Source organism: Sinobaca sp. SA16-1 (genome assembly GCF_059510515.1).
This window is the reverse complement of record NZ_JCAKFL010000001.1, coordinates 288357-346027: the sequence shown is the minus strand read 5'-3', so window position 1 is coordinate 346027 and position 57671 is coordinate 288357. Positions and strand designations below refer to the sequence as shown.

At 45.6% G+C, this 57671-nt stretch carries 49 protein-coding genes (1 of these 49 only partly in view); 42 read left to right on the top strand and 7 right to left on the bottom strand.

Going from position 1 to position 57671, the window contains the following annotated elements:
- Positions 1-40: 40 nt before the first annotated feature.
- On the bottom strand, positions 41-622 hold the full coding sequence (locus tag AC5W2J_RS01590; RefSeq protein ID WP_496057731.1) for a M15 family metallopeptidase: 582 nt from the start codon (positions 620-622) through the stop codon (positions 41-43).
- An 86-nt stretch (positions 623-708) separates the two neighbouring features.
- The gene (locus AC5W2J_RS01585; RefSeq protein ID WP_496057730.1) at positions 709-924 is read right to left on the bottom strand and encodes a helix-turn-helix domain-containing protein; all 216 of its coding nucleotides are present in this window, start codon (positions 922-924) and stop codon (positions 709-711) included.
- A 415-nt stretch (positions 925-1339) separates the two neighbouring features.
- On the opposite strand from AC5W2J_RS01585, the gene AC5W2J_RS01580 reads away from it, so the two are divergent.
- From AC5W2J_RS01580 to AC5W2J_RS01570, 3 genes are all read left to right on the top strand, one after another.
- Entirely contained in the window at positions 1340-2035 is a 696-nt protein-coding gene (locus tag AC5W2J_RS01580; protein ID WP_496057729.1) for a response regulator transcription factor, read from the top strand.
- Positions 2032-3429: a sensor histidine kinase gene (locus AC5W2J_RS01575; protein WP_496057728.1), complete on the top strand. Its 1398-nt coding sequence runs from the start codon at positions 2032-2034 to the stop codon at positions 3427-3429. The genes AC5W2J_RS01580 and AC5W2J_RS01575 overlap by 4 nt, the downstream gene beginning before the upstream one ends.
- A 363-nt stretch (positions 3430-3792) precedes the next feature.
- Positions 3793-4278: a GNAT family N-acetyltransferase gene (locus AC5W2J_RS01570; RefSeq protein ID WP_496057727.1), complete on the top strand. Its 486-nt coding sequence runs from the start codon at positions 3793-3795 to the stop codon at positions 4276-4278.
- A 67-nt stretch (positions 4279-4345) separates the two neighbouring features.
- Here AC5W2J_RS01570 and AC5W2J_RS01565 read toward each other — a convergent pair whose 3' ends face one another.
- Positions 4346-6292, bottom strand: a complete 1947-nt coding sequence (locus tag AC5W2J_RS01565) for a sigma-54 interaction domain-containing protein (RefSeq protein WP_496057726.1) — start codon at positions 6290-6292, stop codon at positions 4346-4348.
- Positions 6293-6445: 153 nt separating this feature from the next.
- On the opposite strand from AC5W2J_RS01565, the gene yfcC reads away from it, so the two are divergent.
- From yfcC to AC5W2J_RS01455, 22 genes are all read left to right on the top strand, one after another.
- A complete protein-coding gene (gene yfcC, locus AC5W2J_RS01560) occupies positions 6446-7945 on the top strand; it encodes a putative basic amino acid antiporter YfcC (protein ID WP_496057725.1) in 1500 nt (499 codons plus the stop codon).
- Positions 7946-7964: 19 nt separating this feature from the next.
- A complete protein-coding gene (gene iadA, locus AC5W2J_RS01555) occupies positions 7965-9131 on the top strand; it encodes a beta-aspartyl-peptidase (protein WP_496057724.1) in 1167 nt (388 codons plus the stop codon).
- Positions 9132-9755: 624 nt separating this feature from the next.
- Complete coding sequence (locus tag AC5W2J_RS01550; protein WP_496057723.1) at positions 9756-10301, top strand: DUF1697 domain-containing protein; 546 nt, start codon at positions 9756-9758, stop codon at positions 10299-10301.
- 201 nt (positions 10302-10502) lie between these two features.
- A complete protein-coding gene (locus AC5W2J_RS01545) occupies positions 10503-12923 on the top strand; it encodes a bifunctional diguanylate cyclase/phosphodiesterase (RefSeq protein WP_496057722.1) in 2421 nt (806 codons plus the stop codon).
- A gap of 167 nt (positions 12924-13090) precedes the next feature.
- A complete protein-coding gene (locus AC5W2J_RS01540; RefSeq protein WP_496057721.1) occupies positions 13091-13801 on the top strand; it encodes a FadR/GntR family transcriptional regulator in 711 nt (236 codons plus the stop codon).
- A 13-nt stretch (positions 13802-13814) separates the two neighbouring features.
- Positions 13815-15056, top strand: coding sequence for an L-2-hydroxyglutarate oxidase (gene lhgO, locus AC5W2J_RS01535; protein WP_496057720.1), 1242 nt, complete (start codon positions 13815-13817; stop codon positions 15054-15056).
- Complete coding sequence (locus tag AC5W2J_RS01530; protein ID WP_496057719.1) at positions 15016-16422, top strand: FAD-binding oxidoreductase; 1407 nt, start codon at positions 15016-15018, stop codon at positions 16420-16422. Before lhgO ends, AC5W2J_RS01530 begins: the two co-directional genes overlap by 41 nt.
- On the top strand, positions 16415-17713 hold the full coding sequence (locus tag AC5W2J_RS01525; RefSeq protein WP_496057718.1) for a (Fe-S)-binding protein: 1299 nt from the start codon (positions 16415-16417) through the stop codon (positions 17711-17713). The genes AC5W2J_RS01530 and AC5W2J_RS01525 overlap by 8 nt, the downstream gene beginning before the upstream one ends.
- Before the next feature lie 282 nt (positions 17714-17995).
- Positions 17996-19186, top strand: a complete 1191-nt coding sequence (locus AC5W2J_RS01520; RefSeq protein ID WP_496057717.1) for an acyl-CoA dehydrogenase family protein — start codon at positions 17996-17998, stop codon at positions 19184-19186.
- A gap of 35 nt (positions 19187-19221) precedes the next feature.
- Positions 19222-21225 carry a TRAP transporter permease gene (locus tag AC5W2J_RS01515; protein ID WP_496057716.1) on the top strand — a complete coding sequence of 668 codons (2004 nt, stop codon included), beginning with the start codon at positions 19222-19224 and terminating at the stop codon, positions 21223-21225.
- 37 nt (positions 21226-21262) lie between these two features.
- The gene (locus AC5W2J_RS01510; protein ID WP_496057715.1) at positions 21263-22354 is read left to right on the top strand and encodes a TAXI family TRAP transporter solute-binding subunit; all 1092 of its coding nucleotides are present in this window, start codon (positions 21263-21265) and stop codon (positions 22352-22354) included.
- Between the two features lie 86 nt (positions 22355-22440).
- Positions 22441-22860, top strand: a complete 420-nt coding sequence (locus AC5W2J_RS01505) for an FAS1-like dehydratase domain-containing protein (RefSeq protein ID WP_496057714.1) — start codon at positions 22441-22443, stop codon at positions 22858-22860.
- A complete protein-coding gene (locus AC5W2J_RS01500) occupies positions 22857-23252 on the top strand; it encodes a MaoC/PaaZ C-terminal domain-containing protein (protein ID WP_496057713.1) in 396 nt (131 codons plus the stop codon). The genes AC5W2J_RS01505 and AC5W2J_RS01500 overlap by 4 nt, the downstream gene beginning before the upstream one ends.
- Before the next feature lie 18 nt (positions 23253-23270).
- A complete protein-coding gene (locus AC5W2J_RS01495; protein WP_496057712.1) occupies positions 23271-25025 on the top strand; it encodes a dihydroxy-acid dehydratase in 1755 nt (584 codons plus the stop codon).
- Entirely contained in the window at positions 25025-26413 is a 1389-nt protein-coding gene (locus tag AC5W2J_RS01490; protein ID WP_496057711.1) for a hypothetical protein, read from the top strand. The genes AC5W2J_RS01495 and AC5W2J_RS01490 overlap by 1 nt, the downstream gene beginning before the upstream one ends.
- 18 nt (positions 26414-26431) lie before the next feature.
- Complete coding sequence (locus AC5W2J_RS01485) at positions 26432-27094, top strand: aspartate/glutamate racemase family protein (RefSeq protein ID WP_496057710.1); 663 nt, start codon at positions 26432-26434, stop codon at positions 27092-27094.
- Positions 27081-28334 (top strand): nickel pincer cofactor-dependent isomerase, group 22, encoded by a 1254-nt coding sequence (locus tag AC5W2J_RS01480; RefSeq protein WP_496057709.1) that lies wholly within the window; start codon positions 27081-27083, stop codon positions 28332-28334. Before AC5W2J_RS01485 ends, AC5W2J_RS01480 begins: the two co-directional genes overlap by 14 nt.
- 12 nt (positions 28335-28346) lie before the next feature.
- A complete protein-coding gene (locus tag AC5W2J_RS01475; protein ID WP_496057708.1) occupies positions 28347-29225 on the top strand; it encodes a fumarylacetoacetate hydrolase family protein in 879 nt (292 codons plus the stop codon).
- Positions 29226-29252: 27 nt separating this feature from the next.
- Complete coding sequence (locus tag AC5W2J_RS01470) at positions 29253-30044, top strand: SDR family oxidoreductase (RefSeq protein ID WP_496057707.1); 792 nt, start codon at positions 29253-29255, stop codon at positions 30042-30044.
- A 25-nt stretch (positions 30045-30069) separates the two neighbouring features.
- A complete protein-coding gene (locus AC5W2J_RS01465; protein WP_496057706.1) occupies positions 30070-31254 on the top strand; it encodes a CaiB/BaiF CoA transferase family protein in 1185 nt (394 codons plus the stop codon).
- Between the two features lie 26 nt (positions 31255-31280).
- Entirely contained in the window at positions 31281-31907 is a 627-nt protein-coding gene (locus tag AC5W2J_RS01460; protein ID WP_496057705.1) for a fumarylacetoacetate hydrolase family protein, read from the top strand.
- Between the two features lie 27 nt (positions 31908-31934).
- Complete coding sequence (locus AC5W2J_RS01455; RefSeq protein ID WP_496057704.1) at positions 31935-32834, top strand: dihydrodipicolinate synthase family protein; 900 nt, start codon at positions 31935-31937, stop codon at positions 32832-32834.
- A gap of 65 nt (positions 32835-32899) precedes the next feature.
- Here AC5W2J_RS01455 and AC5W2J_RS01450 read toward each other — a convergent pair whose 3' ends face one another.
- The 3 genes from AC5W2J_RS01450 to AC5W2J_RS01440 all read right to left on the bottom strand — a co-directional run bounded on the left by AC5W2J_RS01450 (position 32900) and on the right by AC5W2J_RS01440 (position 35876).
- On the bottom strand, positions 32900-34045 hold the full coding sequence (locus AC5W2J_RS01450; protein ID WP_496057703.1) for a mandelate racemase/muconate lactonizing enzyme family protein: 1146 nt from the start codon (positions 34043-34045) through the stop codon (positions 32900-32902).
- A 90-nt stretch (positions 34046-34135) separates the two neighbouring features.
- A complete protein-coding gene (locus AC5W2J_RS01445) occupies positions 34136-35191 on the bottom strand; it encodes an Ldh family oxidoreductase (protein WP_496057702.1) in 1056 nt (351 codons plus the stop codon).
- A 22-nt stretch (positions 35192-35213) separates the two neighbouring features.
- Positions 35214-35876, bottom strand: a complete 663-nt coding sequence (locus AC5W2J_RS01440; RefSeq protein WP_496057701.1) for a GntR family transcriptional regulator — start codon at positions 35874-35876, stop codon at positions 35214-35216.
- Positions 35877-36164: 288 nt separating this feature from the next.
- On the opposite strand from AC5W2J_RS01440, the gene AC5W2J_RS01435 reads away from it, so the two are divergent.
- Positions 36165-36494 (top strand): DUF3870 domain-containing protein, encoded by a 330-nt coding sequence (locus AC5W2J_RS01435; RefSeq protein WP_496057700.1) that lies wholly within the window; start codon positions 36165-36167, stop codon positions 36492-36494.
- Between the two features lie 274 nt (positions 36495-36768).
- Entirely contained in the window at positions 36769-37704 is a 936-nt protein-coding gene (gene glaH, locus AC5W2J_RS01430; protein WP_496058212.1) for a glutarate dioxygenase GlaH, read from the top strand.
- 169 nt (positions 37705-37873) lie between these two features.
- On the opposite strand, the gene AC5W2J_RS01425 is transcribed toward glaH, so the two are convergent.
- Positions 37874-39682: a putative bifunctional diguanylate cyclase/phosphodiesterase gene (locus AC5W2J_RS01425; protein WP_496057699.1), complete on the bottom strand. Its 1809-nt coding sequence runs from the start codon at positions 39680-39682 to the stop codon at positions 37874-37876.
- 233 nt (positions 39683-39915) lie between these two features.
- Here AC5W2J_RS01425 and AC5W2J_RS01420 point away from each other — a divergent pair, with 233 nt between their 5' ends.
- The 15 genes from AC5W2J_RS01420 to AC5W2J_RS01350 all read left to right on the top strand — a co-directional run.
- Positions 39916-40263 carry a hypothetical protein gene (locus tag AC5W2J_RS01420; protein ID WP_496057698.1) on the top strand — a complete coding sequence of 116 codons (348 nt, stop codon included), beginning with the start codon at positions 39916-39918 and terminating at the stop codon, positions 40261-40263.
- A 55-nt stretch (positions 40264-40318) separates the two neighbouring features.
- Positions 40319-41710, top strand: coding sequence for an aldehyde dehydrogenase (locus tag AC5W2J_RS01415; RefSeq protein WP_496057697.1), 1392 nt, complete (start codon positions 40319-40321; stop codon positions 41708-41710).
- 309 nt (positions 41711-42019) lie between these two features.
- Positions 42020-42793 (top strand): tyrosine-protein phosphatase, encoded by a 774-nt coding sequence (locus AC5W2J_RS01410; RefSeq protein WP_496057696.1) that lies wholly within the window; start codon positions 42020-42022, stop codon positions 42791-42793.
- Positions 42794-43014: 221 nt separating this feature from the next.
- Positions 43015-43632, top strand: coding sequence for a sugar transferase (locus tag AC5W2J_RS01405; RefSeq protein ID WP_496057695.1), 618 nt, complete (start codon positions 43015-43017; stop codon positions 43630-43632).
- A complete protein-coding gene (locus AC5W2J_RS01400; protein ID WP_496057694.1) occupies positions 43629-45755 on the top strand; it encodes an NAD-dependent epimerase/dehydratase family protein in 2127 nt (708 codons plus the stop codon). The genes AC5W2J_RS01405 and AC5W2J_RS01400 overlap by 4 nt, the downstream gene beginning before the upstream one ends.
- Positions 45752-47605: a heparinase II/III domain-containing protein gene (locus AC5W2J_RS01395; RefSeq protein ID WP_496057693.1), complete on the top strand. Its 1854-nt coding sequence runs from the start codon at positions 45752-45754 to the stop codon at positions 47603-47605. The genes AC5W2J_RS01400 and AC5W2J_RS01395 overlap by 4 nt, the downstream gene beginning before the upstream one ends.
- A gap of 19 nt (positions 47606-47624) precedes the next feature.
- Positions 47625-48845, top strand: coding sequence for a nucleotide sugar dehydrogenase (locus AC5W2J_RS01390; protein WP_496057692.1), 1221 nt, complete (start codon positions 47625-47627; stop codon positions 48843-48845).
- Between the two features lie 16 nt (positions 48846-48861).
- Positions 48862-49959 (top strand): non-hydrolyzing UDP-N-acetylglucosamine 2-epimerase, encoded by a 1098-nt coding sequence (gene wecB, locus AC5W2J_RS01385; protein WP_496057691.1) that lies wholly within the window; start codon positions 48862-48864, stop codon positions 49957-49959.
- Positions 49960-49998: 39 nt separating this feature from the next.
- Entirely contained in the window at positions 49999-51201 is a 1203-nt protein-coding gene (locus AC5W2J_RS01380) for a glycosyltransferase (protein WP_496057690.1), read from the top strand.
- 34 nt (positions 51202-51235) lie between these two features.
- Entirely contained in the window at positions 51236-52276 is a 1041-nt protein-coding gene (locus tag AC5W2J_RS01375; RefSeq protein WP_496057689.1) for a hypothetical protein, read from the top strand.
- 71 nt (positions 52277-52347) lie between these two features.
- Positions 52348-53577, top strand: coding sequence for an O-antigen ligase family protein (locus AC5W2J_RS01370; RefSeq protein WP_496057688.1), 1230 nt, complete (start codon positions 52348-52350; stop codon positions 53575-53577).
- Positions 53578-53600: 23 nt separating this feature from the next.
- Positions 53601-54671, top strand: coding sequence for a polysialyltransferase family glycosyltransferase (locus AC5W2J_RS01365; RefSeq protein ID WP_496057687.1), 1071 nt, complete (start codon positions 53601-53603; stop codon positions 54669-54671).
- A 41-nt stretch (positions 54672-54712) separates the two neighbouring features.
- Positions 54713-55711, top strand: coding sequence for an NAD-dependent 4,6-dehydratase LegB (locus tag AC5W2J_RS01360; protein WP_496057686.1), 999 nt, complete (start codon positions 54713-54715; stop codon positions 55709-55711).
- On the top strand, positions 55708-56874 hold the full coding sequence (locus AC5W2J_RS01355; RefSeq protein ID WP_496057685.1) for a LegC family aminotransferase: 1167 nt from the start codon (positions 55708-55710) through the stop codon (positions 56872-56874). The genes AC5W2J_RS01360 and AC5W2J_RS01355 overlap by 4 nt, the downstream gene beginning before the upstream one ends.
- Before the next feature lie 31 nt (positions 56875-56905).
- Positions 56906-57671, top strand: the 5' portion of a protein-coding gene (locus tag AC5W2J_RS01350) for a sugar phosphate nucleotidyltransferase (protein ID WP_496057684.1). The gene runs 281 nt beyond the window's last position; only the first 766 of its 1047 coding nucleotides appear in the window; the start codon lies at positions 56906-56908; its stop codon lies beyond the right edge, outside the window.

The window sequence follows — 57671 nt, the reverse complement described above, 5'->3', positions numbered from 1 at the left end:
AGTGATGGAAGGGAGCAGCAGCCACTTATTACACCATCGCTTATTCGGTTGCCTTAGCCTCTTTTAGATCAGAAATACTCAACCCGAACGTTTCCTGGAAATGAGGAAGGTCCTGAAGATCTTCCCAATCTCCACCCCATTCCAGTCCCAAGTCCTTTCCGATTTGACCGACTTCTTCCCAGTCGGGTGTACCATTTCCATTATCGTCCCGGTCTATATCCCAATGATGCTGACCGTTTTCGTCCAAGACAGCAAAATCAAAGGCTAATCCATAATTATGGTAGGAGTCTCCTCCGCGTAAAGTAGTCACAATAGGTCCCGGGGTCGTTCTTCCTTGAGCGTAGAGCTCGTTTTGTTCCTCTTCCGTTCTGTATTCGGCTGTAATAACAATATCGATGCCTCGTTGACTGGTACGTCGAATCAAGCGGTCTCTTTTGGCGGCCAATTCGGGGTGCAGTTCGTGGGTGGAACTATTTTCTTGAAGAGATACCTTCTTCTCTTGTGCTTCTACGTTTTCCAGATGATGCGAGATAACAAATACTACTAAAAAAACAGCACTAAGCATAAATATAAATAATCCTGCAGCCCATTTCATGAGTGAAAGTCCCTTTCCATAGTCCATCGTTTTCTTTATTTATCGGCTTTTGCCAAATGATTTTTAAGCTGCCTTTAATTCGGCATCGTGCTTTTTTTATATAATTTTATTCGTTACATACGCCGCTGAAAGGGTCCATAAAGTAAATCCTGCGTAGAAACGTTTAATGCTGTAGATAACTTGGATAAAAATACCAGGCCGGGGTTTGCGTTTTTATTTTTTTCTACCGTACATAAATAAGATACCGATACGTTGGCTGACCGTGCTAACTCCGATAAGGAAAGCTGATACTTTTGACGATAGAATTTAATATTTTCTCCATTCATCATGCTCATCCTTTCTTTATTCGTTATTACCCTGCAATGTTTAATTTCTACGTTTGTCATAGCATTTCATGAAAATGCGAATAAAATATGTTTTTTGCTAGGTCTTTTTATCTATTTTTAATCGTTTTTGTAATGTGTATTAACAAATAATTAGATAAAATGAAAAAACTAACAAAAAATTCACAATTGTCTGCTATTGTTTGACTACGTTTAGATGAGTTAAGAATAGGCTGGGGAAGGGTAATGTGTGGATTTATGGAATGAGCCTGCTTTTATGTTCAGCATTGTATAGTCTACAATAGGTAATAAACAGTTCGGAAAGTATAATTCCTGGAGAGTAGATATAATATATGCCTTTTTTCATTAGGGCATTGTTAAATGGCATAAAAGCAGATTTTTTTAGGAGGGGGAGGAAAAAATGGACAGCCAAACCATTCTTGTTGTAGACGACGAAACGCCGATGCGGGAGTTGTTGACTCTTTATCTTGAAAATGAGAATTATCACGTAGCAGAAGCGTCAAATGGAAAAGAAGCTGTACAAAAACTAAAAGAAACAAAGTACAGTTTAATTTTATTGGATGTGATGATGCCGAAAAAAGATGGTTTTGATACTTGTTTAGAAATAAGAGAATGGTCAGATGTTCCGATTATCATGATTACCGCCCGCAATCAGTTGACCGATAAGGTAACGGGTCTTCGATTAGGGGCAGATGACTATATCACGAAGCCTTTTAATCAAAAAGAACTGCTGGCGCGTATCGAAGCTCTCCTGCGAAGAAATAATTATAAGCAGCACGAGAAGCCCAAACAGGAAATGAAGCTGTATTATAAGGGGATTATCCTAAATAAAGAGGCGCATCAAGCTTATTATCTTGATGAGGAATTATCTCTTACTCCAAAAGAATACGCGATTTTAGAGTTGTTATTGATTAATAAAAACCGGGTATTCAGCCGGGATGATATTTTTGAATTAATATGGGGATATGATTTTATTGGAGATTACCGAAGTGTAGACAGTCATATTAAACATCTGCGGGATAAACTAACACTAGCTGGTATTTCAGGAAAATCAGTTATTCAGACGGTTTGGGGAGTAGGTTATAAAATACTATGAAGGTTCCTAAAATAAGTCGTATTTCTGTGAAACTGGGTGCGTTTTTGTTTACTATTTTTTTCCTGCTGGTTTTTATTATTAGTACCGCGGTTTATTTGTTTTTTATTAATTTTTATACACACGATACGTTGGAAGGACTCACGGAGCGGGGTGACGCCTATGCGGAAGTGTTTAATGATCATTTCAATGAAGCTATCCTATACCATGCGGGTTTGATTGAAGGGACTTCTTCTGAAATGATTATTGTTGTAGATCATGAAGGGGACATTCTGTCTGCGTCGGAAGAGGTATACCAATTAGACCCGTATTATGTAGAATCTATTCTCACCCATGGCGGTAGAGAGCATGATGCCGTCCTTTCCTCAAACTGGAAAGAAGAAGACTACTTTGTGACGCAGTCTATGACCAATCCCGACACCGAAGAAGTAAATAAAATTATTATGCTCGGTTCTACGCGTCAAGTGCAGGAAGCTGTTACTTTTCTCCAAAGTATCCTTCTTGTTGCCGGGATTTTGATGGCTGGTATAGGAGCGTTTCTTATTTTCGCGACCTCTAAAAAAATTGTCCGGCCTTTGCTGCAGACGATACATATTACAAAACAAATTTCGAAAGGAGAATACGAAAATAAACTGGAAGTGAAAGGATCAGACGAAATTTCGGAATTATCTACTTCTGTTAATCATATGTCCGATGCGATTCAACAGTACGAGCAGCAAAACAAACAGTTTTTTGCGGATATCTCCCATGAACTACGGACACCAGTGACATATTTTAAGGGGTACGTAGATGTCCTTTTATCTGATATGGTGTCCAATGAAGAAGAAAAGAAAAGATATTTACATGTTCTGCAGAATCAAAGCATTCAACTCGAACGACTGGTGCAGGACCTGTTCGACCTGTCCAGTATAGAACAGAAAGGCTTTTCTTTAGAATTATCCCGCGTGTCTTTGGAAACGATTATTATCAATTCCCTGGATTTAGTTGGTCCTTCTATCGAAGACAGTCAGATGGAGTTGTCTTATCATCCATCACCTGTCCCTTTATACGTAGATGGAGATGCGTACCGATTACAACAGGTACTGGTCAACCTGCTGGAAAATGCACAAAAATACAGCGGTGAACACGCACAGATAAATGTAAAGCTATATAAAGAATCCATTCATGGGGTGATCTGTGTGTCTGATACTGGACGGGGGATTCCTGAAAAGGATCTGCCTTATATTTGGGAGCGCTTGTATCGAGTAGAAAAGTCGAGATCAAGAAGTACTGGCGGCTCTGGTCTGGGCCTGACAATTTGCAGAAAAATCATTGAGCTTCACCAGGGAAAAATATATGTAGAAAGCAGAGAAGGGGAAGGAACCAGTTTTTACATTAAACTGCCTCTGTTACATTAAATGGATAATAGCGGGCTTAAAGCAAAATGATGAGGATTACTTTCCCTTAATAAATGACTTCTTTTTTGAAAGGTAACATAACGAGAGAACCTTTTTACCGATTTAATATTCATAGTAATGCAAGCCCCTGAAACTACTCAGGAGGCTTTTTTTATTATTGCTAGGAAATTAATCTTTTTAAAATGTTATCCTGATCGATTACAACGGATGAGCCTTTGTCAAAAATCGGTGAAGAGCCTGAAAAAAGCTGAGGGAGGAAAACCTCTGGTAGTGTAGAAAATAAATAAGAATAGCTTACGTGCTGCGTGGATCTAAATAAGTTGTCTTACATTTTTGAAAAAAAGGGAGGAGGAATAAATAATAATGGGAAGTCAAAACCTGCAGTTTTATCGGCTTCAGGCGGACAGCATCGGTCTGGATCAGATGCGACAAATCAATAAGCTGTATGGCGCAGCGTTTGAAGAGGAAGAAACATATCTGCATCACAAGCCGTCCGATCAATACCTGCTCACACAACTTGCCAAGGATCACATTATCGTCTGCACCGCTGTAACGGAAGGGAGGGTGATTGCCGCACTCACCGCCTATGTGTTCGACAAACTGGAGCGGGAAACGACGGAAATATATGTCTACGATCTTGCGGTCGACGAGAATTACCGCCGGCAGAAAGCCGCGACCCGCCTGCTGCAGTTTCTTTTCCGGGAAGCTGAACAATTCGGTGTTTCTTTTATATACATTCAGGCAGACAAAGAAGATAAACCGGCCGTGGCGCTGTATGAATCCCTGGGTGTAAAAGAAGATGTGTTTCATTTTGATATTTATACAAAGTCAGGTGATATTTCATCATAAAACCAGGTGGTGCATATGAAGCAGTTATTGCCCCCTAATCGGTCTCTCGCATAAGTAGGGTTAACGTTCAGCCCCTGTCAGCATGAGGAGACACGTTTTCCAACCCCGCCCGGGTAATCTGCGAGCCGATCCGGCCGCGTCCTTTTGTCACAAGGCCGTGCTGGTGAAGCTCATTGATCCGCAGGCGTATCTGCTGCAGGCTTAACGCCGGTATTTCATCTGCCAGCTGCTTGAGGCTTTTTCGTTCGTTTGCAGCAAGAGCCGCCAGAAGGCTTTCGTGCTCTCGTGTCAGAAAGGTAGAATCGGAAACGGAGCGCACAGCTTCAGGCAGATCCTCCGGCTGTATTTCTCCACTGCTGAGCGTAACGGCATAGGCAAGGCAGCTTTTTAATTCACGAATATTACCGGGCCACGAGTGTGACTCAAGCACATGGAGTGTTTCGCTGGAAATCGTCCGGTCGGGGGGAAGAAATTCTTCAATAAGCAGACGCAGGTCTTTCTTACGGCTGCGCAGGGGTGGGATCATCAATGGAAGCACCTGCAGGCGGTAAAATAAATCCTTGCGGAACGTATTGTTTTGAACTTCTTTTTTTAACGTTTTATTTGTAGCTGTCACAATCCGGACTTCTACGGATATGTTACGGTCCCCGCCGACACGGCGTATTTCGCCTTCCTGGAGCACGCGCAGGAGCTGTCCCTGCACATTTGGGCTGAGGTCGCCGATTTCATCAAGAAACAGTGTTCCGCCGGAAGCGAGTTCAAAAAGACCGCGGCGCCCGCCTTTTTGCGCCCCGGTAAAGGTTCCCTCCTCGTAGCCAAACAGTTCACTCAGCAGCAGGCTTTCCGTCATCGCCCCGGCGTTGACGGCGAAAAATGGACCCTGCCATACTGGTGAATTATAGTGAATCGCATGAGCAAAAAGCTCCTTTCCGACCCCGGTTTCCCCTTGAATCAACACAGGATGGGAAGAGGCGGCCATTTTTTTAGCGGCTTCCTTGGCTGCGGTCATCTGCGGATCGCGGGCGATAATATCATCAAGCGTATACTGTGGGCGGAGCCCCTGCAGCTGCGCTTTTTTAGCGGCTTGTTCCACTTCATAGGCGGCTTCTACACTTTTAATAGTTAGAATGGACCCCTCAAAAGACGAGGTGGTCGTTTTGTACTGCAAGTACTCCTTGTTGTTGATCGTAATGAATTTTCTGCGGTCGCTGCTCGTTAAAAAGTCTCCAATCGGTGTCTCTTTTAAAATGTCGTTTACCGGCCGGCCGAGCAGCGTTTCTTCTTTCATACCTATCAACGCGGCCATCCGTTCGTTGGCGGCTGTAATACGGCCCGCTTTGTTAAAAGCAAGAATGGCATCATCCATTTGATTTAAAAGTTCGTGGTAATGGGCATTCAATGCTTTCGTATGCTCTTCCTGCTGCAGCAGGTTCTGCTGCAGCTGGACAATGGTTTGTAAGTATCTTTCTGAGATAGAGGAGGCGAGCGGAAGCTGAAAAAAGGAAACAATATTAAGCAGCGTGGCCATATTAAATGGCCGGACGCCAATATCAATCACGTTTGGCACAGAAGGCGGACAGCGCTCCGGCTCCCCCGGCGTTACGGCGGTGTTGAGTTCCCCGTAATACATACGTCCCGGATCATATGGGACCGGAGTTAGATGATTAAAGCCCAGCTGGTATAAGGATTCGGCCGTCTCCTGAATCGATGTGCTGTCATCATTGACGAGAAGGATCTTTCCTTCCGGCTGCTTTAAGAGCAGAGGAAACGCCTCGGGATCAATTGTACGCGTTCCGGTCAATCCATACGTATCGAGGGCAGGGTGAAGAGTCTCCCATTCCCTGCGTACAGAAATCGAAGAAAACACAAACATGTCGGCGCGACTGATCCAGGCCGGGCTCTGCTCCTCATCGAGCGCGCAGCTTTTAATCGCCAGAAAGTCTCCAAGCAGATGATTGAGCTGGTGCAGCAGCACCTGTTCTGTTTTTTTACTCCCGGCAATGAGTGCAATCATCGAATCAACCTTTCTTTATATGTTTTTAAACAGAATAACACAACAACATATAAATAGAGTAATGAAAATAAAAACGCGCTGCTGCCCGGATGCAGCGTTGGCATTTAATTTGCATAGTAACAGGGCATAGATGAAAAGAGAGGAGCAGCGATTATGTTTAAAAAAGGCATTCAAATGCCGCACACGTTCGTTATTATATTTGGAGTCGTCGTCCTGGCAGCACTGATGACGTACTTAATACCGATGGGGATATTTGAAACAGAAGACGTTACATATGACAATCAGGGTCAGGAGGATACGCGCACGGTACTTATGCCGGAAACATTTCAGTATGAAACCGATGAAGCAGGGAATCCGGTGCGGGACGGAGTTAGTTTATTTGAGCCGTTTGGTGAGGCTGGTTTTCTGAACTATATGTTTGAAGGGCTGGTGTCGGGGGATAAATGGGGATCCGCAGTCGGAGTTGTTGCATTTATTCTTATTATTGGCGGGGCTTTTGGGATTATTATGCGTACAAAAGCAATCGATCAGGGAATCCTCGCGGTAATCGACAAAACAAAAGGCAGGGAAGCATTGCTGATTCCGGTTATGTTTTTCATTTTTTCGCTTGGCGGCGCAGTGTTTGGTATGGGGGAAGAGGCGATTGCCTTTGCGATCATCCTGGTTCCGCTTGTCATAGCGCTCGGATATGACGCGATAACAGGCGTCATGATCACGTATGTAGCCACGCAGATCGGATTTGCGTCTTCGTGGATGAATCCGTTTGGTGTAGCGATTGCCCAGGGGGTATCGGACGTACCGGTCTTATCCGGGGCGCCTTTCCGAATTATCATGTGGATCGTGTTCACCGGCCTCGGGATTGCCTACACGATGTGGTACGCCTCCAAAGTGCGGCGGAATCCTTCCAAATCGTACTCGCCTGAAGCTAATGCGTATTTCAAATCGCAGAGCAGTGCGCAGGATATCAACGGAAAGTTCAAGCTTGGAGACGCGCTCGTGGTCACCACGCTCGGCCTGGGAATTGTCTGGATTGTCTGGGGAGTCGTCCGTGATGCTTATTACATTCCGGAAATTGCAACGCAGTTTTTTACAATCGGTCTGATTGCAGGGGTAATTGGTGTCCTGTTTAAGTTAAATAACATGACGATAAACGATATAGCGGAAGGTTTCAGTGAAGGGGCGCAGCAGCTTCTTCCGGCAGCGTTGATCGTTGGAATGGCAAAAGGAATTGTGATTATCCTCGGCGGGGATGACCCGGCCGCGGCCTCTGTATTAAATACTATTTTGTATACCGCAGGCGGCCTTGTGGATAATATGCCGGAAGTCGTATCTGCTTCATTTATTCTGTTATTCCAGTCGATCATTAATTTCTTTGTTGTCTCCGGTTCGGGCCAGGCAGCATTAACAATGCCGCTGATCGCTCCGCTTTCTGACATTGCCGGCGTCACGCGGCAGGTTGCGGTTCTTGGATTTCAACTGGGAGACGGGCTGACGAATATGATCGTTCCAACCTCGGCGGCGCTTATGGGTACACTCGGAGCAGCACGCGTCGGCTGGGGGACGTGGTTCCGGTTTATTTTTAAATTTCAGCTGCTGATGATGGCGCTGGCGCTTGCCTTTGTTATTATCGCGGTGCTCATTGACTTCTCATAACAACGACAGGAGGAATACGATGTTTACGATAATACGCGGAGCCGACGTATACGCTCCGGAACCGCTGGGCAGAAAAGATGTACTGCTCTGCGGCACGCAAATTGCCGTGGTACAGGATCGAATAGCCATTCCGGAGACGCTTGATGTACGGGTTGTGGAAGCAGAAGGGAAATACCTGGTGCCGGGGCTGGTTGACAGCCATGTGCATATTATCGGCGGCGGCGGCGAGGGGGGCCCTGCGACCCGTACGCCCGAGCTTCGGATCTCGCAGGCAGTGAAAGCGGGTATTACGACAGTGGTTGGAGTGATCGGTACAGACGGCACGACCCGCACGGCAGCAGAGCTTGTGACAAAAGCAAGAGGACTGGAAGCAGAGGGCATCAGCTGTTACTGCCATGTAGGCAATTATCACATTCCGGTTCGTACAATTACAGGAGCCATAGAGGATGATATGCTGCTGATTGATCGGATTATTGGAGTCGGGGAAGTAGCAATAAGCGACCATCGTTCGTCGCAGCCGACAAAAGAGGAGCTTGCGAAAGTCGCCTCCCAGGCGAGAATCGGGGGCATGCTTTCCGGAAAAGCGGGCATTGTAAATGTGCATATTGGTGCCGGTGAAAGCAGGCTCGATCCGCTGTTTGAAGTGGCGGATACGACCGAACTGCCATTAACCAGCTTCTGCCCGACCCACGTAAATCGCACCGAAATGCTGTTCCAGGCAGGACTTGCCTTTGCTGGGCGCGGTGGAGTAATTGACTTTACGACGAGTACCATTCCGCAGTTTCTCGAGGACGGGGAAGTGAATGCACCCGAAGCTGTACGCCGGGCACTGGAAGCGGGTGTGAGTGAGGACCGCTTAACAATGACTTCCGACGGCCAGGGGAGCCTTCCGGAGTTCAATGCTGAAGGAGAGTTGATTGGCTTGACCGCAGCCGATGTTGGCAGCCTGCATCGTGCCCTTCAGTCCGCTGTTGTAGAAGAAGGTGTATCCCCGGAACAGGCGCTCAAAACCGTTACCAAAAATCCGGCCTCCGTGCTGAAGCTCCATCAAAAAGGCAGAATCGCTTCCGGCATGGACGGGGATGTACTCCTGCTGGACAGCGGTTGGAACGTAGACAGCCTTTGGGCGAAGGGCAAATGTATGATGCTGGATAAGGAAATGCTCATTCAAGATACGTTTGGGTAATAACAGGCGAAAAGACCGATCTATTTAGATCGGTCTTTTTCAGATTGTCGAGAAACTATTTCACCTTGTATACCTATACATGATCTCGAATTCTATGAATGCTTTGGTGAGAAGGAGAGAAGAAAAAGAAACAGGGGTGACTCCTGCAGAACAGCCATCGGTGAAGATAAAGAGGTTGTTCTTTTCCTCTTTAGCTTAAGGCTCGGCCTGCGGAAAGCACCCCTGTACAGGTTTTCGTATAAAAATACGTATTTTTTCTCTTTTGTTGTTTTAAAAACAATTTCTATTTATGCATCTCTTTGGTGTAAGTATGTCTGTTATTCTTTCGGCTTCCAGTATTTTTCGCTGCCGACGTAAGCTTCTGCGGTGTGTAAGGAATCATAGGGTGCAGCTTCTTTTTTGGTCCAGAATCTGTAAAGCGCCATAAGAAATTTCACGATACATCCCCCTTTTTGATAAGCTGTAAGTCATAGTCTTTACCTTATGGGATTAAAAGAAAGCCTGCAATTGGTTTGTCAGATAATGTGCTGTAAATAATATGTATATGAAATACACATTAAGAGAAAACGACTATTAAACGGCGTGCCACAGCTGATATTTGTAAAAAAAGAAAGGGGGATAAGCATGATTTATGTCGCTCTTCTAAGAGGGATTAACGTAGGTGGGAAAAATAAAGTAGACATGAAGCTTTTGAAGCAGGCGTTCGAAACAGCCGGGATGAATGAGGTGGTGACCTATATTAATACAGGAAACGTCATTTTTTCACATCACAGCCCGTCCCAACCAGAGTTGTCCCGCGTGCTGGAAGAAGCAATGTACAAAGATTTCGGATTACACATTAGAGTAGTCATCCGCAGCATCGAGGAGATCAGGCAGATCATGGACGCCGTTCCGGACACATGGAAAAACGACAAAAACATGAAAAGCGATGTGTTGTTTTTATGGGACGAAGTGGATGATGCATCTATACTTGACCATTTGGTTATTAAGCCGGCTGTCGATACAGTGAAATATGTCCCGGGAGCCATTCTTTGGTCTGTAGACAAAAAAGATGTAACCAAAAGTGGATTAACGAGGATAGTTGGCACAAAATGGTACAAGCAGATGACGGTGCGAAACGTGAACACGGGCCGTAAGATATATGAAATCATGCAGGACCGGGTGGAATAGCCTGCTTGCAAAACGGGCAGAGAGGAACTCCTCTCTGCTCGTTTTGTATTAATTACTGTATAGTTAAATTATCATGTTGTATTCCGGGATAATGCCTGCATAATAAAGAGAGGTCTATTTTATTTTACTAAGGACGTATATATAAACACAGGACACGTTTGATATGCAGGACAAAGCGGACTGTTAGGGGGGGCAAAGCTTATGGGTGAAGGAATTGAATCGTATCAATTAGGAACGGTTGGCATATCCATTCTGGTAGCTGTATTAGCTTCTTACGCTGCGCTGCATGTATCCGCACAAATGGTCGATTCCAAAGGAGGGCGCCGGAAGCTGTGGCTGTTTGGCGGGTCCCTCGTAATGGCGATGGGCATTTGGTCGATGCATCTCATTGGAATGATGGCTGTACATATAGGAATACCTTCTGCATATAATACCTGGCTGCTGATTATCTCGTTTGGTGCGGCCTGGCTGGGCTCTTTAATAGCTTTTTGGGTCGTTTCTGTCTCCTCCTCTATGAAAGGCGTTCGTCTGCTGATTGCCGGTTTATGCATGGGGAGCTCGATTGCGGCGATGCACTATATTGGAATGGAAGCGATGGATTATGTCGCTATTACATATGATTTTCCGCTTCTGCTGCTTTCCATTATTGTATCTGTAGGAGCATCGATTGTGGCGCTCCGGTGTTTTTATGTGTTTCCTGCCTGGCCGCCCTCCCGCAGAAAAAACGCAGTAATAGCGGTAAGTTCAATTCTGCTCGGAACAGCAATAAGCGGCACGCATTATATTGGAATGAGTGCCGCCAGCTTTCAAATGGAAACGGATGCAGCGGCTGTTAATGAAATCAACAGCACAACGATGGCTGTCATTATCGGCCTGTTGGCATTTGCGATTCAAGGGTTTTTCCTTCTTGTGGCATTTTACGACCGGCGTTTTGTCTCACAGGAAGTAAAGCTGACGGACAATGAACAGCGCTATCAATCTTTGCTTACACACAGCGTCGATGCAATTTTTACCGTGGAACTGGATGGGACGTTTCGAAAAATGAATAACACGGGAGTGGAATGGTCCGGCATTTCTCAGGAACAGTGGCCGTCGACGACGTGGCAGCAGCTGTTTCAGGAAGATGTGGTGGACGCCACGGTTCAGTCTTTTTGGCAGGTCGTTACCGAACAACGGGCGCTGAATTTCGATACGGCGATTATAGCAAAAGGCATGCCGCTCTACCTCAACGTAACGCTGATCCCTTTATATTTAAATGAAGAACTCGATGGCGTTCACGGGATTGCCCGTAATATTACCGAGCAGGTGGTGGGGGAACAGCAGCTCTATCAAGTCGCCTATCATGATTTATTAACAGGCCTTCCGAACCGTCGTTCGTTTGTAAAGCATCTCGAGGAAATGTTTCGTCAGACAGATCAGACCTATGCTTTATTTTTTCTCGATTTGAATCGGTTTAAAGTAATTAATGACTCCCTGGGCCATTCGATAGGTGATAAACTGCTGCAGGCTGTGGCCAAACGTCTGAAAAATAAAATAGGGGAATCTGGATTTCTCGCCCGGCTCGGGGGAGATGAATTTACTGTCTTTTTCAGCGGGTATACGTCAAAGGCAGACCTGAAGCAGGAGGCGGAAACCCTTCTCGATGCGTTTCGAACGCCCTTTTTTATAGATGGCTATTCGCTGTCTACTTCATCAAGTATCGGCATTGCGCTGGCGCCGCAGGATGGCTGGGATCCGGATACGTTAATGAAACATGCGGATCTGGCCATGTACGCCTCCAAAAAGAAAAGGCCGAACACCGTGACGTTTTTTCATCTGCAGCTGGCGGAAGCCTCCCGGGACCTGCTTCAGGAAGAACTGGATTTGCAGCGGGGCATCGATCGGGAAGAGTTTTTTCTTGTCTACCAGCCGCGTATCGGCTGTCAGCACCGGCAGATTGTAGGAGTAGAGGCGCTGGTCAGATGGCGGAGAAGCGACGGCTCGATTGATTTCCCGGATGAATTTATTCCTCTGTCCGAGGAAACCGGCCAGATTATTCCTTTAGGAGCCTTTGTTCTCGATCAGGCCTGCAGGCAGGCAAAGCACTGGCAGGACAATGGAACAGCGATTCTCGTTTCTGTTAATTTATCCGCCAGGCAGTTTCAGTCGGTGGAGCTCGTCTCCTATATAGAAACGCTTTTAGAAAAATATGAGCTGCCGCCGCATTTGCTGGAGCTGGAAGTAACGGAAAGCATGACGATGGATCATGTGGAGCATTCCATTCAAATGCTCCATCAGCTGCGCGCATTAGGGGTGTCACTGGCGATAGACGATTTTGGAATGGGCTACAGTTCCCTTTCGTATTTGAAGGATTTCCCTATTCAGCGTCTGAAGCTGGACCGCACCTTCGTGCAGGGCGTAGAGACGGATCACAAAACAGAAAAAATCACCCAGGCCATTATAGCCATGAGTCACTATTTGGAACTGGAAGTCACAGGGGAAGGGGCAGAAACGAAAGAGCAGGTCGAGTACCTGGAGGCCCACCTCTGTTCAGATATTCAAGGATTTTACTTTAGTAAGCCGTTACTCGTCGAGGAGCTGGAAGAGCGCTATTTGGATTTTCTTCCTACCATCAACGTGTAAACGTAATAAAACGCCTATTTCTCTATTCGTACATGGAGAAGCAGGCGTTTCTTTTTGTTTTCTGTAAAAGAACTTCTTGCCAAATGGAAACGATTTCAGCTAAACTTGTCATACAACATGACAAGATGATTGATTTTCTCATTATATAAAAGAAAGGAATCGATCCGATGGACCCAGTGATTGAACGGAAAAAAGTATCCAGCCAGGTGCTGGAGCGGATTAAAGAAAAAATCAAAAGCGGGAATTTTCCGGCAGGGGAAAAGCTGCCGTCCGAAATGGAGCTTGCCCGCCAGTTCGGCGTGAGCCGGGCACCGATCCGTGAAGCGCTCAGCATTTTATCGGCAAGCGGTATTGTGGAATCGAGGCAGGGCGGCGGCAGCCGCGTGAATGCCGTCCCACTCGTCGACATGCTTGAGCAGATTCCATATGACGTTGTAAAAGTGGAAGAAGTCCACGACCTTCTCGAAATGCGGAGCGTAATTGAAGTGGAGGCGGCCGCACTCGCAGCCGTCCGCCATACGTCCGCAGAAGAAGACGAGCTCAAGCAGGCGCTTGAAGAGTTTTCCAAAACCGTAGCCGATCAGCAGGAAGTAGGCGCGCAGGCCGACTTTTCCTTTCACCGCGTAATACTAAAAGCCGCCCGCAATCCCTTTTTGGAACAGACGATGAACAACGTCAGCGGCCTGCTCCAAAAGGCACTCGACTATTCATTGTCGCAGAACGTCGGCAGGCAGGAAAAGCGCGAGGAAGTGTACGAAGAGCATCAGGTTATTTACGAAGCGTTCTGCAGGCGCGATCCGGAAGCCGCACGCACCGCGATGCGGACCCATCTGGAGAACGCGCGGCGTAAGCTTGGAGATACAAGAGTTGACCACTAAAGGAGGAAGCAGCATGGCAGATTATATTATTATCGGCGGAGGCATTGTTGGACTATCGACGGCCTACGCGTTAACGCAGCAGAAACCGGGAGCCCATATTGTGATTTTGGAAAAGGAACAGCAGGTCGCCTCGCACCAGACAGGAAACAACAGCGGTGTCATTCACTCCGGCATTTATTACAAGCCCGGCAGTTTAAAAGCAAGACTCGCCAAATCGGGCAATGAATCGATGCGGCTGTTTGCCGAAGAGCACGGCATTGATGTCGACATCTGCGGCAAGGTGATTGTCGCCTCCGAAGAAAAGGAACTGCCTTTTCTGGAAGATTTGTACCAGCGCGGCCTCGAAAACGGTCTGAATATCAGAAAGCTTAACCAGGAAGAGCTTCACGAAAAAGAACCGCACGTCAACGGCATCGCAGCGATTCACGTGCCGACGGCCGGGATTATTAACTACAAGCAGGTATCCAATAAGCTCGCAGAACTCGTTCAGGCCAAAGGCGCCGAAGTGAAAAGCGGCACGGCTGTGACGGGGATCGTTGAACACGAAGGCGGTGTAACCGTCGATACCGATAAAGGCCGGATCGAAGGAAAGTACTTAATCAATTGTGCCGGCCTGCAGAGCGACCGGATTGCAGCAATGGCGGGCTACCACCTGGACGTGAAAATTGTCCCGTTCCGCGGGGAGTACTACAAGTTTGTAGAAACGAGCCGCCACCTCGTGCGCAATTTGATCTACCCGGTGCCGAATCCGGACTTTCCGTTTTTGGGCGCCCACTTTACCCGTATGATTGACGGCAACGTGGATGCGGGGCCGAACGCCGTGCTCGGATTTAAGCGCGAAGGCTACAAGAAAAGCGACATTAACTGGAAGGATCTGTTCGAAGTACTGCTTTACAAAGGCTTCTGGAAGCTGGCCCGTCCGTATTTAAAAGAAGGAACCGGCGAAATGATCCGCTCCGTAAACAAAAAGAAGTTCGTAAAGAATCTGCAGAAGCTTCTGCCCGAGGTACGGGCCGAGGACTTAGTGCCGGGACCGCGCGGCGTTCGGGCGCAGGCGCTGAGCGTAGACGGGAAAATGGTTGACGACTTCTATATCGTGCCGGGGCGCAACAGCCTGCACGTCTGCAACGCACCGTCTCCGGCCGCCACCGCGAGCCTCGAAATCGGCAAGGAGATCGTGAAGCGCCTGGATGAAGGACGAAGGAGGGCGAATCATGGAAGCTCAATGGATCAAAGCGCTGCAGCAGCGGATTGATAAAAACAGTGTCCAGACCGGCACGGCGGACCGGCACAGCTACAGCTACGACGGCTCCTTCGGGGAGTTTCTGCCGGAAGCCGTCGTGCAGGTCCGCAGCACCGAAGAAGTAGTCGCGGTCTTGGAAACAGCGAACACGTACCGTGTCCCGGTCACCCCGCGCGGACAGGGAACATGTTTGAGCGGCGGGCCGCTTCCGGTAAAAGGAGGCATTGTGCTTGATATGAGCCAGTGGCCGTCGTCTGTCGAAGTGACACCCGGCGATTTAACGGCCCGGGTGTCTCCGGGAACGCTTACCGCAGCCATTCATGCGGCAGCGGAGGAGCACGGCCTGATGTATCCGCCGGATCCAAGCAGTGCGCATGTGTCCACGATCGGCGGCAACCTGGCGGAAAATTCCGGGGGTCCGCGCGGCTTGAAATACGGCGTGACGAAAGACTATGTGATTGGTCTTGAAGTTGTCACGCCGGAAGGGAAAGTCATGCAGACCGGCGGCAGTACCATTAAAAACGTAACCGGATTTGACCTTACGAAGCTTATTGTCGGCTCGGAAGGGGTACTTGGCGTGATTACGGCAGCAACATTAAAGCTGATTCCGAAGCCGCCGGCCGTGCAGACGATTATGGCGTCGTTTGCCTCGATGGAAACCGCCGGTGAAGCAATTTCGAAAACGCTCACCTCCGGCATTCTTCCTGCCAAAATGGAATTTATCGACCAGGCCTGTGCGCTTGCGGTGGAAGCCTATCAGCCGTCCGGCCTGCCGACGGACGCTGCCGCCATCGTCATGATTGAACTCGACGGCAACGAGCCTTCTATTGAAGTGGAAGCCGTGCAGGTCAGCGGTATTATGAAAAAGCTCGGTGCTCTGGAAGTGATCGAGCCGAAAACGCCGCAGGCGGCTGCAGCGATCTGGAAAGCGAGAAAAATGGTATCGCCGGCGATTGCAAAAATAAAGCCGACAAAAGTGTCGGAGGATGCTACCGTGCCACGGAGCCGGATCCCGGAAATGACGGCGCGCCTCGCTGAGATACGGGAGAAGTACGGCGTTTCGCTCGTCGTATTCGGCCATGCCGGCGACGGCAACCTGCATCCGAACATTCTCTGTGACAAACGCGACCAGGAAGAAATGAAACGGGTCGAGCAGGCGGTCGGCGAGATTTTCGAAGCGGCGATTGCACTCGGCGGCACCCTCTCCGGCGAGCACGGCATCGGCACGATGAAGTCCTCGTTTATGGAACAGGAGCTCGGCGTCACCGGCGTTGATATGATGCGGCGCATTAAAGACGCCTGGGATCCGAACGGCATTATGAATCCAGGTAAAATATTCGCCGAACCCGGGCAGAGGCTGGTGCTGACTGATGAGTAATCCCGGCACGCTGAAAGAAAGAATGAACTACGAGAAGTCCTTTGACTGCGTGCAGTGCGGCTACTGCCTGCCCACCTGTCCAACCTACGAAACGATGGAAACCGAAAAGCATTCACCGCGCGGCCGGATTCAGCTCATGAAGCTGGCGGCGGAAGGAAAGATCACCCTCGAGGAACTGGAAGAACCGGTCGGCAAATGCCTCGGCTGTATGGCGTGCATGCCCGTCTGTCCGACCAACGTGCAGTATGACCAGATGCTCGAAGGCGCAAAGCGGGTGATTGAAGAAAACAAACAAAAGCCGGTGCTGCAGCGGACACTGGAGCATTCCCTGCTCGATACGCTGATTCCTTCCGCAGGCGGGATGAATACGGTCGGCAACCTCACCTGGCTGTATCAGAAAACCGGCCTTCAGAAAGCGGCACAGATGCTGCGCCTTTCCACGCTGGCGCCGCTTGCGATGGGGGAGTTTGAAAAGGTGCTGCCCGCCCAGCCGTCTCCGAAAGAACGCAGCGCGCGTCCGGTATTCCGTGCCGCGGGACAGACTGAGAAAGCACGGGTCGCGTTTTTTACCGGCTGTGTGATGGACAGTATGTTTTTCACCATTAACGAGCAGTCGATGGAGCTGCTGGCTGCGGCCGGAGCGAGCGTCGTCGTCCCTGATGAGCAGACGTGCTGTGGTGCGCTTCACGCCCATTCGGGGCGTCACGATAAGGCGGTGGAACTGGCCAAGCAGAATATTCTTATGCTGGAATCGCTGGATGTGGATTATGTGGTGAACAATGCAGGCGGCTGCGGCGCGCAGATGGTTCAGTACGGTCACCTCTTTGAAGAGGGCAGCGCCTGGCACGAGCGCGCCCTTGCCTTCACAAAGAAAGTAAAAGACATCACCCAGGTACTCGTGGAACTGGACAGCCTGCGCTTTACCAAACCGGTGGAGGAACGCATTACCTATCAGCCGTCATGTCACATGACGAATGTGCAGCGCGTGACAGAAGCACCGCGGATACTCATGGAGGCGATTCCCGGCGTCGAGCTCGAGGAGATGACCGATCCGAATTTCTGCTGCGGATCGGCCGGAGTGTATAACCTCGTCCAGCATGAATCGTCCATGAAAATTCTGGACGTGAAAATGAGTGATGCCGGGCGCACCAGGGCGTCTACGATCGTCACGACCAACCCGGGCTGCCTGCTGCAGATGAAAGTCGGAGCCGAACGGGCGGATACCGGGCAGCGCGCCGTACACCTCGTCGAACTTTTAATGGAAGCCGGACCGGTGCCGAAATACCAGTAGAGAGCGGATTGGATCCAATGTTTAATTTATAAATGAATGAATATTTAAAATCGTATTGACATATTAAGCTGTATTGACTATCATTGTAACTATTAAAGACGATTATGGATTGTTAAGTTCCGACTCGTTTCTTTTGCCGGAAATGAATCTCGGATCCAAACGCCAGTCCGCTCAGTCTTCTTGCATGATGTATTCTGCATGGGAGAATTAGGCGCAGACTGGCGTTTTCTTTTACCTAAAATATGTAAGCGCTTTAATAATACAATTACGGGGAGCGATTTGATGAATTTTAACTACTCAGACGAACAGGTAATGGTAAAGAACATGCTTCGGGACTTTGTTGATAAAGAAATTATCCCCAACATTCAGCAGTGGGATGAAAAAGGAGAGTTTCAGCCGGCTATTCTGGAAAAGCTTTCCGGCCTCGGCATGATGGGCATCTGCATTCCGGAAAAATACGGCGGCAGCGGGATGGACTACAATACGCTGGCGATTGCCTGTGAAGAGCTGGAACGCGGAGACACCGCCTACCGGACCGCCGTGTCGGTGCATACCGGGTTAAACAGCATGACCCTTCTCCAATGGGGGACGGAAGAACAGAAAGAAAGAATACTTACGCCGCAGGCTAAAGGCGAAAAAATTGCTGCTTTCGGCTTAACCGAGCCAAATGCGGGATCGGACGTGGCGGCGATGAACTCCACTGCCGTTAAAGACGGGGACTCCTACATTTTAAACGGATCCAAAACATGGATTTCCCTCTGCGATTACGCAGATAATTTTCTCGTATTTGCCTACACCGACAAAAGTGCCGGCCACAGAGGATTATCGGCCTTCATCATTGAGCGGAACATGGAAGGTTTTTCGTCCAAAGCAATTAAAGGAAAGCTCGGCATCCGTGCCGGAAACACCGGCGAAATCTTCTTTGAAGACATTAAAGTGCCAAAAGAAAACCTGATCGGTGAAGAAGGCGAAGGATTCAAGATCGCGATGAGTGCTCTCGACAACGGCCGTTTCACCGTAGCAGCCGGCGCATGCGGTCTTCTGATGGCATCGCTTGAAGCAAGCGTGAACTACTGCCATGACCGGAAAACATTCGGCAAGGAAATCGGCAAGCATCAGCTCGTGCAGCAGATGATTGCGAACATGGAAGCCGGCCTGCAGATGGGACGCGCGCTCGTATTTAAAGCAGGAAGCCTGAAAAACGAAGGCAAACGCAACACCCGCGAAACATCGATGGCCAAATGGCAGGCCTGTAATTTTGCCAACGAAGCCGCCAACGACGCGGTGCAGATATTCGGAGCATACGGCTATTCCAACGAATATCCGGTAGAGAGATACCTGCGAAACTCCAAAGCACCGGTGATTTATGAAGGCACACGGGAAATTCATACAGTGATGCAGGCACGCTACGCATTAGGCTACAACGAAGACAAGCCGCTGCGTAAAACACTGCCGGCATGGCCGTTCGAATAAAATAAAAAAATCATAATCGAAAGGGGGACATGAATATGAGTGATACAAGCACAGCGACGCCGGAAGAAGAGCAGCAGGAGCAGAAGCGAATACTCGACGAAGAAGGAAAAATGAGAAGCTATACCGGCTTTATGAAGTGGGTTATTACAGCTATCTGTATTGTCTGGGCCTTCATGCTGATATATTTTAACAGCTTCGGGGCCATGGAGGCGCTTATTCTCCGGGCGTATACCCTTGGATTTCTTTTCCTGATGGCTTTTCTATTGTTTCCTGCTTCAAAGAAAAGCGGAGGCACGAGAAGACTGCCCACGATCTGGGACTTCATTTGTATTATCGGTTCTGTAAGCGCCATCATCTATTTCGTCTCTATTTATGAAACGTTTGCCAGAGAATGGGGAGGCTTCCACCGCACGGACTGGAACTTTATTATGGGGGCCGTCGGAACGCTGTTTCTGTTCGAAGCGAGCAGACGTGTTGTCGGAAACACACTCTCGATTATCGCAGCAGTTTTCCTCTCTTATATTTTCTTAGGACCGTATATGCCGGGCACATTCAGCCACGGCGGCTTCACGATAACAAGAACGATCGACACCATGTTCTGGGGCGCCCAAGGAATCTTCGGTATTGCACTCGGCGTGTTTACCACATTCGTTTTTATGTTCGTACTGTTTGGAGCCTTTCTGAAAAACAGTGGATTTACTGATTTTGTTAACAACCTGGCCCTTACCGTAGCGGGAAGCACCGCCGGCGGACCGGCTAAAGTAGCCGTACTCGGAAGCGGTTTGATGGGCATGGTAAACGGAAGTGCGATCGGAAACGTCGTAACGACCGGTACCGTGACTATTCCGTTAATGAAAAAAACAGGCTACAAGAGGCATTTCGCCGGAGCAGTTGAAGCGGTTGCTTCTACCGGGGGATTGTTCGCACCGCCTGTTATGGGGGCTGCCGGTTTTATTATGGCAGAGTTTATCGGCGTACCTTATACCACGATCATGCTTGCCGCCGTTATCCCGGCGCTGCTGTATTTCGTAACGGTATTTATGGTTGTTCACTTTGAAGCGAAAAACCTTGGACTGTCCGGGATCAGCAAAGAAAACATTCCTTCTGCGATTGGCGTATTAAAAAGCAAAGGGCATCTGATTGTTCCGCTGGCGGTATTAGTGTACCTGCTCGTTATCGGGACGACGCCAACGTATGCTGCGGTATTTGCTCTATTTGCGACCATTCTGGTGAGTGCATTAAGAAAATCGACCAGAATGAGCTTTAAATTGATTATCCAATCGATTGAAGACGGCTGTAAGGCAGCTGTCGCAGTAGGTATTGCCACTGCAATCGTCGGTATCATTGTAGGAACGGTTACTCTTACAAGTCTCGGCCTGGTTGTAGGAAATAACATACTAAACCTTGCAGGGGACAGCCTGTTGATCGCCGGTCTGTTCACGATGGTTATCAGCATTATCATGGGGATGGGCGTACCGGCAACAGCCGCGTACATTATCGTAGCAACCGTTTCAGCTCCGCTTCTTGTGGAACTGGGTGCGTCGGTACTTGTAGCGCATATGTTTGCTTTCTTCTTCGCCGCTCTATCGAATATCACACCACCTGTAGCGCTTGCATCCTATGCCGCAGCCGGCATAGCCAACGCGTCACCGAACAAAGTATCGCTGACGGCGGTGAGGATCGGAATCACCGGCTTTATCATTCCGTTCTTCTTCCTCTTTAATCCGGTGCTGTTGTTTGACGGCGCCAGCTACTCGGCAAGTATTCTTGCCGCGATCACAGCAACTATTGGTGTTATCGCTCTGGCAGCCGGCCTGCAGGGCTGGTTATTGACCAGAGCTAGTATAGTACAACGTCTCATTCTTTTTGTCAGCGCTTTCCTTCTAGTAGAGCCGACATTTATGTGGGACCTGGTAGGTATTGCCCTGCTTGTTGGCATCATGGTTTGGCAGAAAGTCAAGCCGGCCAAAGCAAAGCAGCCGAAGGAGCAGCAGGAAACAGCAGATCAAATAGCAGGCAATGGCAGAGTTAAGCTGTAGGAACCAATGCACATAAAAAACAAAAAAGGGGAGTTTTATGATGAAAAAGATGTCCACGAAGAGAGTATTTCCAGCAGTAACCATGGCGGTAGGACTGGCATTACTGGCAGGCTGCGGAGGCGGCGGAGAGGAAGAGCCTGAAAACGGAGGCGGCGAAGAAGAAGCAGCAGGTGGAAACGACGCTTCCGGCGAAGGCGGCCTCGATGGCGGAAACGGCGAAGCAAACAATGAAGGCGAAGAAGGAGATACTCATATTAACCTGGCAACAGCCAGTGAAACCGGCCTGTACTATCCACTTGGAGCCACGCTTGCCAACTTCTGGTCCAATGAGGTGGACGGCGTGTCTTCTTCCTCGCAGTCTTCCAACGGAAGCGTGCAGAACATGATCTACATGGCCCAGGGCGAAGCGGATGCCGGATTTGTAATGGGTAACATCCTTCAGGATGCCTACGAAGGTGAAAACGGGTTCGAAGGCGAGCAGTACGAAGATGTTCGAATTCTTGCCGGGATTTATCCGAACTATAATCACGTCGTCATGCGCGACGGAGCCGGCATTGAATCAATCGGCGACATTGAAGGAGAAAGCTTTGCACCGGGAGCAACGGGAAGTGGAACGGAAATTGCGTCCCAGCATATTCTCGGGGCATACGACCTGACGTTTGATGATATTAACGCCAACTTTGGTGCTTTTCCGGAAGCAACGGACTTAATGAGAAACAATCAGGTAGTCGGAGCCAACATTAACGGCGGCCTGCCGACTTCGGCTGTAAGTGAAATGCTCAGCACGGCCAACGGCGTTCTGACGAGCATCGATGACGAACAGCGCCAGGAAATGCTTGATGAGTATGATTTCTATATTGATGAAACGATTCCGGCCGGCACATACGAAGGCCAGGAAGAGGACGTTCATACAACGGCTATGCAGAATTTCCTCGTAGTGGATGCCAGCATGTCTGATGAAGTAGCCTATGACATTACGAAAGCCATGTGGGATAACATTGAAGATCTGCATTCCAGCCACGAGACATTCCAGCAGTTCGAAGTAGAGAACTTTGATGAAGGATCCGGAGACATTCCATTCCACCCGGGCGCAGAGCAGTACTATGAAGAAGAAGGTCTTCTTGACTAATACAGGACATTTGTTCCAGCAAAGTGAAGGCTGTTTTTCTAAACAGCCTTTTCCTATTTTATCCGGCAGAAAGGATGATGCCCGCCATGTACTGGGAAGATTTTCTGAATGTACCTTCAACGATGGTTGAAAATAAAGTATCCCGCAAACGTGTAGAACAATTTAACGAGGCCCTCGGCTTTTACGACATCGCAGCGGGTCACGTGCCGCCGACATTCGTGCGTACGTTTTCGTTTGGAGAAATTGACGGCCTCACCTGGCCGGACGCGGGCATGATTCACGCCGAGCAGGAATACGAATACCACCGGCCGCTCGCAGTCGATGAAACCGTGCAGTGCTCGCAGCAGATTGAACAGATCGTCCGGAAAAACGGCAAAAACGGGGAAATGGCTTTTATTTACCTGACGCAGACGGGAAAAGACGGCGCGGCCAACACCGTGTTTGTCTCCAGGCGGGTGCTCGTCTGGAAAACCGCCGGCCGCCGCATGGAAGGGGTGCCGGAATGAATACGACGACCATTCATGAGTACTGTATTAAAGTGCCGGGCTTCAGTAAAAAGCAGGTACAGGACTATGCCCGGGCTTCCGGCGATTTAAATGGGATACATATAGACGAGGCGCAGGCCAGAGCAAACGGCCTGCCCGGCGTAATCGTGCACGGCCTGCTGACGATGGCGTATACGTATGTTCCCTTTATTCCGCTGCTGGAGGACGGCTGGTATGTTTCGTATTTTCAAACGCGGTTTACCGGTAAAGTGTTTCTCGACGAAGCATTGTATATAGAATGGGCACCGGCAGAAACGGCAGCCGGCAAAGCATTCACACTGAAAGCATTAAAGGAAGACGGAACGCAGGTAACCGAAGGAATCATCGAGCTGTCACGCAGCAAGTCAATGTAACAGAGAGGATGCAGGCTTATGGCAAAGGATAGAAAACAAACAGCATCATACGGAGATGAAGGGTTCAGCGTCTTTCTAAGACAGGCGTTCGCCCGTCACATGGGGCACACGAAAAAAGACTGGGAAAAGCCGACAATCGGCATTTGCAACACGCAGAGCGAGGTGAATCGATGCCATACCCATTTTGGTCCCATTGTCGAAGCCGTCAAGCGCGGGGTGCTGATGGGCGGCGGGATTCCGCTGGAGTTCCCCACCATCTCCCTTGGCGAGAGTTTCACGAGCCCGACAACGATGATGTTCCGGAACCTGGCTGCGATGGATACAGAGGAAATGATCAGCGCCCAGCCGTTGGACGGTGTGATATTAATCGGCGGCTGCGACAAAATGACGCCTGCCCAGCTGATGGGGGCGGCAAGCGCTGATATCCCGTCCATTATGATTACCGGCGGCGGCATGGACAACGGAGAATACGAAGGAAAAACGCTCGGTGCCTGTTCGGACTGCCGTTTCTTCTGGCAGGAATACCGCAGCGGAAGCGTCTCGGAAGAAGAGCTCGATAATATCAATCAGGCGCTGGCTCCTTCCGCCGGCCACTGCATGGTGATGGGAAGTGCAAGCACGATGGCAGTTGTATCAGAAGCACTCGGCATGATGATGCCGGGCGGCGCGGCTACGCTGGCCACCGATAACAGAAAGCTGGCCGAAGCCCAGGAAGCCGGCAGGCAGATTGTGAAACTCGTCGAAGAAGACATTGTGCCGTCGGATATTATGACGGAAAAAGCTTTCGACAACGCAATCCGGATGATTATGGCCGTCGGCGGGTCCACAAACGCGGTCATCCATTTAACCGCGATTGCCGGCCGGCTCGGCATTAAGCTGCCGCTCTCCCGCTTTGATACGCTTGGAAAAGACACACCATTTATCGCCAATCTCCGCCCGGCAGGTGAATATCAGATGAAAGAATTCAGCCATGCCGGCGGGGCGCGGGCAGTGATGAAAGAAATAGAATCGTATCTTCACACGGATGTGCTGACGGTGACCGGGCAGACGCTGAAGGAAAACCTGGCGGATGTGACCGTGTCTCCGAACTACCGCCACGTGATCCGCCCGCTCACGGAGCCGCTTCATGAAGGCGACGGGATCGCTGTACTAACGGGAAATATTGCGCCAAACGGTGCGTTGATTAAACCGAAAGCCGCCTCGGCGTCACTTTTAAAACATGAAGGCCGGGCCATCGTATTTGAATCCACCGCTGACATGGAACAGAAAGTAAATGATCCGGAGCTGGACGTGGAAGCAGACGATATTCTCGTACTGAAAAACACCGGACCGCGCGGAGCACCGGGCATGCCGGAAGCGGGTATGCTTCCGATCCCGAAAAAGCTGCTTGAGCAGGGGGTGCGCGATATGGTGCGCATCTCGGACTGCCGCATGAGCGGAACGGCCTTTGGAACGATCGTGCTGCACGTGTCGCCTGAGTCAGCCGTCGGCGGCCCGTTTGCGCTCGTGGAAACCGGCGATTCGATCCGGCTCGACGTCGAAGCGCGCGAGCTCGAACTGCTTGTGGACGAAGCCGAGCTCAGCCGGAGACGCGAACAGTTTGTCCGTCCGGAAGGCGGCGCGGAGCGGGGCTATAAGAAACTGTTTCAGGATCATGTGCTGCAGGCCGATCAAGGCTGCGACTTTGACTTTTTAATGCCTCCGGCTCTTCGATCCACAGATAAGACTGAAGATGGCAGAATCCTGCAGGAGGAGAAAACGAGGGGAGGCTGATGAGTACCGTAAACAAATGGCCGGCACGGATATCCGTTTCCAGAGGATACCTGCTGCTGACGCTGACCGTTCTTTTTATCATTTTCAGCTTCACCGGCTGGCCGGGAGAAATGGTGCTGATGGTTTTGACAGGAGGGCTGATTCTGTATTCGCTGCCCTTTATGGCATTTTTTCCTAAAATCATGACGGGCATTCTGCTCATCACCGGCCATATCGTATTTTTCGCCCAGGACCTCGGGTTTTCGTACTGGCGGGAATCGCTGATTGAGAACCTGCCACTGGTGGCGCTGTTTGTATCGGTGCCGTTATTTGCCTACCCGCTGAAAAACGGCGGCTATGTGGAATATATTTCCCTCATCGTTCACCGGTTTTTAAAAACACCGGTCAAAATTTTTTCGAACATTGTGATTTTGACAAGCGTCTTGTCCTCATTTATGAATTTAGGTTCCGTGCGTATATCATTCGAATTGTTTCACAGCGAAATTGAAAAGGATCCGAAATTTTATACGAAAGCGGTCTCGCAGGGATTTACGCTCGCGATGTGCTGGTCCCCGTATTTTGCCGGGGTGGCAATCGTGCTGAGCATGCTCGGCCTGCCGATTTTTCCGTTTATTTTCTGGGGGCTGCTGCTTGTGTTCATCGGCACCGCCGTTTCGATTTTAATGATTCTCAAACAGCCCCCGGAACCGGAAGAAACCGCGGCTGCGGTGGAAAAGGAAATTCAGGCCGCTGCCGTGCCGGTGACTGCGGGCAAAGGGGTGGAGCTTTTCGTCGTGTTTGCCGGTATGTTTGCCGGGATTTTCATTCTCGAGCGTGTGCTTGATATTAACCTGGTTGTCTTAATCAGCGTCATTGCGATTGCGTATCCGATTATGTGGTCGATCTGTATCAACCGGGTTAAAGCATTCGGGCGCTCACTCCAGCATTATAAAAATACGATCCTTCCGAATATTCATAATGAAGCGGTGCTTTTTATCGCGGCCGCTTTTTTCGCCAAAATGGTGGAAACGACGCCGGTGTCCCCGTTTATCGCTTCGTTTTTTGCGTCGCTTAACCAGCTGTCTCCGCTGCTCGTCATTGTTGTGACGATTGGAGTTATTGTGCTGCTTGGTGCCGGCGGCATTCACCAGATTCTCACCGTTTCTTTAATCGGTGCGAGTGTATCGACGGCGGATCTGACGATAAGTGTCGAAGCCTTCGCGCTTGCTCTCATGGCGGGATGGTCGTTATCGACGGTTGTATCCCCGGTGGCGGCGCTGAATTTAACGCTCGGTACACTGCTTCACCGCTCTCCGTTCAAAGTCGGGATGTGGAACGCGCCTTACGTGCTTGTCACAGGGGCGCTCGTATCCGTTGTTATTTATGGCATCAGCTATTTAACGATGTAACAGAAAGGAGGCTGCTGCATGAAAGTGGTATGCGTGCATGCGCTTAAATCTTCGCTCCAGCCTATTGAAGATGCGTTTCGGGCGGTGTCCGATGAGATCGAGCTGGAGCATCTCATGGATACGACGCTGTTATCGCTTTTAAAAAAACAGCAGACGCTCTCTTCTGCCATTTTGTTCCGGTTTGTGGAATTCTGCCGCCGGGCCGAAGAGGAAGAAGCAGATGTGATCCTGCTGACGTGCTCGGCCTTTAACGAAGCGCGCGATCTGATTCAGCCGCTCACAGCGGTGCCGGTGCTGCGCTCCGATGAAGGTGTTATGCATCAGGCGGCCGCGTACCGGCGGGTCGGGCTGATTGCGACGGTAACAGAAACCCCGCCGCCGCTCGAGCGCTACTTAACAAGCCTTGCGCCGGACGTAGAGATCCATACGAAAGTAGACACCGGGGCGATGGACTGCCTCGCCCGCGGGGATAAAACGGGGCATGACGAACGCATCAACCAAATGGTGCAGGACGTACAGGGGGAGGTCGATGTGATCGTTCTTTCCCAGTACAGTATGGCGCACACCGCCCGTCATGTGCCGGCCGGGAACATACCGGTGTTAACCGCACCCGAAGCGGGCGTTCAGCATATTCTCAAGGTACAAGCGCAAAGGGAGGGGGCAGGCTATGGAACTAATTGAAATCACGCAGCAGTTCCCGGAGCAGCGTCTGGAAGACATTGAAGCCGCTGTAACAGAACAAGTCGGCATCCATCTGCAGGAGCAGCAGTTTCCGGCAGGCAGCCGGATTGCGATTACAGCCGGCAGCCGGGGCATTTACCGGATTGACCATATGCTCGCCTGTGCCGTCGCCGCGGTGAAACAGTTCGACTGCGTGCCGTTTCTCGTTCCCGCAATGGGAAGCCACGGCGGTGCGACCGCGGAAGGACAGCGGAGCGTGCTCGAGCATTTGGGCATCACCGAAGCCACGTCCGGTGCGAAAATATTGTCGTCGATGGACGTAGAGCGGATTGCCTATACCAACAACGGTATTCCGGCCTACATGGACAAGCATGCGTACGAGGCAGACGGCATCATCGTGATGAACCGGATCAAAGCCCATACAGCCTTCCGCGGCAGTGTCGAGAGCGGGCTCAGTAAAATGGCTGCGATCGGCCTCGGGAAAATCAAAGGTGCCGCTTTTATCCACAGCCACGGCTCGCTGCAGATGGAAAAAAACATCAAAGATATCTGCCGCACATGCCTGAGCCAGGGCCCGCCGATGATGGGCATCGGCATCGTCGAAAACGCGTTTGATCAGACCGCGGTAGTAAAAGCCGTCCGCAGGGAAAACTGGTTTGAAGCAGAAGCCGAGCTGTTGGAGCTGTCCAAGCAGCTCATGCCATCGCTTCCGGTCGAAGAGATCGATGTGCTGGTCGTGGAGGAAATGGGCAAAAACTACAGCGGTACCGGCATGGACCCGAATATTATCGGGCGCTGGCGGATCGAAGGGGTGCCGGAACCGGCATCTCCTGTTATCAGACGGATCGCCGCACTCGAGCTGTCGGAGGAATCCTTCGGCAACGCCCAGGGCGTGGGGCTGGTTGATTTTATTACCCAGACGCTGTTTAACACGATCGACCGGCACACCACCTACACGAACGCGCTGACGAGCACCTTTCTGCGCCGGGCAATGATTCCGTTTATTTATGAGACGGAACAGCAGACCGTGGAAACGGCCCTGAACAGCCTAAGCGCAGAAGACACCGATGGACTAAAATACATTCAAATCCCGAATACGCTGCATCTGCACCGGCTGTATGTAAGCCCGGCTGTCGTGCAGGAAATGACAGACAACAAGATACATTTTGAAACAGGAGAGCGTTTTACGCTTGATTTTAACGGCGAAGGCCGGCTTTCCCGCCGCCTGCTGCGACAGTAAATAAGAAAGGACGTGACCGCTGCAATGAGAACCGCTTCGATCCGCGAAAATGGCACCGACAAAGGCGTTATCGTATTACCCGAAGGAAAACAGGTCAAAATAGAGACCATCAACGACACGCACCAGACGTTCTTTCCAACCGATGTGGAAGAGCTCGTCGTTTCAGAAAAACTAACCGAACTCCGCGACTGGGCCCAGTCGCACCCGGAGGAACTGGAAACGCTGGCGAAACCTGCGTCCGGCACCTACAGCCCGCTGCTTCGCACACCGGGGAAAATCTGGGGCATTGGTTTGAACTACCAGGACCACGCCGCCGATTTAAAGGAAAAAGCCCCGAGCACGGAGCCTGCGAGCTTTATGAAGCCGATCACCTCGATTATCGGACCGGGCGATACGATTGAAATTCCGCCTCAGTCCGACCGGACGACCGCGGAAGCCGAGCTTGGCATTGTGATCGGACGGACGTGCAAAAACGTGTCCGAAGCCGAGGCCATGGATTATGTAGCCGGATATACGACAATCATTGATATGACCGCTGAAGACATTCTCGAGAAGAACCCGCGCTATTTAACGCGCTCGAAAAGCTTTGATACCTTTTTCAGCGTAGGGCCGGAGCTTGTAACGGTGGAAGAAGTCGATAACGTTGACGACCTTAAAGTTGCGACCGTCATTAACGGCCGTATCCACCGCGAGAACGTCGTCTCCAACATGACGTTTACGCCGTGGAATCTGGTGTCGTTTCATTCCCAAGTGATGACGCTCAAACCGGGTGACATTATTTCGACCGGCACCCCCGGCGCCATCCATATTCAGGACGGCGATGAAGTAGAGTGCCGGATCGAAGGATTTACGTCCCTGACCAATACCGTGAAAGATTTAAAAAAACAGTAATCATCATACTAGAGGAGAGATGTTTCTATGGATCTGCATTTACAAAACAAATCAGTCGTTGTAACGGCTGCAAGCAAAGGGCTCGGCAAAGCATCAGCACTGGAATTCGCACGCGAAGGCGCCAACGTCTTGATTTCCAGCCGGAATGAAGAACAGCTGCAGCAGGCGGTCGCCGAGATCAAAAAAGAAACGAACAACGAAAACGTTCATTACCAGGTGTGCGACATTACCGATGCGGCGTCGATTAAAGCGCTCGTTGAAAAAGCAGTTGAGCTCTACGGCACAGTGGACGTACTTGTCAATAACGCGGGCGGCCCGCCGGCCGGCACGTTTGAAGCATTTGAAGATGAAGCGTGGGAGGCGGCGTTCCACTTGAATCTGTTGAGCTTTGTGCGCCTGATCCGTGAAGTGCTGCCGCACATGCGCCAGCAGAAAAACGGACGGATTATTAATTTTGCCTCGTCCTCGATCAAGCAGACGCTCGACAATCTCGTGCTCTCCAACACGTTCCGCGCCGGCATTGTCGGTCTTGCGAAAAGCCTCTCCCAGGAAGTGGCGGAAGATAATATTCTCATTAATACGATTGGACCGGGCCGGATTGACACCGAGCGCGTTGCTCAGCTCGACAACATCCGTGCAGGCAAGCAGGGCAAAACTTACGATCAGGTGCGCGAAGCTACCGAAAAGTCGATTCCAATCGGACGCTACGGGCAGCCGGAGGAATTCGCCAAGCAGGTCGTGTTCCTCTGCTCCGGCGCGAATACGTACGTTACCGGGCAGACGTTTGTGGTCGATGGCGGACTGGTAAAGGCACTATAGTCTATTTTAGTGGAGTGATGCGATAATGAATAAGCCATTGCAAGGCATTAAAGTACTCGATTTATCCCGGGTGCTGGCAGGTCCCCTCGGCTCGATGCAGCTGGCCGATCTCGGCGCCGAAGTCATTCGGGTGGAAGCGCCGAACGGGTCGGACGACATCCGGCACTGGTGGCCGTTTATCGAAGAGGAAAGCACGTATTACCTGGCAGCCAACCGTAACAAGAAATCGATAACGATTGATTTAAAAAATACAGAAGGCGTGGCGCTCTTTAAGCAGCTCGTCAAAGAATCAGATGTTGTGATCGAGAATTTCAAAACGGGGACGCTTGAACGCCTCGGCCTCGACTATGACACGCTGAAACAGGTGAAAGAAGATATTATTCTCTGCTCGGTCACGGGTTACGGCCAGACGGGTCCGTACAAGGATCTGCCCGGCTATGACCCGGTCATTCAGGCCGTCGGCGGTCTAATGGATATTACCGGCCACCCCGGCGCAGAGGCTACAAGAGTCGGGACGCCGGTTGTGGATATTATGACGTCGCACTACGTGGCGATCGGCGTGCTCGCCGCGCTCCGTCACCGCGATAACGAAGGCGAAGGCGAGCATATTGACCTGTCGCTGCTCGATGTGCAGGTGAGCTCGCTCGGCAATATTGCGAGCAGCTACCTGTTAAACGACCATGTGTCTGAGCGGGTCGGCAACGCGCACGGCAACATTACCCCGTACGAAACGTTTCCGTGTAAAGACAAGCCGATTATGGTAGCGGCGGGCAACGACCGCCTGTTCCACCGGATGGCTGACGCGATGGACCGCCCGGAATGGAAAGACAACGCCAAGTTTGCGACCAACGGCGACCGGGTTGCGAACCGCGCCGAGCTGCGCAGTCTCCTCGAAGACGTGTTTACCGAAAAGGGAGCGGATGAATGGGAGGAGCTCTTGTCCTCGCACGCGATTCCGTGCGGGCCGGTCAATAATGTTGAACAGGTCTTTGACCACCCGCAGGTAAAGGCCCGGGAAATGACACAGGAAGCAGAGCACCCTGTCGTCGGCCGGATGAAAGTCGTCCGCAATCCAATTAAATACAAAAATATCAGCGTGGACATGCAGAGTGCGCCGCCGCAGCTGGGCGAGCACACAACAGAAGTGCTGCACGGCTACGGGTTATCAGAAGAACAGATAACGGCGCTGCGCGACTGTGGAGCCATTTAACAAAACCGACAGTAAAGAGGGATACGATGACGAACATTACAAACATTTACTGCGTGGGACGCAACTACACCGAGCACGTGTCCGAGCTGAACAATGCGATGCCGGCCGCGCCGATGCTTTTCCTGAAGCCAACGCACGCCTGGGTCGAAGCAGACGGCCGCGAGATTCAGCTGCCGGGAGACAAGGGAGCCGTTCATTTTGAAGCGGAGATCGTCATCCGCATCGGCAGGGCATATGAAGAAGGCATGAGTGCCGACGAGCTGATTAACGGACTCGGTCTTGGCCTCGACTTTACCCTGCGCGACGTCCAGTCCACGTTAAAGGAAAAAGGCCATCCGTGGCTGCGGGCGAAAGGGTTTCCCGCGTCCGCCCCGGTGACGCCGTTTATTGATTTTCCCGGTGTGGAAGCGTTAAAAGACATGGAATTTACGCTCATTAAAAATGGAACAGAAGTCCAGCGCGGCAGCAGCCGGCAGATGATATTTGACCTGCAGCATATTATCGACTACACGGCGGCCTCCTTCGGTCTGGGAGAAGGGGATTTGATTTTCACCGGCACGCCAAAAGGCGTCGGTCCTGTCGCAGACGGGGATACGTTTTCCCTTCGTCTCGGGGACCAGGTGCTGGGCGGCTGCCGTACCGTGCTGAAATAAAACAGGACAAACGGAGGAGGAGTAAAGATGGCGGATGTTACACTTCAGGGGGTTATTCCTCCGGTCATTACACCGTTTAAAGAAAACGGGGACGTGGATCTGGAAAGCTACCGGGCCAACATTCAAAAATGGAACGAAGCGGACCTGTCCGGGTACCTGGCACTCGGCTCCAACAGTGAAACGATTTATCTAACCGAAGAGGAAAAGCTGGATCTGATTAAAGAAACCGTGCAGCACGCCAAAAAGGACCGGACCATTCTGGCCGGCACCGGCATGGAGTCTACGCGGGAGACGATCGCGCTCACGAACAAAGCTGCAAAGATCGGGGTCCATGCAGCGCTGATTCTGACGCCGTTTTACTACGGAAAAGCGATGTCGGAGGATGCGTTGGCGGCTTATTTTACCGACGTGGCGGATCACAGTGACATTCCGATTCTCGTATACAACGTCCCGAAGTTTACGCATATTAACGTTAGTGTGTCGCTGCTGAAACGATTAAGCCGGCACCCGAACATTATCGGTATGAAAGACAGCAGCGGCAACGTCCCGCAGCTTGCGACGTTCAAACGCGAACTGCCGGCGGATTTCACGATCATGGTCGGCACCGCCTCTGCGTTATTCCCAGCGCTTGCGCTCGGCATTGATACGGCGATCATGGCGCTTGCGAACAGCCACCCAAACGAATGCACCCGGATTATAACGTTATTTAAAGAGGGCCGGGTGGACGAAGCGCGGGAGCTGTACCAGGCCGTGTTTCCGATCAACACCGCGGTCACAGATACTTACGGCATAGCAGGGTTGAAGCATACTGCCACGCTGCAGGGCTATAACGGCGGCTGGGTCCGTAAGCCGCTCTTGGAAAGCACAAAGCAGCAGAAGCGGGAAATAGAGGCTCTCCTCCAGCAGCAGAGCCTGCCGGTCCATTAGCACAGACAGAAGCCGCCCGCATTCTCCAGAACGGAGGATGCGGGCGGCTGTTGTTTTGTCTAATATTATACGCTGCTGGAAATAGCATGTTCGATCGTTTCTTCTTCCACCAGATACTCCTGAATGGCTTCTTCGTTCCACTCGATGCCAAGGCCGTCGCCTTCGGGCGGCACGAGGGTGCCGTGGGGCGTTACTTCTCGAGGATTGTGAATCACGAGGTCGAAGTTTTTGACGTTGGTGCCGATAAATTTCTCCAGAATCGTCACTTCTCTTGTCGCGCAGGCGAGATGAATGTGAATATCCCAGTGGTAATGCGGGGCAATCGATACGCCCTGCGCACCGGCAAGGGCTGCGATTTTCAGCCATTCCGAGACGCCCCCGCACTGGGTGGCGTCCGGCTGCACGTAATCAAGCGTACCGCGGCGCATGAATTCCTGGAACTCCCAGCGGGTGGCACCGACTTCACCGGAGGCGAGCGGAATCGACGTCTGTCGTTTCAGGCGGGCGAATCCTTCCATCATATCAATCGGAAGCGGCTCCTCAAAGAAGGCAATGTCATACTGCTCGACCTTGCGGCAGAAGCTCAGACACTCATTCACATCGAGAAACGACTGGTTGGCATCAATCATCAGCTTCACGTCCGGGCCGATGATGTTGCGGACGACTTTAACCCGCTCGGCTTCCTCGGCTGCGGACAGGCGGCCGACTTTCATTTTGATCGCTTTAAAGCCCTGTTCCATGTAGCCGCGTACTTCTGCTTCCAGCTTGGAGAACACTTCGAGTCCGTCGTAATAGTAGCCGCCTGATGCGTAGCACGGCACTTCCTCACGGTAGGCACCGAGCAGCTTGTAGAGCGGCATGCCGGCAAGCTTGGCCTGATGGTCCCAAAGCGCAATGTCAACGGCGGAGAGCGCGTGCATCAGACTGCCTCTGCGTCCGGCACGTACTGTCTGCCAGTAAAGTCTTTCCCATATTTTAGCGATATCGCGCGGATCTTCGCCGATGATCATCGGGGCCAGCAGCTCATCAACCGCTGCTTTAGCGGCTTTTCCGCTTACGTCCTGCAGGCAGAAGCCGATCCCTTCCACGCCGGCATCAGAATGGATGCGCACAAGCAGATGGTCGCGGTGCGTTAACGTTTTAATCGAAAAGCCGACCGGTCGTTCCAGTGGAATCTGTACCCATTGTGTAACTACTTTTGTAATTTTCATTTGTTCTCTCCTTTTCATGATAGCGCTGTCATTTTTAAGTAAAAAAATAAGGGTTCGGATCGGGTGCTGCTTTCGGTTCACCTCCCGGATTTAATGAAGCGGCTCGACACCTAGTTCCGCTGCCAGTTCTTTCAGCTCGGCTGCAAGGGCGGGGGGGAGCTCGACGCCTTCTGCTTTATGCTTCTGCAGTTTGTCGTATTCCAGTTCGCCGGGCAGAAGGATCCGTTCGATGCCTTCCCGGGTAGAGACGCTCTGGACTTCGGAGGCAAGCTGATCGATGCGGCTGTGAAACACGTCCATATCTTCAAACAGGTCGGGACGAAACGCCAGAAAGAAGTGGCCGTTGTTCTGCTTGACCTTAAAATCGTTGTACAAGTCGCCCATATGCGGGCCGGTGGCAGCACCGCTCAGTGCTGTAGAGAGCATTTCCACGAGAAATGCAATCCCGTAGCCTTTCGGGCCGCCGACAGGAAGCAGCAGGCCGTCAAGCGCTTCGGACGGATCGGTTGTCGGCTCGCCGTCTTTTGTGATCGCCCAGCCGAGCGGGATCGATTCACCGTTGTTTTTTGCCGCAATAATTTTGCCTTTGGCAACAGCACTGGTGGCCATGTCAAAGACGATGTTCGCGCGGTCCCGGCGGGGAACGGCGTAGGAAAACGGGTTCGTGCCGAAATACTTTTCCAGGCCGCCCCACGGAGCGACAGCGGAAGGGGAGTTCGTAAAAGCGAGGGAGATGCAGCCCTGATCAGCCGCGTAGTTCGTATAATCGGCAAGCATCCCGCAGTGGTTGGAGTTGGTCACCGCCACCATGCCGATGCCGGAGAGTTTGGCTTTCTGGACGGCCAGCTTGATGCTTTCGGACGCGATCGGAATACCGAGGCCGTTGCCGCCGTCTATTGACGCACTGACGGGCGTTTCCCGTTTGATCGTAATATCCGCTTTCGTTTCCACGATGCCTTCGAGTAAGCGCTTAATATAAATGCCGGTGCGAATCACACCGTGGGACGTTACGCCCCGCATCTGCGCGGTTACCAGATGCTGTGAGACGAGCGAAGCGGGGCCTTCTTCGACGCCGGCCGCAGTAAAGAGGCGCTGCAGAAAAGGCTGAAGCTGCTGTTCGGTGTAGCGGAGCTGAACGGTTTCCATAGCACTGGTCTCCTTTCCGTCTTTACAAATTAATGTTGTCGATCAGATCGTTTTTGTTTCGTTCAATATGGTATTCCACTACTTTTTTCAAAAGCGAAACTTTGCCGGAACGGGCCGCGGCCAGAATCTGGCGGTGCTCCATCTTGGCTTTGTCGGTGTAGCGGGTCAAAATCATCGGGCTTTTGATCGCCAGGTAGTGATTGCGGAGAATCTCCGTGTTGTGCAGCACCCGTTTCCACGGGCATTTTTCCATCAGCTTCTTATGAAACAGCTGGTTCAGGGAAGAATAATGGTCAAAGGATACCTCGGTTAACTCCATCGTTTCCATCTCCGTCAGGATCGCGTCCATTTCTTCGAAATCCGCTTCCTCCAGATAAGGAAGCGCCTTTTCCACCGCCAGGCTTTCATTCATGGAGCGCAGGGTGTAAATCTCTTCGATGTCATTAATGGAAATAGGATACACAATCGCGCCGCGCCGGGGTTCGTTTTTAACAAGGCCTTCGAACTCCAGGCGCTTTAGTGCTTCGCGGATCGGCATCCGGCTTACCTGCAGGCGTTTGGCCCAGTCTTCCTGAACGATCCGGTCCCCGCGCTGAAACTCCCCGTCCAGAATCGCTGCCCGCAGCGTTTCCGTTACCAGGTCTTCACTCGTCGGATTCGGATTTTTCGTGTTGGTACGTTCCATAGCTTCCTCTTCTTTCTATAAAAATCTGTGTAAATGGGATCCAATCTATGATTGTATAATATCATAAAAATATCCATTTAGTAAGTATATTCTTGATAAGTAAAGTATTTTTTCTGTTTTCTCTAATAAGCCTTTGGTATAATTGATGTATATTGGATCCAAAAACCAATAACGGCACGATCTGATGAAAAAAATACGTTGCCCTGCCGCCGGAATACCCATACGATAAAATAGAACCACCCCGGGCTGGTGCCGCCAGCCTGAATAACAGCCGGGAGGACAAGACAGATGAATGGGAAAAATATTATTTTTATTGCAGGACACTCCAGGCTTCCGGAAGGAATGGCCGCACAAAGTTTGTTTCAGACGCTGACGGTCACTGCGGAAATTGACAGGCAGTATGGGGTTATTCTCCAGTGCTCCTGCACGCTTGCCACCGAACACGGCAGAGAATTTATTAACCAGCTGTTCCGGGGCTACAGCTTGAAAAATGGAATAGAAGAGCCGATTAAAGCGATTCAGTACAGCTATTCCGGCAAAGCCAAAAACGCTATTATAGCGGCGTTAAAAGACTTGTATACCCAGTTTAATGAGCTGCAGAAAAGAGAAACCAGGTAACCCGGCGCGGGGCCTGGTTGACAGAAGTCGGAATATCCTATATATTATTGGTAACGCTTACCTTGATTCGGAGCAATCCTTATCAAATCGTAAGTGCACGATAAAAACCAATAATGCTGTTTAATAAGGCGTGGACTCCTCCTTTAAGGGAAGAGCCGGTCCGCCTGTTAGAGCCAGCCGTTCACATGAGCTTCTTTACGTGTGCACCGGCTGGCTTTTTGTGTGTGCTCGGAACGATCAGGCTTTGTATTACCCAATCCAAAGGAGGAATTTTATTATGAGTATTACAGAACAGAACGTCGTGGATTTTTCACAGGAAACGAAGCATTTGTCCATACAGAAGCATCCCCAGAACGACCGGATGTACCATATTGATATTAAAGAAGAAGCGCTCGATGCGTTCTTCGATAAAGTGAAACACGTGGAAGTGCAGGAGCTGGAATACGTGCCGTACATGCGTTTTATCGCTGCCAATGCGCTTCAGGAAGTGCTCGGCGAAGCATTCACGAAAACGGTGCAGTCGATTCTGATGGACCGCCGCACGGGCGGATTCACGATCGGGCTGAACGAAGAGCGCAAGAACACGGATGAGTTTGTGCTGTTTTCCACCGCGCTCACGCATTTGGTGGGCGAGTGCAACTTTGATGCGATGTCAGGAAAATACTATGCCCGCTTTACCGTGAAGCATACGGACGCAAGTGACTCGTATCTGCGCCAGGCCTACCGCCTGTTTACGATGCATACGGACGGCACGTTCGTCGGTGATCAGACCGACTGGCTCTTAATGATGAAAATGCACGAAGAAAATGCCGTCGGCGGCGAGTCCCGTCTGCTTCACCTTGACGACTGGGCGGAACTGGATCATTATGCCAATCACCCATTTGCGCAGAAGGAAATACTCTACAAGTCGCCGGCAAGCAAGAACGTGAGCGAAGAAATCAACCGCAAGACGTTCTTTCTGCATAACGGCGAGCCGTGCATCTGCTTTATTGACCAGTTTGCGAACCCGGCTTCCATTGCAGAAGCCAAATACCTGCGCGACATGTCCGCCTCCCTTGAAGCGGACAAGAGCGTGACCGAGCTGAACCTGCCGGTCGGACACCTGGTAATGGTGAACAACCTGTTCTGGCTGCACGGACGCGCAGCGTTTGAAGAAAACAAAAACCTCGACCGCGAGCTTCTCCGCCAGAGAGGAAGATTCCAGGAATAATATAACAACGCCTTTTCAGACGGACGCTTTCCGCAGGCCGAGCCTTAAGCTAAAGAGGAAAAAACAACCTCTTTATCTTCACCTGTGGCTGGTCTGCCGGAGTCGCCGCCTGTTTTTGGAAAATAATATGTCACGCAAAAAGCCGTCCTTCGGGGCGGCTTTTTGTCGTTTATACACTTGCGGCAGTTGGGACTTCCCCGGGCACCTGGTAATACCGGACGGTTTCTTTCAAGGCGCCGGCCGCGAGAGGGCGGGCGAAATAATAGCCCTGGTAAAACAGGCAGTTCAACTCTTTTAATATGTGGACCTGTTCGATCGTTTCCACTCCTTCTGCGATTACGTCGAGTCCGGTCTGTTCGGCCAGGTACACAACGGTATGAACGACGTTTAACGCGGAAGGGCTCACGGCAATGTCATCAATAAAGGATTTATCGATCTTCAGCCGGTCGAGCGGCAGGGAATGAAGCCGGCTTAAGGAAGAATAGCCGGTGCCGAAATCATCGAGGGCAAGCGTGACGCCGATCTGCTGCAGTTTCTCGAGCACGCGGCGGAGCCGGCTGCTCTCCTGCATGACCGATTCGGTGAGCTCGATTTCCAGACACGAGGCCTCTACCTGGTGAAAACGAAGAAGTGCCTCCAGCTGGTCTGTGAATGCCGGCTGTTCGAGCTGCACGAGCGACACGTTCACGGCGATCTGCTGCACCGGGGTTCCGGCCTTCTGCAGGGTTTTAAACTGGCGCAGGGTTTCATCGATCACCCACCAGCCGATCGGAATAATCGTTTCCGTTTCTTCAGCGATCGGGATAAATTCCAGCGGGGAGATCGGTCCCAGGTCGGGGTGGTTCCAGCGCAGAAGCGCCTCCGCGCTAACGATGCCGCGGTCGGTGAGGCTGACCTGCGGCTGATAGTATACCTCGAGCTCGTTCTTCTCTAATGCGAGCGGCAGATCGGCTTCCAGCTTGAAGAGCCGTTCAATATGACTCATCATCGAGGCGTCAAAGTAGGATGCGGATGTTTCCTTGATCCGCTGGGCCTGCCTTTTGGCAACATACGCATGCTGCAGCAAAGTGCCGGGGTTTGTTCCGTCCTGCGGATAAAAGCACACCCCGATCGACAGCGGGGTAAACAGCTGCAGGCCGTTGACCGAAAAGGGCTGCTTCAACTGCTGGCGGAGCTGTTCCCACAGGCCGGCGAGCGACGCATCTTCTTCCGGCAGCATCAAGACAAAATCGCAGTCGCTCCAGCGGGCGAGAAAAGCACCGTTTGGCAGGACCGCCTGCAGGCGGTTTGTCATATCCAGCAGCAGTGTCTCGGACGGCTGCTGGCCGAGTGCTTCCGCCAGACGTGGAAACGAATCAATCGATAGAAGTGATACAGAGAAAGCGGAAGCGTTGTCCGTTGTCTGCTCTTCAAGATACAGAAGAAGGGCAGCCCGGTTAGGAAGTCCGGTAAGGGGATCCGTATCTATCTGCGGTACAGCTCCTCCGGAAACCGATGCTGGAATATCCTGTCGAAGAATCACGGTATAGAAATGCTCCCGCGGCTGAAGGGAAATCAGTATATCCATGAAGCGGCCGTCCTTGTGTTGTGCCTGGAGCGGGATCAGTCTTTCTTCCGTGCAGTCTGCCAGAGTCTTTGGAATACGGCGGCGATCCCCGGATGCAAGAAACGTAGCTTTGTTGTGGAGCATGTCTTCTTTAGGATAGCCAAGCAGTTCTTCGGCAGCCCGGTTCCACATTAAAATCGTGCCGTTCCGATTAAGTACAGCCGCCGCATCCGAGGTCCAGTCTATCGACTGCTCATACATATCGTGAAACGCAAACAGCCATTTTCTGTGACGCTCCTGAAACCATTCCCGGCTGAGCAGCATGGTCAAGCTGATTAATACAGCGATCAGCGTCAGGATACATACGAGAAACAGCCACGGATGTTCGGTCAGCTGCCCGAACAATGCAGAATAAATCCATTCACCTGTCATACACTTCGCCCCATACTCTCTACGTCCATTAACGTCTTTTTCGTTATATCGGCAGAAACATAAGCGACTTTCACCAGTATTGACATATTATTTCCTTTTGTTATAAAAAAGGGAAATGCCGCACGTTCCGGTACTAGTTTCTTCCATTATATAGCGTTCTATTTTAGAAAGCGCTCTCTTGATCAAGGCACTTCTCATCCGGTATAGTACAGGAAGAATAGGGGAGGGAGTCCATGAAACGAACGATAGAACGTACGCTTATTATTATAGCAATGATCCTGCACGGACTCGCGGTATTTTCCGCCGGCTTTCAGTGGATGCTGACAGAAGTGGAGGCAGACCTTCCGGGCAGCATGGCATTTGGCCCGCAGATGGGGGTAACCCTTGCCGCCAACATCGCAGCCCTGCTGCTCGCGGTAATGGTGCTCACTATGATCGGTACCAATGCGAAAAAAGCCGGGTACTGGCTGATTGGCATGGGAATCGGACTGCTGCTCGTGACATTAGGCGCGTCCATTCTGCCATCCGTGCTGTATCTAGCAGCTGGAGGGATGTGTCTCAAGCGCCGTCCCCACGCTTAACGCCTGCGTCATTCGGGTACTAGTACAAAAACAGGAAAAAAGGGGATTACACTTTATGCAGACAATGGAAACGACCGATGTACAGAAGATTCTCGATACCCAGCAGGCCTACTTTCATACAGGCGAAACGAAAAGCACGGCCTTCCGGCTGCGCCAGCTGGACATGTTGGAACAGGCGATTAAAGCATACGAAGACCAGATTATTGAAGCGATGAAAGCGGATCTCGGCAAGCCTGCCTTTGAAGCGTACCTCACCGAAATCGGCGTGCTGCTGATGAGTCTAAAAGACATGAAGAAAAAAATGCCTAAATGGGCGGAGCCGAAAAAAGTGAAGGGAACGATTGTGCAGACCGGTTCGAAAAGCATGATCTATCCGGAGCCGTATGGCACCGTTCTTGTGATCGGCCCGTTTAACTACCCGTTTCAGCTGCTGATCGAGCCGCTTCTCGGGGTAATGGCGTCCGGTAACACCGCCGTCCTGAAACCATCCGAGTTTACGCCGCATGTTGCCGCAGTCGTCCGGAAAATGATTGCTGAATACTTTGATCCGGCCTACATTACCGTCGTCGAAGGGGAAAAAGAAACAACGTCGGCGCTGATTCACGCACCGTTTGACTATATATTCTTTACCGGCAGCACCCCGGTCGGCAAAATTGTGATGCAGGCGGCTGCGAAGAACCTGACGCCGGTCACGCTCGAGCTTGGCGGTAAGAGCCCGGCGATTATTGATGAAGACGCCGATCTCGATAAAGCAGCAGAAAAGATTATCTGGGGCAAATGCATGAACAACGGCCAGACGTGTATTGCGCCGGACTATATTCTTGTCGCCGAAGACCTGCAGACCGCACTCGTCGCCCGATTGAAAGCGAAGATCCGTGACTTCTACGGCGAGAACCCGCAGGCAAGCCCGGACCTTGGCCGTGTGGTAAACGACAAGCACTGGCAGCGCCTCGAGAAGCTGCTTGATCCGGAAAAGGTCGTATCCGGCGGACGCAGCGACCAGGCCGATCTGTATATCGAGCCGACGCTCATGACCGGCGTCACAATGGAAGACGCGGTCATGCAGGAGGAAGTGTTCGGACCGATTCTGCCGATTCTTACCTACAGCAATCTGCACGAAGCAGTTAATATTGTCCGTTCCTTCGATAAGCCGCTTGCGCTGTATCTGTTTACGAACAACCCGACCGTGGAGGAGCATATTCTTACTACGCTTTCCTTCGGCGGCGGCAGCGTAAACGACACGATTCTGCATCTGACCAACCCGAACCTGCCGTTCGGCGGCGTTGGCAATTCCGGCATCGGCTCCTACCACGGCAGGGCGAGCTTTGACACGTTCACCCACTACAAGAGCATTCTGAAAAACAAAAGCCCGTTTTCCCCATCGGTCATGTATCCACCTTTTAAAGAAAGCCGGCTGAACGCCGTACGAAAATGGTTTTCTAAATAACAATCCGGCCGCCTTTTCTGAAAGGCGGTTTTTCTTATTCGGAAATCCTATAACTGCAGGGTATTTAGGGGTGTGTTGCTGAATGCTTTATTAAATTTTGTGAAAAAAAAGAAGGTACTAAGTATTGGTTCACTCGAAATGAAAAGCATGTACTAGTACAAGCGGCACTTTAAAATAGGTAAAAAGTATACTATAGTGAATATCAGGCATTTTTGATACCTATTAAAAAAACACATAGATATAAAGCAAAAACGCACGCGATTATCATGACATAGTACATCTCCACCAATTTAGAGGGGGGTCATACACATGATTGATATTCACACGCACGTATTGGCCGGGCTGGATAACGGACCGGAAACGATCGAAGAAAGTGTTGCACTGATTCAGCAGGCCGAAGCCTCGGGTATTCATACGATAGTAGCGACCCCTCATCACAATGATGGAAGAAGCTATCACACCGGGGCTGCCATTCAGCAGCAGGTTAAAGAGCTGAACGTACGCCTGAATCAGGAGAATATCCGCGTAGACGTCAGGGCCGGACATGAGATCCGTCTGAACGGAGACATTATGGCGGAACTGACGGAAAGCCGCGCTATTCCTTTATGCGATAGCCGCTATGTGCTTTTGGAATTCCCGGAGCATGCCGTGCCGCTTCTGAGCAAAAATGTCTTCTATGACCTGCAGGTAAAAGGCTACCGGCCGATTATTGCCAATCCCGATAAAGTAATGGAGTTTATTAAAGAACCGGACCAGCTGTATACGCTCGCCACCAACGGTGCGTTAATTCAGCTGAACGCAGGCGCTGTAATCGGCGAGTACGGCGGAGACCTGCAGCAGTTCTGCTTTAGCTTACTGGAAGCGAACCTGGCGCATTTTATCGCGACGAGCGCGAGCGACGTGGAAAACAATCCATTTGTACTCAAAGAAGCATACGAGCTGATCGAAGAAGAATTCGGCCGCAGCGCCGTCGACACCTTCAAAAACAATGCCATCGCCGTGATCGAAAACGAAACGGTGCTGGTCGATAAGCCCGAACATATCAGCCGCAGGAAGCGCAAAAGACGCTTCGGCCTGATTTAATACACCAGGCAGCCTGGACAGGAGAACAATTGGTTCTGTACCTGTCCGGGTTGTCTCTACGTAAAAAAACAGCCGCCCATTTTCAGATACGCCCTTGAATAAAGAGAACGAAAGTGGGACAATAGCTTGGTGTTTGGATACAATTACAGGAAAATGCTGGCAGAATATCAAGAAATTAAACAATAAGCATACATACATTCACCAAGGAGTGGAATATCCCGATGTACGTTAAAATAAAAAGGCTGATCGATGTCAGCCTCTCTTTTTGTGCGCTGGTCGTACTATGGCCGTATATAGTGCTGCTTGCCATAATGATTAAGAAAGATTCAAAAGGACCTGTGTTTTTTAAACAAAAGCGGGTCGGCCTTCATAAAGAGCACTTCTACATACTAAAATTTAGAACGATGCGTTCAGATACCCCTAAAGACATGCCAACCCATATGCTCCAGGACCCGGAAGCGTTTATTACGAAGAGCGGAAAGTTTCTCCGTAAAACAAGCCTGGATGAACTTCCACAGATTATTAACATTTTAAAAGGCGACATGAGCATTATCGGTCCGCGCCCTGCGCTCTGGAATCAATATGACCTGATTGAAGAACGCGACAAATACGGAGCAAACGATGTACCCCCTGGTCTTACCGGTTGGGCGCAGATTAACGGACGCGACGAGCTGCCAATTGATGTGAAAGCCGGCCTGGACGGCGAATACGTAAAGAAAATGGGCCCATTAATGGATATCCGCTGTTTCCTGGGCACGATCAACAGCGTATTAAAAAGCGACGGCGTTGTCGAAGGCAAGGCTAAAGATGACGCAGGCAAGGAGAGCACACCGAAATGAAGAACATTCTTATCACAGGCTCAAACAGTTATATAGGGAACAGCCTGACCGAGTGGCTGAGTAACTATCCTGATGAATACAACATAGAATCGACAAGTATACGAGGTGAAGGGTGGAAAGATCAAGACTTTTCCAAGTATGATGTTGTTTTCCACGCAGCCGGTATTGCGCACCAAAAGGAAACGGATAGAAATGCAGGAGCCTATTATCTTGTGAACCGCGACATGGCTTATAACGTTGCAAAAAAAGCAAAAGCAGAGAACGTAGAACAGTTCATCTTCTTAAGCTCTATGAGTATATATGGCATGGACACAGGGGTAATTGATGAAAATACAAAACCCAATCCAAAAAGCCACTACGGGAAATCAAAGCTGGAAGCAGAGCAGTTGATCCAGCCTTTAGAAGATGAACACTTCAAAATAGCTGTTATACGGCCGCCGATGATTTACGGTAAAGGATGCAAAGGGAATTATCAAAGCTTATCAAAATTAGCAAAAATTACTCCGATTTTTCCAAAAATAGAAAATCAAAGAAGTATGCTTTATATAGATAATTTAAGTGAATTTACAAAACTGCTTATTGATAATCAAGAAGCCGGAATGTTTCATCCGCAGAATGAAGAGTATGTTTGTACTACTGACATGGTAGTGAAAATCTCTAAAGTACAAAACAAAAATATTATAACAGCTCCTTCCTTAAAAAAATTTAAAAATACTAACGTCTTTAACATTAGAAAAATTCAAAAGATATTTGGAGATTTAGTCTATTCTAAAGAAATATCTAACAATAATGTAATTAAAAACTATGAAGTAGCATCATTTGAGAACTCTATATTCCAAACAGAAAAAGGTATTAGTAGCGAAGATAAAAATATATGGTTTTTTCATCATTATGCGACACCTCCAAATATCAATGGTTTCACGAGACCTTATAATTTTGCTAAGAATATGAAAAAAGACGGCTTGAAAGCAACAATTTTTTCAGCCTCTTATCTGCATTTCTCAGATCAAAACTTGATTGAAGATAAAACAAAGTATATTACCCAATATTATGACAATATACCTTTTGTTTTTGTGAATACACCCTCTTCTTCTAAAAACTCACTTGCAAGAGTAAAAAATATGGCAGTCTATTATAGGAATTTGTTTAGTGTTGCAAGAAAATATAGTAAATTAAATCAAAAGCCTGATGTGATTATAGCTTCCTCACCACATCCACTTGCTATGATAGCGGGAATTCAAATAGCAAGAAAGTATAAAGTACCTTGTATATGTGAGGTTAGAGATTTATGGCCGGAAGCAATATTTTCCTTCGGTAAGATAAAAGAGAATAGTATAATTGGTCAATTATTAACAAAAGGAGAGCATTGGATATATAAAAATGCTGATGCTTTAATATTTTTAAAAGAAGGGGATACTGATTACATAAAAGAACAAAAATGGACAATTGAACAAGGTGGGGACATTGATTTAAGTAAGTGTTACTACATAAATAACGGAGTTGATCTTCCAGCCTTTAATAAGCAAATTGTAGATTACACTATAGATGATCCAGAATTAAAAAGTTCTGATTTTAAGATCATTTATGCAGGTGCTATTAGACCTGTGAACAACGTCGGTAACCTATTAGATGCTGCCAAATTAGTTAAAGGATTCACTAATATAAAATTTTTAATTTATGGAGACGGCAATCAGCTAGAGAGTTTACAAAAAAGAGTTAAAGATGAAGAAATAAGTAATGTTAGCTTAAAAGGCTATGTAGATAAAAAAAATATACCCTTTATATTAAGCTGCTCGAATGTAAATATATTGAACTATGCTCAAGATAAATATAATTGGTCTAGAGGTAATAGTTCTAACAAGTTGTTTGAATATATGGCGTCAGGAAGACCAATTATCTCTACAGTAAAAATGGGGTATTCCCCTATTGAAAATTATAAATGTGGTCTTTCATTAGAGGAAGATACTCCAGAAGCTTTAGCAGAGACTATTTCAGAAATGTACAATATGTCTAAAGCAGATTATGAAACAATGAGTAATAATGCTAAAGCAGGTGTTGCAGATTTTGAATATAGTAAACTCACAAAAAAATTAATAAATATAGTAGAGAGGTTAACAAAATGATAAAAACAATAAAGCCTTTGTTAACTGAATATGGTATCAAGTGGACTTTTAATAGAGGATTATATTCTGGTAAATTAAAAATGATGAGAACTATTCCAAGTACTGAACGCTTCTTCGAAAAAGAAGTAAATGTAAAGAGAAACAACATTTTTGACTTTGATAATAAATCCATTCGTGAGTTTCTAGCAGCACTACCAGAGCAAAAACAAAACGAATTATTAACTTCTGCTGACAATGCTTTGATAGGAATAATTAATTCCTTTTCTTCAATGAATTTAAATTATGGAAACCCTATAGATTGGCATTATAATCCACTTACTAATTTTAATTTCCCTAAAGACGTTAAATGGTATAACATACCGGATTTTGATAATGAAAAAGGAGATATAAAAGTAGTATGGGAAGCTTCACGTTTAACTCACTTTTTCTTGTTTGCTAGAGCATTTCTTCTTACAGATAATATCAAGTATTATGAAGCTTTTTCAAAACAACTTGAAGAATGGTTGAATGATAACGAATATTCTTATGGAGCCAACTTTAAATGTGGGCAAGAATGCACTTTAAGAATGATTAATGTGCTTATGACATATAACGTATTTAAAGCACAAGGTGTTACTACAAAGCAGGATGATAAAAATGTTAATAAAATGATTGAAGTTTGTTATAAGAAAGTATTAGCTAACTTTTTTTATGCTCACAAATGTATACAGAACAACCATACATTTAGTGAAATTAGTGGTTTGATTATAGGAGCATGGTGTTGTGAAGATAAGGAACAACTAAAAAAATCTTATGAACTATTTAATAACGAAATCAAAAAGCAGTTTTTACCTGATGGAGGCTTTACCCAATATTCTTTCAACTATCAGCGTTTTACTTTTCAAATTATAGAATGTGTTTACAAGATCGAAAATAAAACTAACTTAAGAATAACCGAAGAAGACAGAATAAAGAAAAGTATACTTCTGATGTATCAGGTGCAATCACCTAATGGAGATGTACCAAACTATGGATCAAACGATGGGGCACTAATATTTCCCGTAACTGTATGTGGATATAGAGATTTTCGCCCAGTATTAAATACCTTGTACTCGATCATAGAAGGTAAGAAATTGTATGAATCTGGGGCTTATGATGAAGAAATATTATGGTTTTCAAATAAGGCTCAAACTTCTATTGAAAAAATTGAAAAAACTTCATCTATATATAAAAAAATTGGATATTATACATTTCGTAATGGTAATAGCATTCTTATGACTACGCTGCAGGATTATAAATCAAGACCCGCTCATATGGATCAACTGCATTTAGATCTTTGGATTGGGGAAATAAACGTATTCTGTGATAGCGGAACATATTCATATGCTAGTGAGACTGGTAAAAAACTAACTCTGACTTCCGGCCATAACACATTGAAAGTTAATGATAAAGAACAAATGAATAAGCGTGGAGCCTTTTTAGTTACCGACTGGACTATTAGAAGAAGAGTCAAATACAATAAATGCATATTTAGAGGAACTATGAAGTCAAAAAATAATTACACTCATACGAGAGAAATTAAAAATTTAGATCATGGTTTTGAATTAAACGATACTGTTATTTCAAAAAAGGACACATATACAATTAATTTTCATACTCCTTGTGAAGTTAAGGTAGAAGGAGAAAAAATTAAGCTTATAAATAATGGCAAGATAATTTGTGAAATGAGTACCTTAGGTAAAGTTCAAGTGAAAAAAACTTATCGAAGTCTCTTTTATTTAAAAAAAGAAGAAATAAATTGTGTATCGATTTTGTTTAATAAAAGCAAGAAAAAAAGTACTGAAAAAATTCAAATTATCACAGCAATTTAACTATAAAGGCGGTATTAACTTGATAAACATAGTAGGACTTGGATATATAGGTTTACCTACGGCTTTAATGTTTGCTAAACACGGAGTAGAAGTAGTTGGTACTGATTACAACAAAGAAATAGTAGATTCGTTAAATGAAGGTAACTTAACTTTTGAAGAAAAAGGATTGGAAGAACTTTTTGAAAGTGCGCAAAAGAATAATATAAAGTTTTCTACTGAATATATTAGTTCAGACACTTATATACTTGCAGTGCCAACTCCATATATAGAAGAGAGCAAAAAGTTAGATCCTAAATATATTATTTCTGCAGTCAATAGTGTGCTGGAAGTTTGCAAAAAAAGTGCTGTAATTATAATAGAGTCTACTGTTTCTCCTGGAACAATTGACAAATTTATTAGACCGGTAATTGCTCAAAAAGGTTATATTACCGGTGAAGATATTCATATAATGCATGCTCCGGAACGCATAATTCCTGGAAATATGGTTCATGAATTGCAACATAATTCTAGAACTATTGGAACAGACAATCCTGAAGTAGGAAAAAAAGTTAAAGAACTTTATTCGAGTTTTTGTAAAGAAGAAATAATCGTGACGGACATACGTTCAGCTGAGATGTCAAAAGTGGTTGAAAATACATACCGGGATATTAATATAGCATTTGCCAATGAACTTGCAAAAATTTGTCGTAAAGATAAGATGGATGTGTATGAAATCACTAGAATTGCTAACAAACATCCAAGAGTGAACATATTGCAGCCAGGGCCTGGAGTAGGTGGGCATTGTATTTCAGTAGATCCATGGTTTTTAGTAGGGGATTATCCAGATTTGACCAACTTGATTTTAACAGCAAGAAAGACTAACGATTCTATGCCAAGTCATGTTCTAAGTAGAATTAGAGATATTATGAGAGAACACAATATTAAAGATATATCCAAAGTTGGTTTATATGGGCTAGCTTATAAAGAAAATGTTGATGATACAAGAGAAAGTCCTACTCTACAACTTTTAGATAGAATGGATGAACACCTTGCATTTGGAGTTAAGGTTTTCGATCCTTATGTTAAAAAAAGGATAGTTGACCATCAATTTATGAATTTTGAGGATTTTATAAATGAAGTTGAAATTGTAGTTGTTATGGTAGGACACGCCCATTTAATAGAAAATATGCAACTTTTAAATAATAAGTTGATATTGGATACAAAAAATGTTTGTGGTTCTAAAAACATTTATAAGCTTTAGTATAAGGAGGTAAAAAATGAAGGAAAAAATATTAGTGATTTTTGGTACTAGGCCAGAAGCTATAAAAATGTGTCCGTTAGTAAACGAACTCAAATCAAGAAGTACTATTGAAACAGTAGTTTGTGTAACTGGCCAACATCGTGAAATGCTTGATCAAGTTCTAAGAGCATTTAAGGTAGTCCCAGACTATGATCTGTCAATCATGCAAGAAAAACAAACTCTATTTGATGTTACCATTAATATTTTAGATAAAATGAAGGCAATTCTGGAAGAAGTTAATCCAAGCTTAGTTTTAGTTCATGGAGATACTTCCACCACTTTCGTTACTTCTTTATCGTGCTTTTATCTTAAAATTCCTGTGGGACATGTAGAAGCGGGATTAAGAACATATGATATTGATTCGCCTTACCCTGAAGAATTTAATAGACAAGCTGTAGGGGCCTTAGCAAAAATTAATTTTGCCCCAACAGAACAAGCTAAACAAAACTTAATTAGAGAGGGTAAGAAAGCTGAAACAATATTTGTAACTGGCAATACAGCCATAGATGCTTTAAGAACTACTGTTAAAGAAAAATATGAACACTCTTATTTAAAATGGAGTTCTGATAGCAAACTAATTATGATAACTGCTCATAGAAGAGAAAATATTGGTGAACCTATGAGAAACATGTTTAAAGCAATTAAAAGAATAGTAAATGAACATGAAGATATTAAAGTAATTTACCCCGTTCATATGAATCCAATAGTTAGAGAGGCAGTCAAGGAAATTTTAGGGGATTGTGAAAGAATAAAAATAATAGAGCCTTTGGAAGTCCTTGATTTTCATAATTTTCTTTCGAGAGCATATTTAATTTTAACAGATAGTGGAGGTATACAAGAAGAAGCTCCTAGTTTAGGGAAGCCTGTATTGGTTATGAGAGATACTACTGAGAGACCTGAAGGAGTGAAGGCAGGTACCTTAAAGTTAGTTGGCACACAGGAGAACTCTATCTATAACAATTTTAAACTTTTATTAAATAATAAGAAAGAATATATAAAGATGAGCCAAGCTAGTAATCCTTATGGAGATGGATTTGCTTGCAAAAAAATTGTAGACGTTTTGGATAATAAATAGATTAATAACATGTAGAGGAATACGGAGAAGCGATAATTTATGAATATATTAATTCTAACTTCAATATATCCACAGCCAGATGATGAGAAGAATATAGGAGTTACTCCTGTAGTAAAATACTTTGCTGAAGAGTGGGCATTGTTAGGGCACAAAGTAATAGTGATTCATAATTCTAGTAAATATCCTAAATTATTATATCTTCTTCCAAATAATATATTGAAAATGATTAACTCTAAATTTGGAATTATTATTCCGAATATAGAGCAAAGTAAAAGACTAAAATATATTTCCAAAGGTGTTACTGTTTTTAGAATTCCAATGGATAAATCAATTCCTAAAAAGAAATATTCTGAAATCCAAGTAAAAAGTCAGTATAAGAAAATTGTTAATCTATTGAGAGAAGAAAATTTTTCACCCGATTTGATAGTTGGCCATTGGGAAACTCCACAATTAGATCTCTTACCAAAACTAAAAGTGAAATATAGGGCCAAGAATGCTTTAATTTTTCATGCACTAGTTTATATCAATCAATCAAAATATAAAAAATGGGCAAAGCAAAATATTGAATTTATTGATCGAATAGGTGCTAGATCTGAGAAGATCTCTAAAGATACACAAAGGCTTCTTGCACTAAAAAAACAACCTTTTATTTGTCACTCTGGTATTCCTAAAGATTATATGAACTATAAAAAAAATGAATTTCATATAAAAGTAAATAACTCATTTCTATATGTTGGAAGATTAATTGAAAGAAAAAAAGTTGATACGTCCATAAAAGCATTGAGTAATGTTTTTAAAAATGAATATTTCTCATTTAATGTAATTGGGAAAGGTGCTCAAGAAAATTCTCTGATTTCATTATCTAAAAATTTAAATTTAAGTAATAGAGTGAATTTTTTAGGATATAAACAAAGAGAAGACGTTCTTATTGATATGAAAAGTACTGAAGTTTTTATAATGATTAGTGAGCAAGAAACTTTTGGACTAGTTTATTTAGAAGCAATGTCTCAAGGGTGTCTCGTAATAGCCTCTAATGGGGGTGGAATGCAGAATATTATTGTGGATGGTGAGAACGGCTTTTTGTGTGAAGAAGGAAATGAAGAAATGTTAACTAATCTATGTAATAAAATCAAAGCCTTATCACATAATAAAAAACAAGAGATTTCTAACAATGCAATAAATACCGCAAGAAAATTTTCTGATAGAGAAATGGCAATTGAATATTTGAATCATATTAAATAAATAACTAAGAAAATATAGAAAAGTAGGTGTGAAAATGTACGCTATAATTCAAAAAGATGATTATAAATCTAGAATGTTAGCTAAGCATATGAATGAAGAGATAGAGTTGCTTCCTGTAAAAGGGTCACCAATGAAACTTCCAATATATTTCATTCTTCAATATCTAAAACGAAGATCAAGACCTAAAGCTGTTATTATTCGTTATTTAAATGATTATGAGTCTATTGCTAAATCGATAATTAGACTTTTTACAGATTTGTTAACAGTCACATTAACAAAAATATTTAGAGTGAAATTAATTTGGATTTGTCACAATGTAGATAAAGAGTCTGAAGAATACTTTCCTAAACTTACTGGAATAAGAAGAAAAATAATAAGTGAAGCTTCTTATAAAATTATGGTCACAGATAAACTATTAATAAAACATGCAAAAGAACATTTTAAAATAGAGCTAAAAAAAATAGATTACATTACTTTTGGAAAACCATTAAATAATGATATAAAAAAAGACAATATTCTTGAAAAGAAGATAGAAGCATTCGTAAAAAATGATAAAAATAGTATAGTAGGATTGGCAATTGGAAATCCTAATAAGAAAGTATTACATCCTTTTTTTACTAATAAATTGATTGAGAAAGCAAAAATAGTAGGAATAGATATAAAGATTATTCTCGGAGGACCTTTAAAAAAATTCTTAAAAGAATCTAATGAAAAAGAATATATTAAACTAAAAGAAAATCCAAATGTACTATTAATAGAAGAAAAAGTAGATATTGATGAAAGCTCAATATCTAATTATATTGATTTTTATTGGCGAGTTTATGATGATTTTTCAGTTCCGTATACTATTTATAATGCTGTTCATTTAAAAAAACCTTTACTAACAATGGATTATGGTTTTTTAAATGAAGCGGTGAAATTTTATAAAATTGGGGAAGTATTGGATAATGATATGGAGTCCCTTATTGATAAACTTAATATGTTAACTAATAAAAAAGATATTTATTTTAAAAAATTTATTGAAACTCACAATTGGAAAATAGGTGCAAATAATCTTTTAAATGTTATCAAATAATTATACGTTCAATGAATTTTGAATGAATAAAATACATTAGAATGAGTTTGTAGAAAATAAAGAGGTATGATATGGAAAATTACTTTACTTATCGAAGTCATATTTTTTTTATGGCATTAGTATTTAATTTATTTGCTTTTGCCTTAAATGGAAGTGATTTAGGTTTGCCCGATTTCATTACTTTTAATAGAATAGGTATGATATTTTTATTTTTATCGTTATTTCTATATGCTAAATCATTTTATTTATCTAAAGAAATTTTGTTAGTGTTCATTTCCATTTTTCTAGTAACCATTTTAGGTTTATTATCCATGTTTTTTTCACCAATACAGCACGCTACTTCTTTTACTCCTATACTTAATTTTTTCTTTGCTGCACTTATCGTTTTTAGTGTATTTAACATTTTAAAAAATTATACATTAAAAGATTTATCGCTTCTTATAAAATATCTATTTATTACATCATTGATATTTTCTTTTATATTTTATGTCTATTTTTTCAATATAACATTTAACATGGGAATAGAAAATAATTGGGGAATTCGTAATGCGCTAAATAATAATATATCCGTAGGAATGTCTCGAGTTTTTAATGGTTTATTTATTGTAACAGCAGTGAACATTGGGATTTTAGTTTTCATCAAACAAAAAATTCATTATAGAGTATTTGGATATATGAATGTTTTTCTATTTGTTATAGCTATCCTAATAAGCGGATCTAGACAGAGTTTATTAGCTTTTATAGCTTTTATATCGTTATTAGTAATTTTTATGTTTTTAACTAAAAAAATAAATTTCAAATTATTTTTTTCAATATGTATTATAGGTATAATTTTTTTCTTATTCTATCAAGTCTACTCTTCAAGTTCTATGTTTTATTGGATAGAGAGGCGTTTTTTAGAAGATACAGAAAACCAATTCAGTGGAGATTATTCCCGTCTTCAAATTATATCTTCAGGATTAGAAATTATCGAAAACAATATAATTTTAGGAATGGGACCAGGTACATTTACGTACTTTAGTTTTAATAACATGAATTCACATAATGGGTATTTAAACTTATTAGTCACTTTTGGTCCAATATCTTTGATTATAGTTATTATGACGATTTTAATTATAATTTTTTCTACAATTATTAGAATATGTAGAAAAAAATATGCAGAGATATCAATTATTTTTGCATCTCTATTTATATCTTTTTCTTTAATTTCAATAAATTTTAATGATCTATTGTATGATCCGATTTTTTGGTTTATTGTTCCTTTTTTATTTTTAGACTTTAAAAATAAAACTAAAAATTGATTCTAGATTAAAAGGAGGAAAAAATGGGAGAATCCACAGTTTTTTCTATTAGTACTATTTATCACTTAATGATTAGTAAATTTTATATTAGTAATTATGATATAAAGAACCCAATAATAATATGTTATTCGATTAATTCAACTATAATAAAGCTATTAAAAGAAGATGAAACTTTCACTGAAGTAATTATTATTAAGAGAGACTCTAGAAATAAATTAAGTCAAATTTTAAAAATGAAAAGAATGCAAATGAATCTAAAATATTCTTTTAAAAAGCATCAAGCTAAACATCTAATAGTTTTTAAAGACAATGATATTCATAATCAAACGGTTATTGATACATTCAAAAAAAAGGAAGGGAAAGTAACATTAATAGAAGAAGGATTAGGTCTATATAATGAGTTAAATGTTAATTATAAAAAACAAGATTTAATTAAGAGAATATTTTTTTTCTATCCTAAGTATATTATAAATTCTCAAGGCAATAATCCAAAAGTTGATGAGATCTTAGCTAATTCTCCATCCATGTTGCCAAAATCAAAAATAATAGATAAAAATATATTTGAGCTAAAGTTTGATAATATTAACAACGAAGATTTAATGAGAATGTTTGATTATTTCAATGTGTTTAATGAATATGAGAATGATTTTAAAAATAACAAGTTTACACTATTATATATAGGACAACCTTTTTCAGAATTTAATTTATTATCGAAACATGAGGAAGAACAACTTTTGACCAACATCTTTAAAACCTTAAATCAAGAAGGTAATATAAATGTTATTATAAAGGCACATCCAAGCGAATGTATTTCAAAATATAATACTTTTTTAAAAATGGATTTTGTGAAATTATTTCCAATGAAATATATACCAGCTGAACTACTTCCAGCAAAAATCGACATCGATTTAGTGCTAACTGTACATTCTTCTTCTTGTTTTTATATCAAAAAATGGTACGAGATTAGCTCTTTATCATTGTATAAAATAGTATTTCAGAATGATAGAAATAGCCAATTAGAAGATAAGATTAAAAATATGTACAAAATGAAAATATTAAACAATTTGACTGATTTAAAAAAAATAGTTAAATAAGTGAAAAATGTTTTTATAAAACAAAAAATGGAGGAATAAATATGAAAAAAGCATTGGTTACAGGCGCAGACGGTTTTATAGGTTCACATTTAACTGAAGAGTTAGTTAGGAGAGGCTATCAAGTTAAAGCATTTGTTTATTATAATTCATTTAATTCATGGGGATGGTTAGATAATTCTCCTAAGGAAATCATTGATCAAGTCGAAATATTTTCAGGAGACGTAAGAGATCCGTTTGGAGTGAAAGAAGCAATGAAGGACTGCGATGTAGTTTATCATTTAGCTGCTTTGATTGCTATTCCTTATTCATATCATTCGCCGGCCACTTATATTGATACAAATATTAATGGGACATTAAATGTGGTTCAGGCTGCGAGAGAACTTGGAGTTTCTAAAGTGGTTCATACTTCTACAAGTGAAGTATACGGAACAGCCCAATATGTTCCTATAAATGAAACCCATCCATTGCAAGGTCAATCTCCATACTCTGCTTCAAAGATTGGTGCTGATCAAATAGCAATGTCCTATTATTTATCTTTTGATACACCGGTAGCGACGATTAGACCTTTTAATACATACGGGCCAAGGCAGTCCGCGAGAGCGGTGATTCCTACCATTATTACTCAATTGGCTAATGATCAACAGGATATAAAGCTTGGAGCTATTCATCCTACTAGAGATTTCAATTACATTAAAGATACAGTCGATGGTTTTATAACAATTGGTGAATCTGATAAATCAGTAGGAGAAACTATTAATATTGGAAGTAACTATGAAATCTCAATTCAAGATACTGCTGAATTGATTGGTGAAGCAATGAATAAAAGTATTAATATAATAACCGATGAAGATCGACTAAGACCTAGTAAAAGTGAAGTAGAACGCTTGTGGGCAGATAACTCTAAAGCGAAAGAACTTTTAAACTGGACTCCAGAATATGGAAGCAGAGAAGGTTTCAAAAGAGGCATTAGAGAAACTGCAGATTGGTTTGCAGAAACTGAAAACCTAAAAAAATATAAAGCAGATGTGTATAATATATGAGTATTTCAGCTAATCAAGTAATGGATGCTATGAAAAAAGTTCTGCCTCAAAAAGATAGTTTTATTCCTTTACATGAACCTTCTTTCCAAGGTAATGAATGGAAATATGTAAAAGAAACAATTGATTCTACTTTTGTATCTTCTGTTGGGAAATTTGTAGATCAATTCGAAATAGAACTAGCAGCATTTGTAGGTGTTAGAAGAGCAGTAGCAGTGGTGAATGGTACTGCAGCTCTTCAAATAGCATTAAAGCTTGTAGGAGTGAAGCCGGAAGACGAAATATTAATTCCGAGTTTAACTTTTATAGCAACAGCTAATGCAGTTAGTTATTGTCAAGCTATACCTCACTTTATTGATAGCGAAGAGTCATCTATGGGAGTGGATTCTCATAAATTAAAACAATATTTAGAGAGAATTGCTGTTATTAAAGACAATGAATGTTTTAACAAGTCTACGGGTCGTCGTATAAAAGCGATTGTACCTATGCATGTTTTTGGTCATCCAGTTGATATGGACTCTTTATCAAATGTAACTAGAGAATTTCATATCGATATTGTAGAAGATGCTGCAGAATCACTAGGTTCTTATTACAAAGGGCAACATACTGGCTCATTTGGAAAAGTCTCTGCTATTAGTTTTAACGGTAATAAGATCATGACAACTGGAGGAGGAGGAGCTATTCTTACTGATAGTGATGAATTAGCAGATATGGCTAAGCATATTACTACTACAGCAAAGGTACCCCATAAATGGGACTACGTTCATGATCATGTAGGTTATAATTATCGAATGCCTAACATTAATGCGGCTTTAGGTTGTGCCCAGCTTGAAAAGCTTCCAGATTTCTTAAAACAAAAACGTATATTGGCATCTAGGTATTCTGAGGTTTTTAAAGAGGTTCCGGGAATTTCTTTAAAAATAGAACAACCACATACTAGATCTAATTATTGGCTGAATGCGTTGATTTTAGAAGAGAATAATATAAATCTGCGTAATGAAATACTAGATTTAACAAACTCTAATAATCTTATGACTAGGCCGGTTTGGAAGTTAATGAATCATTTACCAATGTTTAAAGATAATCCTTCTATGGATTTATCTTGTGCAGAAAGTCTTGAACAACGAATAATTAACATACCTAGTAGTGCTCAATTAATAGAATAAAAAGTGAAATTTTTTCTTAGGAGGGCTGTATTTGAATGTACAAGATTTTTTAATTAGTGAAGAAGCAACCATGCTTGAAGCAATGGCATTATTAGATAAAGTTGCTAAAAAAGTACTTTTTATTGAGAAGAATGGGAAGCTAACAGCTTCAATAACTGATGGTGATATTAGAAGATGGATATTAAAAAAAGGTAATACAGATGCTTTTGTCAAAGAAATTGCTAACTATAAGCCTAAATTTGTTTATGAAAAAGACAAGCAGTATGCTAAACAAAAAATGAAAGAACTTTCTATAGAAGCAGTTCCCATAGTATCTAATGAAGATAAGATATTATCAGTAGTTTTATGGAATGATGAAATAAAAGATAGAAATAAGCTTGATATTCCCGTAGTTATGATGGCAGGTGGGTTTGGAACTCGTTTATATCCTTATACTAGAATTCTCCCTAAACCTTTAATACCCATAGGAGATATTCCAATTGCTGAGCATATTATAAATCGTTTTCATGAAATGGGAAGTACCAAATTTCATCTAATAGTTAACCATAAAAAAAATATGATTAAAGCTTACTTTAATGAAATTGATAAAGGATATAACGTTAACTATGCAGATGAAAATGTACCTCTTGGAACCGGGGGAGGACTAAGTTTATTAAAAGAACAAATTAATACAACGTTTATGTTAACAAATTGCGATATTTTAATTGAAGAGGACTACAAAAAAATTTATGACTATCATATAAAAGAAAAAAATTTAGTTACGATGGTCTGCTCTTTAAAAAATGTAAAAATACCTT

Bases quoted from the DNA above. Each gene is read 5' to 3' on its own strand.
- AC5W2J_RS01590 (WP_496057731.1), bottom strand. From the start codon at position 622: ATGGACTATGGAAAGGGACTTTCACTCATGAAATGGGCTGCAGGATTA.
- AC5W2J_RS01585 (WP_496057730.1), bottom strand. From the start codon at position 924: ATGATGAATGGAGAAAATATTAAATTCTATCGTCAAAAGTATCAGCTT.
- AC5W2J_RS01580 (WP_496057729.1), top strand. From the start codon at position 1,340: ATGGACAGCCAAACCATTCTTGTTGTAGACGACGAAACGCCGATGCGG.
- AC5W2J_RS01575 (WP_496057728.1), top strand. From the start codon at position 2,032: ATGAAGGTTCCTAAAATAAGTCGTATTTCTGTGAAACTGGGTGCGTTT.
- AC5W2J_RS01570 (WP_496057727.1), top strand. From the start codon at position 3,793: ATGGGAAGTCAAAACCTGCAGTTTTATCGGCTTCAGGCGGACAGCATC.
- AC5W2J_RS01565 (WP_496057726.1), bottom strand. From the start codon at position 6,292: ATGATTGCACTCATTGCCGGGAGTAAAAAAACAGAACAGGTGCTGCTG.
- yfcC (WP_496057725.1), top strand. From the start codon at position 6,446: ATGTTTAAAAAAGGCATTCAAATGCCGCACACGTTCGTTATTATATTT.
- iadA (WP_496057724.1), top strand. From the start codon at position 7,965: ATGTTTACGATAATACGCGGAGCCGACGTATACGCTCCGGAACCGCTG.
- AC5W2J_RS01550 (WP_496057723.1), top strand. From the start codon at position 9,756: ATGATTTATGTCGCTCTTCTAAGAGGGATTAACGTAGGTGGGAAAAAT.
- AC5W2J_RS01545 (WP_496057722.1), top strand. From the start codon at position 10,503: ATGGGTGAAGGAATTGAATCGTATCAATTAGGAACGGTTGGCATATCC.
- AC5W2J_RS01540 (WP_496057721.1), top strand. From the start codon at position 13,091: ATGGACCCAGTGATTGAACGGAAAAAAGTATCCAGCCAGGTGCTGGAG.
- lhgO (WP_496057720.1), top strand. From the start codon at position 13,815: ATGGCAGATTATATTATTATCGGCGGAGGCATTGTTGGACTATCGACG.
- AC5W2J_RS01530 (WP_496057719.1), top strand. From the start codon at position 15,016: ATGGAAGCTCAATGGATCAAAGCGCTGCAGCAGCGGATTGATAAAAAC.
- AC5W2J_RS01525 (WP_496057718.1), top strand. From the start codon at position 16,415: ATGAGTAATCCCGGCACGCTGAAAGAAAGAATGAACTACGAGAAGTCC.
- AC5W2J_RS01520 (WP_496057717.1), top strand. From the start codon at position 17,996: ATGAATTTTAACTACTCAGACGAACAGGTAATGGTAAAGAACATGCTT.
- AC5W2J_RS01515 (WP_496057716.1), top strand. From the start codon at position 19,222: ATGAGTGATACAAGCACAGCGACGCCGGAAGAAGAGCAGCAGGAGCAG.
- AC5W2J_RS01510 (WP_496057715.1), top strand. From the start codon at position 21,263: ATGATGAAAAAGATGTCCACGAAGAGAGTATTTCCAGCAGTAACCATG.
- AC5W2J_RS01505 (WP_496057714.1), top strand. From the start codon at position 22,441: ATGTACTGGGAAGATTTTCTGAATGTACCTTCAACGATGGTTGAAAAT.
- AC5W2J_RS01500 (WP_496057713.1), top strand. From the start codon at position 22,857: ATGAATACGACGACCATTCATGAGTACTGTATTAAAGTGCCGGGCTTC.
- AC5W2J_RS01495 (WP_496057712.1), top strand. From the start codon at position 23,271: ATGGCAAAGGATAGAAAACAAACAGCATCATACGGAGATGAAGGGTTC.
- AC5W2J_RS01490 (WP_496057711.1), top strand. From the start codon at position 25,025: ATGAGTACCGTAAACAAATGGCCGGCACGGATATCCGTTTCCAGAGGA.
- AC5W2J_RS01485 (WP_496057710.1), top strand. From the start codon at position 26,432: ATGAAAGTGGTATGCGTGCATGCGCTTAAATCTTCGCTCCAGCCTATT.
- AC5W2J_RS01480 (WP_496057709.1), top strand. From the start codon at position 27,081: ATGGAACTAATTGAAATCACGCAGCAGTTCCCGGAGCAGCGTCTGGAA.
- AC5W2J_RS01470 (WP_496057707.1), top strand. From the start codon at position 29,253: ATGGATCTGCATTTACAAAACAAATCAGTCGTTGTAACGGCTGCAAGC.
- AC5W2J_RS01465 (WP_496057706.1), top strand. From the start codon at position 30,070: ATGAATAAGCCATTGCAAGGCATTAAAGTACTCGATTTATCCCGGGTG.
- AC5W2J_RS01460 (WP_496057705.1), top strand. From the start codon at position 31,281: ATGACGAACATTACAAACATTTACTGCGTGGGACGCAACTACACCGAG.
- AC5W2J_RS01455 (WP_496057704.1), top strand. From the start codon at position 31,935: ATGGCGGATGTTACACTTCAGGGGGTTATTCCTCCGGTCATTACACCG.
- AC5W2J_RS01450 (WP_496057703.1), bottom strand. From the start codon at position 34,045: ATGAAAATTACAAAAGTAGTTACACAATGGGTACAGATTCCACTGGAA.
- AC5W2J_RS01445 (WP_496057702.1), bottom strand. From the start codon at position 35,191: ATGGAAACCGTTCAGCTCCGCTACACCGAACAGCAGCTTCAGCCTTTT.
- AC5W2J_RS01440 (WP_496057701.1), bottom strand. From the start codon at position 35,876: ATGGAACGTACCAACACGAAAAATCCGAATCCGACGAGTGAAGACCTG.
- AC5W2J_RS01435 (WP_496057700.1), top strand. From the start codon at position 36,165: ATGAATGGGAAAAATATTATTTTTATTGCAGGACACTCCAGGCTTCCG.
- AC5W2J_RS01425 (WP_496057699.1), bottom strand. From the start codon at position 39,682: ATGACAGGTGAATGGATTTATTCTGCATTGTTCGGGCAGCTGACCGAA.
- AC5W2J_RS01420 (WP_496057698.1), top strand. From the start codon at position 39,916: ATGAAACGAACGATAGAACGTACGCTTATTATTATAGCAATGATCCTG.
- AC5W2J_RS01415 (WP_496057697.1), top strand. From the start codon at position 40,319: ATGCAGACAATGGAAACGACCGATGTACAGAAGATTCTCGATACCCAG.
- AC5W2J_RS01410 (WP_496057696.1), top strand. From the start codon at position 42,020: ATGATTGATATTCACACGCACGTATTGGCCGGGCTGGATAACGGACCG.
- AC5W2J_RS01405 (WP_496057695.1), top strand. From the start codon at position 43,015: ATGTACGTTAAAATAAAAAGGCTGATCGATGTCAGCCTCTCTTTTTGT.
- AC5W2J_RS01400 (WP_496057694.1), top strand. From the start codon at position 43,629: ATGAAGAACATTCTTATCACAGGCTCAAACAGTTATATAGGGAACAGC.
- AC5W2J_RS01395 (WP_496057693.1), top strand. From the start codon at position 45,752: ATGATAAAAACAATAAAGCCTTTGTTAACTGAATATGGTATCAAGTGG.
- wecB (WP_496057691.1), top strand. From the start codon at position 48,862: ATGAAGGAAAAAATATTAGTGATTTTTGGTACTAGGCCAGAAGCTATA.
- AC5W2J_RS01380 (WP_496057690.1), top strand. From the start codon at position 49,999: ATGAATATATTAATTCTAACTTCAATATATCCACAGCCAGATGATGAG.
- AC5W2J_RS01375 (WP_496057689.1), top strand. From the start codon at position 51,236: ATGTACGCTATAATTCAAAAAGATGATTATAAATCTAGAATGTTAGCT.
- AC5W2J_RS01370 (WP_496057688.1), top strand. From the start codon at position 52,348: ATGGAAAATTACTTTACTTATCGAAGTCATATTTTTTTTATGGCATTA.
- AC5W2J_RS01365 (WP_496057687.1), top strand. From the start codon at position 53,601: ATGGGAGAATCCACAGTTTTTTCTATTAGTACTATTTATCACTTAATG.
- AC5W2J_RS01360 (WP_496057686.1), top strand. From the start codon at position 54,713: ATGAAAAAAGCATTGGTTACAGGCGCAGACGGTTTTATAGGTTCACAT.
- AC5W2J_RS01355 (WP_496057685.1), top strand. From the start codon at position 55,708: ATGAGTATTTCAGCTAATCAAGTAATGGATGCTATGAAAAAAGTTCTG.